Source organism: Vibrio sp. 10N.222.54.A3 (genome assembly GCF_041474095.1).
In the GTDB taxonomy this organism is placed as follows: Bacteria; Pseudomonadota; Gammaproteobacteria; order Enterobacterales; family Vibrionaceae; genus Vibrio; species Vibrio crassostreae_C.
This window is the reverse complement of record NZ_JBFRTN010000011.1, coordinates 1-43,512: the sequence shown is the minus strand read 5'-3', so window position 1 is coordinate 43,512 and position 43,512 is coordinate 1. Positions and strand designations below refer to the sequence as shown.

Annotated in this window: 21 protein-coding genes and 3 pseudogenes; 11 read left to right on the top strand and 13 right to left on the bottom strand. The window is 45.2% G+C overall.

Annotated elements, in window-relative coordinates:
- Nucleotides 1-397: 397 nt before the first annotated feature.
- Both AB4507_RS03145 and AB4507_RS03140 read right to left on the bottom strand, forming a co-directional pair.
- Nucleotides 398-1,606 carry an IS256 family transposase gene (locus tag AB4507_RS03145; protein WP_372182224.1) on the bottom strand — a complete coding sequence of 403 codons (1,209 nt, stop codon included), beginning with the start codon at nucleotides 1,604-1,606 and terminating at the stop codon, nucleotides 398-400.
- Between the two features lie 49 nt (nucleotides 1,607-1,655).
- Nucleotides 1,656-2,036, bottom strand: coding sequence for a hypothetical protein (locus AB4507_RS03140; RefSeq protein WP_372182223.1), 381 nt, complete (start codon nucleotides 2,034-2,036; stop codon nucleotides 1,656-1,658).
- A gap of 408 nt (nucleotides 2,037-2,444) precedes the next feature.
- Between AB4507_RS03140 and AB4507_RS03135 the strand changes: the two genes are divergently transcribed.
- On the top strand, nucleotides 2,445-3,827 hold the full coding sequence (locus AB4507_RS03135; RefSeq protein ID WP_372182222.1) for an MATE family efflux transporter: 1,383 nt from the start codon (nucleotides 2,445-2,447) through the stop codon (nucleotides 3,825-3,827).
- A 113-nt stretch (nucleotides 3,828-3,940) separates the two neighbouring features.
- Here the strand turns inward: AB4507_RS03135 and AB4507_RS03130 are convergent, their stop codons facing one another.
- The 6 genes and pseudogenes from AB4507_RS03130 to AB4507_RS03105 form a co-directional block, all read right to left on the bottom strand.
- Nucleotides 3,941-4,501, bottom strand: a complete 561-nt coding sequence (locus AB4507_RS03130; RefSeq protein WP_372182221.1) for a type II secretion system protein — start codon at nucleotides 4,499-4,501, stop codon at nucleotides 3,941-3,943.
- Nucleotides 4,502-4,914: 413 nt separating this feature from the next.
- A pseudogene (locus AB4507_RS03125) lies at nucleotides 4,915-5,769 on the bottom strand (DUF1254 domain-containing protein); the annotation flags it as partial.
- Between the two features lie 226 nt (nucleotides 5,770-5,995).
- Nucleotides 5,996-6,859 (bottom strand): delta-class carbonic anhydrase, encoded by an 864-nt coding sequence (locus AB4507_RS03120; RefSeq protein ID WP_017064661.1) that lies wholly within the window; start codon nucleotides 6,857-6,859, stop codon nucleotides 5,996-5,998.
- A gap of 356 nt (nucleotides 6,860-7,215) precedes the next feature.
- The gene (locus AB4507_RS03115) at nucleotides 7,216-7,677 is read right to left on the bottom strand and encodes a hypothetical protein (RefSeq protein ID WP_029235242.1); all 462 of its coding nucleotides are present in this window, start codon (nucleotides 7,675-7,677) and stop codon (nucleotides 7,216-7,218) included.
- Between the two features lie 226 nt (nucleotides 7,678-7,903).
- Entirely contained in the window at nucleotides 7,904-8,704 is an 801-nt protein-coding gene (locus AB4507_RS03110) for a hypothetical protein (RefSeq protein WP_065583740.1), read from the bottom strand.
- Nucleotides 8,705-8,913: 209 nt separating this feature from the next.
- Nucleotides 8,914-9,543, bottom strand: a pseudogene (locus AB4507_RS03105) (D-serine ammonia-lyase); the annotation flags it as partial.
- A gap of 132 nt (nucleotides 9,544-9,675) precedes the next feature.
- Between AB4507_RS03105 and AB4507_RS03100 the strand changes: the two are divergent.
- Nucleotides 9,676-10,869 carry a CynX/NimT family MFS transporter gene (locus AB4507_RS03100; RefSeq protein WP_372175018.1) on the top strand — a complete coding sequence of 398 codons (1,194 nt, stop codon included), beginning with the start codon at nucleotides 9,676-9,678 and terminating at the stop codon, nucleotides 10,867-10,869.
- A gap of 29 nt (nucleotides 10,870-10,898) precedes the next feature.
- Here the strand turns inward: AB4507_RS03100 and AB4507_RS03095 are convergent, their stop codons facing one another.
- Nucleotides 10,899-11,696 carry a helix-turn-helix transcriptional regulator gene (locus tag AB4507_RS03095; protein WP_017060497.1) on the bottom strand — a complete coding sequence of 266 codons (798 nt, stop codon included), beginning with the start codon at nucleotides 11,694-11,696 and terminating at the stop codon, nucleotides 10,899-10,901.
- Between the two features lie 56 nt (nucleotides 11,697-11,752).
- Entirely contained in the window at nucleotides 11,753-12,286 is a 534-nt protein-coding gene (locus tag AB4507_RS03090; RefSeq protein WP_017060498.1) for a YbhB/YbcL family Raf kinase inhibitor-like protein, read from the bottom strand.
- Nucleotides 12,287-12,529: 243 nt separating this feature from the next.
- On the opposite strand from AB4507_RS03090, the gene AB4507_RS03085 reads away from it, so the two are divergent.
- The 4 genes and pseudogenes from AB4507_RS03085 to AB4507_RS03070 all read left to right on the top strand — a co-directional run bounded on the left by AB4507_RS03085 (nucleotide 12,530) and on the right by AB4507_RS03070 (nucleotide 17,806).
- On the top strand, nucleotides 12,530-13,939 hold the full coding sequence (locus AB4507_RS03085; RefSeq protein ID WP_372182219.1) for a DUF3404 domain-containing protein: 1,410 nt from the start codon (nucleotides 12,530-12,532) through the stop codon (nucleotides 13,937-13,939).
- Nucleotides 13,917-14,564, top strand: coding sequence for a response regulator transcription factor (locus AB4507_RS03080; RefSeq protein ID WP_372182217.1), 648 nt, complete (start codon nucleotides 13,917-13,919; stop codon nucleotides 14,562-14,564). The genes AB4507_RS03085 and AB4507_RS03080 overlap by 23 nt, the downstream gene beginning before the upstream one ends.
- On the top strand, nucleotides 14,564-15,376 hold the full coding sequence (locus AB4507_RS03075; RefSeq protein ID WP_372182216.1) for a DUF2861 family protein: 813 nt from the start codon (nucleotides 14,564-14,566) through the stop codon (nucleotides 15,374-15,376). Before AB4507_RS03080 ends, AB4507_RS03075 begins: the two co-directional genes overlap by 1 nt.
- A gap of 103 nt (nucleotides 15,377-15,479) precedes the next feature.
- Nucleotides 15,480-17,806 (top strand): annotated as a pseudogene (locus tag AB4507_RS03070) (glycoside hydrolase).
- A gap of 68 nt (nucleotides 17,807-17,874) precedes the next feature.
- Here the strand turns inward: AB4507_RS03070 and AB4507_RS03065 are convergent.
- Nucleotides 17,875-18,777, bottom strand: coding sequence for a LysR family transcriptional regulator (locus tag AB4507_RS03065; protein ID WP_017064671.1), 903 nt, complete (start codon nucleotides 18,775-18,777; stop codon nucleotides 17,875-17,877).
- A 128-nt stretch (nucleotides 18,778-18,905) separates the two neighbouring features.
- Between AB4507_RS03065 and AB4507_RS03060 the strand changes: the two genes are divergently transcribed.
- The 5 genes from AB4507_RS03060 (at nucleotide 18,906) to AB4507_RS03040 (ending at nucleotide 25,039) form a co-directional block, all read left to right on the top strand.
- The gene (locus AB4507_RS03060; protein ID WP_017072190.1) at nucleotides 18,906-19,970 is read left to right on the top strand and encodes an HlyD family secretion protein; all 1,065 of its coding nucleotides are present in this window, start codon (nucleotides 18,906-18,908) and stop codon (nucleotides 19,968-19,970) included.
- A gap of 3 nt (nucleotides 19,971-19,973) precedes the next feature.
- Nucleotides 19,974-21,524, top strand: a complete 1,551-nt coding sequence (locus AB4507_RS03055) for a DHA2 family efflux MFS transporter permease subunit (RefSeq protein ID WP_017060506.1) — start codon at nucleotides 19,974-19,976, stop codon at nucleotides 21,522-21,524.
- 289 nt (nucleotides 21,525-21,813) lie between these two features.
- On the top strand, nucleotides 21,814-23,403 hold the full coding sequence (locus tag AB4507_RS03050) for a response regulator (protein ID WP_372182215.1): 1,590 nt from the start codon (nucleotides 21,814-21,816) through the stop codon (nucleotides 23,401-23,403).
- The gene (locus AB4507_RS03045) at nucleotides 23,397-23,729 is read left to right on the top strand and encodes an Hpt domain-containing protein (protein WP_017060508.1); all 333 of its coding nucleotides are present in this window, start codon (nucleotides 23,397-23,399) and stop codon (nucleotides 23,727-23,729) included. Before AB4507_RS03050 ends, AB4507_RS03045 begins: the two co-directional genes overlap by 7 nt.
- 413 nt (nucleotides 23,730-24,142) lie before the next feature.
- A complete protein-coding gene (locus tag AB4507_RS03040; RefSeq protein ID WP_017060509.1) occupies nucleotides 24,143-25,039 on the top strand; it encodes an RNA polymerase sigma factor RpoD/SigA in 897 nt (298 codons plus the stop codon).
- Nucleotides 25,040-25,226: 187 nt separating this feature from the next.
- On the opposite strand, the gene AB4507_RS03035 is transcribed toward AB4507_RS03040, so the two are convergent.
- The gene (locus AB4507_RS03035; protein ID WP_017060510.1) at nucleotides 25,227-25,580 is read right to left on the bottom strand and encodes a hypothetical protein; all 354 of its coding nucleotides are present in this window, start codon (nucleotides 25,578-25,580) and stop codon (nucleotides 25,227-25,229) included.
- 206 nt (nucleotides 25,581-25,786) lie between these two features.
- On the bottom strand, nucleotides 25,787-43,512 hold a 17,726-nt coding region (locus tag AB4507_RS03030; RefSeq protein WP_372182214.1), incomplete at its 5' end, for a tandem-95 repeat protein.

Below are 43,512 nucleotides of genomic sequence, written 5' to 3'. Positions count from 1 at the left end.
CATGCTCGGCGCACCATAACAAAGGCGAACCAAACGGTTCGCCTTTTTGTTTTCTGAAATTCGAGGTAAACAAATGCATTGACCTTACCGTAAGGGAAAGGTTTAAGGTGAAATGAATCCAATGAAGAATGAGGAAACAATTATGGGATGTTGCAATAAAGCGCCAAAAGGTGGTGCCCCTCTTGGCTTACTTCTAAAAGTCACGCTTGGGATTGGGATTTTTGTGTTTCTGCTGGCTTTGTGGCAGTAGGAACCTGATATGGCATTAGATTTCAAACGAAGACGTGAAAGTACTTAAGAGTCATGTAGTTACAAATTGCTATTGGCGCCATAGTCGTTTGTTAGGGCTTCACTGTTTTGGGCGACCCTGTAAATAATTTTGTGTAACTGCTCTTGGTTATAAGTATTCAGTTAGTCGGTCTTCGAACATAATCATAAAGCGGTTTAGAGCTTGTTTCCAGTGATGGATTGGCATTGTCCATCTCTTGGAAGCATCCATTATCGCTAGGTACACCACCTTTCTTGCCGATTCATCTGTCGGGAACAGTTTACGCTTCTTAGTCGCTTTTCTTATCACGCTGTTCAGAGATTCAATCGCATTCGTTGTATAGATAGCTCTACGGATATCTTGAGGGTAGCTGAACAGAGTATTGAGATTATCCCAATGAGCCGTCCATGAGCGACTGATTTGAGGGTACTTGTCATCCCATTTATCACCAAAGTGCTCTAACGCCAACAGTGCTTCATCTTCAGTCGTAGCTTGATAGATTTCCTTTAAGTCTGCGGTAATGGTCTTGTAGTCTTTCCACGGAACGTATTTCATTGAGTTTCGTACCATGTGTACGATACAGAGCTGGATTTGAGTTTTTGGATAAACGGCATTGATGGCATCAGGAAAGCCCTTGAGGCCATCAACACAAGCGATGAGGATATCATTCACACCCCGATTTTGAAGCTCTGTAAGTACACTGAGCCAGAACTTCGCGCCTTCAGTTTCGGACATCCACATCCCAAGAAGTTCTTTCTGACCTTCCATATTGACGCCGAGAGCAAGGTAAATGGCTTTGTTGATGACTTGCTTATTTTGGCGCACCTTCACAACAATGCAGTCCAGGTAAACGATGGAGTAAACCGAATCAAGAGGGCGAGCTTGCCACTCAACAACTTGTTCTAAAACAGCATCAGTGACTTTCGATATTAGACTGGCGGAGATATCAGCATCGTACATTTCTTTGAAGGTTGCGACGATTTCTCGGGTAGTCATTCCTTTGGCATACAAGCTTAAGATCTTGTCGTCCATCGATTGGAATCGAGTTTGATGCTTACGAACGAGCTTGGGTTCAAAGGACGCGTCACGGTCACGAGGGATTTCTAGCTGGATCTCACCATTGTCAGTAAGTAGGCGCTTAGAAGAGTAGCCATTTCGACTATTACTATCGTTGGTCGGTGAGTGTTTTTCGTAGCCAAGGTGATCATCAAGTTCAGCATTTAAAGCTGTCTCAACCGTCACCTTGGTTAACATTTTCCTGAAGTCATCAAGATCCGAAGGCGTCTTAATTGACTTAGCGGCTTCGCGAGCGAAGGCTTCTAAAGCTTTCTTGTCCATATTGCTTATCCTTAGCCATGACTGGCTTAATTATAAGCAGATACACAATTTAAATTACAGGCTCTTTTGGGCGTGTATGAATTGAGTCCTTAACTATACTTAAAGACTCCTTTTGCACTTCATTCATCTCTCCTAAAAACACCCAAATTTTATGAATCAAATTCAGAAACATTAAGACCACACCAGAGATAGATAATAAAATCATTTTCAAAACTGAAAATTTATCAATAGGGCCATCACTCATAACTTCCAAGTATAGTTGGTAAGAAATAACAGAAATTGCCCCCAACGTTAGCAACTTCATCATGATTTGTCTTAAGTAATCATCAGACTTTTTGCGTGACGACATACTACTCAACTTGTTTTCTAATAATTTTGAAATAATGGTTACTATAATTGCAATAAACAATGGTATTAATAAATCTTTCATATAACTCCATAATTAAATTTATTAGCCTGAGCTCTAACAGCTATTAGACCGAAAAACTCCATATTTAAATACCGCACTTTTCTATCAAGTTTTTATGCTATCAATTGTACTAGCCTTTGTCTTTCCATAACAATCACTTATACCGCTAGCTTAGTGATTAGCGTGGCAAATGTTGAATTTATCTTTCTAGCATGCCCCACAATAAATCATTAAGTTACGTGCGTTAGATCTGTATCTCAACCATCAGAACCCTTCCCTATTTCAGAGCAAGTGAAACTCTATAAATCCAATGCTTGACCCTATACGGTAAGGTGTTTATATTGTCGCCCGCCCAACGGGGCACATCCTAAAATGCACACCGGCCATCCTGCCATCACTGGTGCATTTATATTGGTGTTTTGAACTTCCATGCTAACGAAACTTCGTCCTTTTACTCGTGAATCGGGTGCGCTTATGCATCTTTCGATTCCAATCATTTTGACTCAAATAGCTACCCAAGCGATGGGATTTGTCGATACGACAATGGCTGGCCAAGTAAGCCCTGCTGATCTTGCCGCTATTGCACTTGGCACCAGCCTTTGGATTCCTGTGTTGCTGCTACTGCGTGGTGTGATTATGGCGCTAACACCTGTTGTCGCTTACCACCGTGGCGCACGTGACTTTCAAAGTATCTCTGTTGAATTCTTCCAGATGGTATGGCTTGCATTAATTGCTAGCGTACTGCTTATCGCTTATTTGGTGAGTGCGAAACCAATCTTAGAATGGATTGGCGTAGCCGCTGAGATCATTCCAATTGGCAGTGACTATGCTTTTGCCCTGGCCTTTGGTGTTCCGGGTATTGCCCTGTTTTATACCTTGAATGGCTTCTGTGAAGGTATGAACAACACCAAAGTGCCAATGATCATTTCTGTGGTTGGTTTGTTGGTAAATATTCCGGTCAACTACGTGCTTATCTACGGTAAGTTTGGCTTCCCTGAAATGGGCGCTGTAGGTTGTGGTTGGGCGACAAGCTTGGTGTACTGGTTAATGTCGGGAATGTTATATTCCTACATTAAAGGTCATCACCATTACAAGACCATCATCAACTTTTCAGATGCGAAGCCAAAAGCAAAAGAGATGCTTCACCTTCTAAGGTTAGGTTTACCTATCGGGATGAACATCGCGGTGTGTGGCAGTATCTTTGCGGTTATCGCATTGATGATCGGCCGTATTGGTGCCGAGAACGTAGCAGCCGCACAAATTGCACTCAACATTTCGAGCCTGACTTACGTGATTCCGATGAGTATCTCTTTTGGTATTACGATTCGTGTTGGGCACGCTTTGGGTGAAAAAGATGAACTTGGCGCGATTGAGCGTAGTAAAGTCGGTATCTTAGTTGCAGCGTTAATCTCGTTGCTGTCGGTAGCAATGTTCCTACTGTTCCCTGAATTAATCATTAGGCTTTACACGACAGACCCAGTAATCAGCGCAACGGCAGCAGTGTTATTGACCTTTACTGCGATGTACCAGTTCAGCGATGCATTGCAAACGTCTGCTAACGGCGCACTTCGTGGCTATAAAGATACTAAGATCCCGATGATCTTAGCTATCGCTTCATACTGGGGCTTGGCACTACCACTTGGCATGGTGTTGGGCTTAACAGACCACATTGTTCCAGCAATGGGTGAAGAAGGCTTTTGGATTGGTATTCTAACGGGATTAAGCGTATCAGCTGCATTGATGTTGCTTCGCTTGCGATACGTAATTAAGAAGCGTAACTTGCCACCAGCAAGTGCTCCATTGGCAAACTAAGATAGACCTATAAGCTAATACAAAAAAGCGCGTTATTGCCATTTGGTAATAACGCGCTTTTTTATTGAATTCGAATAAGCTTTAATCTAAATAGAATCGTTTAGCTGCTCTGGTTAACATTCGTCGTTCACTACACGAACGGTACATTCACAGCCGCCCTCAGGACATTCGCTCCCATTCGTTCGACCAAAAGAATCATAGATAACATAACAACCCGAAGGTAAGGCATCATCAGTTATGTTATTGCTGTCAAGGTCAGCTTCACTAAATGAATGAGTGTACCCAACGACAGTGTGTCGATTTCCAACAGCCGATGTTAAATCGTCATCTTCAGATAGCGTCAGAAAATCAATCATATCAAGTTTGTCACCTTTGTCGCCTTCACTTTCAGGGCAAAGCGTCCCCCAATCTACTTCAACGCGACCGATACCGAAATCGATAACATAGTCACCTTGGTCATCTGGATTTTCCGCACTAGGATCAAGCCCAACAATAATAGCTTTAGAAGTCACCTGCGTGATAACGCCTTCCATCGCACCAGCAACACCTTCAAGTACCGCTTCTCTTGCTGACTCTTGAATATTGAGGAACCTCGGGGCTGCTGTAACGGCCAATACTCCAAGTATCACGATCACAATGATTAATTCCATTAAAGTAAATCCGTTTTTCTTCATAACACCCGCATCTTTTGATAACTTAAATATTCAATAATCCAATGAATTACCTATAACTATACACCTCAAATAGGACTCATAACACTCCACGGCTATCGCTTTTTATAACGCTGGTTGTGGTATTTGTTCCCTTTAGAGGCTGAAAAGATAACTGGAAGCGTTATCACATAAGGTGTCAGCGGGTTTAAATTCGATCAAATGCGTGGTGCAACTGAAAGTATCGATGGAAAAAGGTTTAATTGATTTATTTGAACTGAGGCTCGCTGCGTATAATCAAAGTTAGACCATTTTTGAGTCGCCCTTTGTGTTTCTACACTTAAGAAAGCAAGAAATGAAATAGAATCCATAAAAAAGCGCGTTATTGCCATTTGGTAATAACGCGCATCTATAATCGTTGTACGACTATCGCAACATTAGTTCACTGCTTTCACGTAAGGAAGCACTCGGAATCCATCACGTACTTTTTGGCTTGGAATGTAATGACGGAAAGCTAAGTTAAACACACCAGAATCGTTTTCTGTTTTGATGTTGTTTACTGCATCATCACCACAACCAAAGCTTACGGTGTAAGTGCCGTCTGCATTTTTCTCAGCCGTGTTTGAGCTTACGTTCGCCACTTCACCAAACATGAAACCTTGCTTGTTGTAGACCGTTACCGACCAAAACGCTTGGTTCTTAGGATCATCAAAGGTTGCCTGATGACAAGTGTCTGCTGGGAAGTTACCAGAGACTTCGTAAATATTGTCATCTAACTGCGCGCCACCCCAACCGATAGCCGCACCCACTGCGTACTTCTCTTTGGTAAACATCTCTTTTGAAGCATCTTCAGGGCTGGTAAACATACCAAACGTCGCCTGAGCACCATCGCGTTTCAGTAGTTTCGGCATTTCCATTTTAAGGTTTTTCTCTACCTCATCGAATGATTTCTCATCCACTTGCATTGCCATAAATTTGCCGTCTGCTTTTGCATCAATGCTCATTTTATCTTGGATTTCATGAACTTCATTTTTCGAGAATGTCGCGTCGGTACGAACAATGACGTAAACGTGATCACCGCTATGAGTAGAAAGATCAAACGTACCTGAACCGTATTGCATTGGCTGAATGCGGTGGTCTTCTGTAATCACTTCCATCGACATGTACTTGCCTTCAGGGATCTCAGGTAACGTGACGGTCGCCCCCTTTGATACATTAATTACTGCCATTGAGTAGTAGGTGTCTCGGTTCATTCGAACCACATCCTGTTCATCTGTTGGCGTTAGCTCGCGTTACGTTCCTCTCTTTGATTAAAACACTTAACGACACCAATAAGTTTAGATCCAGCCGAGAAAGCTGTTGTTCGATAGTCATCATAAGACATGCATCTGAGTAATATCACTCGTTAAATAATTGCACCATTGTGACTAACAAACAAGTCTCTGTTTAAACGATGGCATTTATATCCAACTAAAAAGGCGAACCCATCGCCTTAATCATTTTGTTCGCCAGAATCGTTTAGTCGTTACGAATGGGTGATAACAACTCGGGGTTAACCACCAAGTTTCTCACACCGTGGGCGTGATCTTCGTTAAAGTCATTGCCTTCACACCAGCTACCTACTGTCGCGATATTTACTTTCGCGACTTGTGGTCTAACGCTCCATGTTACTTGGAAAGGTGAACCTTGCTCATTATAACCAGGACCCGTTGTAGAGCCTGCGTATTGGATCGCTGAGCCCGTATCTTGTGGGATGTTTGGTGCTTGGTGTAAGCCGTTCACTTTTGAATGTTTAGCGAGCGCTTCAAAGTCGGGTGCTTTGTCGTCATTCACTAATACGTAAACTTGGGTTTCTACACGCAGTTGCGGGTTGGTAATCGCATCGTTAAAACAAGCACCCAGTGTTTCACCCGGTTCAACTTGCGCCGTTGAATAAACATAGTGAACTTCAATGGTGTCACCCGAATGCAAAGAACCATGCTCGCTCGGACAAACCTTGCCCTCAAATGGTTTCAGCTCAGCAGAACTCAGCTTGCCTGTGTATTTAAAGCCACTCTGGAATCCCTTACCATCACCGTTACCAGCGTATTGAGTAAACTCTCCACCTTTATGCTCAGCATTTTTATGGAAGTGAATATTACATAAGTTCATCGCTGTTGAATCAGGGGCATCCGAGAACAGCCTAGTATTTTTACCTTCTAATGAACCCAAATCTCGTGGAGCTTGCGGTCCAAAACCTTGTCCTTGGGTATTTTCAGAAAGCTTCGCTCTTTGTTCTGCGATAACTCCATCTGATACAGACTCATGGTTCGCATCTGATGCATTTGCATGAGCTGACAATATCACCATCGCGACACTTAAAAACACACTCTTATTCTTCATTTTTCTTCCCTAGAATATTGATAACTAAACCTAAACCTACTTAACAGCAAACATCTTACTATGCTCGTAAGTGAATATAAGAGTTGTCTTTGTAAGATTAGATTTCATTGCTTACTTTGGGATGAGTATTAGAACCCTTGATGCATATAACAAGTCAAACAGGGTAAATTCGGCGACTCCCTTCCAGAACTAATAATTCCTATTTTCGTTAACCGTCGCCTGACTCAGCGCTCAGATAAGTGAACACGATTCTTAGGAAGAATGGTGGCCAGATTTAGAAGACCAAAAAAGGCGAACCATCTGGCTCGCCTTCACGTTTCATTCTATCTATTAGGTTGTCGTTCTAGGTTAACGATTTAACCGTTACCGGTGGCAAATATCCCAAACGTCATGACGTTCAATGCATCTGTCACGCCCTCTAGTGATTTAATCACCGTCTTAGTCGGTTTATTATGACGAATAAAATAGCTTCCGATGCCTTTTTCACCGCCACTCTTAGCATCGCTTTCAGTTGTTTCTGTCGCTTCTATTTGAGAAGGCTCCACTGATTCTGGCTCTGCATTGGCGTGAGCTATCGTGTCTTTATTTGAATCAAGGTTAGTGAGTGGTTGATGATTAACGATTGAATCATGGGAAGAATCAACGCTGGTCTCAGCGTTTGTATCCTTTGAAGTCTCGAGATTACTCTCTCCCTCTATACTTTTCGACATAGCGTCTTCGTTGCTCAATGTCTCGTCGTCTAGCTGATGATTACTCGTTGAAGAACAGGCTGTTAAGAAGAACAGGCTAACGATGAATATGAGTAAGTTTCTCATCATAATGATAAAGCACGAATTAATAAAACATTGTTCGATTGTATTTTATTTGGCTGACGACATCCAGTGATAAGCGGAGTAAACACGAACAGTCACGGTCTTGAAGAGTAAACAAAAGCGTACGGGTTTAGTGCTTAAGAATAATAATTCGAGAGCTCAATTAGGTTGCCCGCCGCTTATCATCTGAAAGGTGGTGTCAGTTAGGCTTGGGGATTCACACGCTATAAGCTTAATCTTTACTGGAACACAGTTCAGAGATTCGGTCACACATGGCTTGGTTGACTGCGAAGTGGGTGTTGAGGAATGCTAGTTGGGCAAGTGCCGATTCAGCGGTGCGCTCGTAGCCTTGGGTAAAGGTTGGTAGCAATTGGGCAAACTTAGGGAAGCGTGCTTCTAGCCTTCTATCCGACATAAATTCATCAACGAATTCAGGCTCAGACTGTTCAGTTTGATCCACAAGATCGATCAAACGATCGAGTGCGTAAGATTGAACGAACCGACTGCCCGACAGCTTTTCGCCTCGGTTATAACGAGACATACCCACATAAAGATTGGTTAGAGCCTCACCAATGATCCAATCTTGGGAATTAGTGTCTGTCTCCCCTTTTATTGGTGAAACACAACACTGTGTATCAAATTCATGTTGCTGCCAAACAATACGCCCTTCAGCAAACGGAATGTGCGCTAACTCGTGGGGTTCAAACACTGCAAACTCACAAAAGATTCCGTCAGCGTACAGAACTTTATAGCCATCGACGGTATTTCTCACTGCGTAGTCGATTGAGTGAATATCAGATAGCCAATGCAAACTGTCTAAGAAATACTGCTTGTGCCCTGTTTGCACTATTGCGAAAAAATCGACATCTGAGTACTGATCAAGTCGTTCTGTTTCAATACCTACTGAGCCCAATCCCAGCAAAGCATGAGCCTTACCCGATGCTTCCAAAGACTCCCCAATAGCATCTAAACGCTGGAGTAATTTTTCTGGTGTGTTTATGTGTCTTGTCTGTATCACTTTGTCCGTCTGCATTGCTCAATCCCTATCAAGTTGAATGCCACTCAACCTAACTGATAGTTAGAACATCTAAGAAGCTTAATTTATAAAATGTGTGTTTTGGATAACGATCTGCGCAAGTTATTGTTTGAATTAAGGTGGGATTTAGAGGTGAGAAAGAGTGTGTACAAGCTATAAACAACACTCTTCTATCATGACTTATCTTTTTAGCAGCTCATATTTGCAACAACGTTGACGCCATGCTCACGAAGTTTGCTTTTCTTCCAAGATCTCGCGTCTGCCGACATATGAACAGAGACAGTAAAGCCCAATTTTGCACTCATGATACCGATCGACATGCCTAGGTTACCCGTTGAACCTACCGCAATGCTGTATTGTTGAAAGAAGTTACGAAACTCAGGTTCGAGCAGCTTGCTGTAGTCATCGCTCTCACACAGTAACCCCGCTTCAATCGCAAGCTTCTCGGCATGTGTTAGTACTTCATAAATACCACCACGCGCTTTGATTGAACCTGAAATCGGCAAATGGCTGTCTTTCTTCATCATCAAACGCCCTTTTATTGGCTGCTGATAATGTGCTCCCAATGCTGATTTCATAGATGGAATGTCAACAAGCTCAGACTCGATGATGCCATTGGTCGCTTGAGTTTCAGGAAACGCCTTGGCTAGATAAGGAGCAAACCTTTGTAGCCTCATGCTCGCATCGTGAATATCTTGTTCGCCTAATCCCACATAAAGCAAACCGCGCTCCAGAGTCGTCACATTTGGGTTAAACCAAACCACTTCTTCCAATGCAATCAATTGTTGAAGCAGTGGGAAGTCCGAGATGAGCTTGTCGATATTTAATACAGTCATGGGTGACTTTTCTGGCTAAGCGCGTACTGCGCAGGTTCAATCATTAGTAAACCTATTTAAACGGTATTTGTGTAATCATTCAATGATCTGTAGGCTAGCCTGTCTTCTCATAAGCAAACAGTAGAACAACCTATGAGCGCCTCTCTTCGTAATAGCATTTTCGTGATGTTAGGGATTCTATTCCTAGCACTTAACCTTCGTGGGCCTTTTACGAGCTTGGCTCCTGTGCTTTCTCAGGTTATGGAAGGCCTCAACCTTACGTCATCGGCTGCAGGCTTCTTAACAGCTTTGCCACTGTTAACTTTTGCCTTATTCTCACCATTAGTCACCAAGATATCCCAACGAATTGGTCTAGAGCCTAGCCTGTTATTAGGCTTAGTTCTGATCACTACGGGTATTACACTGCGCTCTGCTGGGTTAACCCCAACCTTGTATATCGGCACGGTGATGATCGGGCTTGGTATCGCGATTGGTAATGTGTTGTTGCCTGTAGTAGTGAAAGTTAGCTTCCCGACACGCATCGCTACTGTGACTTCTCTGTACATCTTTACGATGGGCATCGGTTCGACGTTAGGCTCAAGTTTGATGGTGCCGTTTTCAAATCTAACCTTATTTACGATCACGGGTTGGCAATTAGCGCTGTTAATGAACTTGGTATTTCCAATATTAGCTTTGATGATCTGGTTGCCTAAAATCAGAAAACGCTCATCTTCGGCCAGCAATAACAAGCAACAAGACAAACCTCTGCCGATGAAACAGATGATTAAAAGCGGCGTAGCGTGGCAAGTAACGTTAGCGCTTGGGCTTAACTCATTTACCTTCTACTCTTTGGCTGGCTGGTTGCCACAGATATTGAACGATCTTGGCTACAGCGAAATCGACGCGGGCTACATTTATGGATTTCTGCAATTTTCGACTATGGTTCCGGGGCTGCTGTTACTGCCGTTCTTAGCCAAAAGTGACAATCAACAATGGCTCATCACTCTATGTGCATCGAGTGTATTTGTTGGATTGATTGGTCTTCTGTATTTGCCTGAGTTTGCGATCTTTTGGGTGGGACTGTTTGGATTAGCCAACTGCTCTACATTTATTATCGCGCTCTCTTTTGTTGGCTTGCGTACATCGAATAGCAGCCAAGCCGCATCATTGTCGGGTATGGCTCAGGGAATCGGTTATGCGTTTGCAGCCACTGGTCCAACGCTGGTGGGTAAGCTTCATGCTCAGACAGATTCTTGGAGTGTGCCGATTCTGTTGGTCGCATCTGTTGCCTTTGCGTGCACGATTTTCGCGGCATTGGCAGCACGAGATAAGAAAGTGAGCGTTTAGGCAAACAGAATGATTATGGTATCGCGACTTTATTTGCTCGCGACTCTATGGCTGACGACGGTTTTGATGTATTCACTTGGCGACAAACCAAATTTGCCTTTAAAGCGCTGACTAAAACGCCCTTCCGATTGGTAACCGCAAGACTGAGCCAACATCGCCACATTCTGCTGTCCGTTTTGCATCAGATAAAGCGCGTGACTCAAGCGAACTTCAGCCAGTACCTCTCGATATTGCATGCCTTCCAGTTTGAGCTTCCGAATCAATGTCCCTCGGCTCATCGCAAATCGCTCCGCCACCGACTCTAATGGATGTTTCTCATCTGGTGAATGTGAAAGGTAATGGCTGAGCTTTTGGCTAAACGAGACGTTGGCACTGACAAACAATAGATGCAACACCCCTTTTTCAGCTAATTGCTGGTACAAGCCCTGCAACCAAAACTGTTGAGTCTCTTTGCTCATGCTCTGTGTATCAAAAGAGAACAGAGCATTGAGTGAGTCTTGTAAGTTTCGATCCGCTTTTACTGTAGGCAGTCCCAGATCATTCGACCGTTCCTCACTTAAATCAAGCATCGCCTGAGAAGGTTGGAATTGAAAGCTGAACACTCGCGACAAGAAGCGCCCTTTGTGGGGCATGTTCTCAAAACTTAGTGAAGCTGATGCCTCACACAACAACAGCTCAGAATGTGAGAGCTCTGCCGCTGAATCTTTCCAAAACAGGCGCTTACTGCCTGTAATAATCTGAATGATACTAGGGGATAGAATCCTCACATTACGCAGTTTTTGTAACTGCTCTGCACGAAAGATCGTCACTTGATATTGATGATTCATCTCATCCCCTTGTTTACTTATTATGTACGTGTATAAGCTTTAACGTACATAAGCTATTAACGTGTATAAGTTGCGGTCAGTTTAGCTTTGTCTAAAGCCATGCTGTTCAACGTGAATCCAACCACAGCCGACGGCGTATTTTCGTCGAGGTTAAGTTTGTCCGTTGGTAATGCCCAAACCGTGAACTGGTAACGGTGCATACCATCTTTTTCTGGAGGACAAACGCCACCGTAGCCAACTGTACCGTAATCAATGCGACCTTCTTTGCCACCGACTTTAGAGATGTCGACACCGCGAGGTAGCTCGTTCACAGTTGCAGGGATATCAAACGCAACCCAATGCCAGAAGCCACTTTCAGTCGGTGCATCTGGATCATAAGCTGTGATAGCAAAGCTTTTGGTACCTGCTGGTGCATCTTTCCACATCAATTGTGGTGATTGATTATCGCCGTCACAACCCCAACTAGAGTATTCAAAAGTCTTTGCCATTGGGTGACCTTCTTGAATATCGTTGCTGGTTAATTCGAACGCATGAGCAGAGCCTGTAGCCAAAATACTGATTGCCAATACTGATTTGATGATGAGTTTCATGATAGTTCCTCTTATTAGGTATGAGCCCAGTATAGTCCCCTCATTTCGCCCAATAATGACAGTAAGTACACAATTATCTATTTTATTTCAAATAAATGATACTTACTGTATTTGTACTTTATTATTTAAAAGCATGACCCACTCGACAATTTGTTGTTAAAAGAACACTTGTTGACATTCAGGTTACAAATCGCGCCCAAAACTCTTTAGACTCGCCCCACGACTTTTAACGAGAATGATTGGATGCGCAGGTTTACATTAGCTCTTTGCTTGATCTTTTGGCTCCCAACCCTAGTCAATGCCCAAAGTTTGCAAGATAAGTGGCAAACTCTGTATCAACTGAGCTGGCAATCATCCCCACTCTTAGTATCTCAACAAGAGTTGGCTCAGTATCCGAAAGTTCTGCTCCATGAAAATAGCCGCTATCCTGATTTCAACCAATTCAGTTGGGACGACATCGCAGCGTTAGCGTCAATACAAGATCACTGCCAAGCGATTGAAAGCAGTAACCCTTCATTACATGAAGCCATCGAGTTCGAGCTCGCTCTGTGTCAGCAACAAACATTGGATTCGATTTGGTTTGCAGCACACTCCAAACGTCACCCTGCCGGTGGCAGCTTTGCTGGTCGTTATTTAGCCGCTTACCCAGATGTGACCGAGCAGATACGCCCATTTTTGAGTCTTACCAACCCTCAGCACCCTTTATGTAACAAACTAGAAAGCCTAAGTGCACAAGGCAGAGAAGCACTGCTCAATGGATACCGCGCTTGGCAACAAGATGATGTGCTTTGGTTAAGTGGCGAACAAGGCTGGAAAGCTATTCCCTTAGATGTTTGGCAACCTATCGCAGAGCAACAAGAGGTATCTTTGGCAGGTGAAACCTGTACTTTTCGTTACAGTAACGTGTGCTTAAACGAGCCTAGCAATGACAATCTGATCATGAAAACGTTGATCTTTACATTGCTGCTAACGTTGCTTTCCGGGCTCGCTAGAGTCTTATACCTAAGAACAAAACAACGAAAAGAGAGGCAGTTCGTTTTACAGCTTCTTACTCATGAACTGCGCACGCCTATTACTAGCCTAGGCTTAACCGTCGAAATGTTTAGAAATCGCTACGATGACTTTTCTGATGAAACTAAAAGTGCGGTTTGGCGTTTAATATCTGACTATCAAAGGCTTTCTCAGCTCACCGAAAACAGCAAAGTGTACCTAAGTTCGGATCAGTCAGAGCCTTTGTTGAAGCAAAACGCTTCATTAGAAGAGTGGCTCGATCATGTCTGTGAAAAGCACAATATTTCTTATCAATGTGAAGCGCGTGAAGTTGAACTGAACCTTCCCTATTACTGGCTAACCATCTGCTTGGATAATCTAATCAAGAATGCCAAACAACATGGTAAAGGTGAGGTTTTGGTAAAGGTCGAACTCGGTGACAAGCTGACGATTGAGGTACAAGACGAGGGGCACTTCCCTTCACCGATACAACGGCTCATGTCTGGTGTCACGCCAAGTGAAACGCACGAACTGGATAACATGGGCATTGGCCTGACTATTGTCGAGCACTTGATGAAGCAAGCGAATGGCCGCCTCATTATTCTTCGTAACCCAACCCGATGTATTTTGGAAATTGCTTATGAACACCCTACTGCTGGTTGAAGACGACCAACTGCTTGGACAAGGCCTCGTCAGCTTCTTTGAATCCAATGGTTACCAATGCCTTTGGGCGAAGGATTCAGAGAATGCCAGTAAGAAATGGTTTCGAGCCGATCTTGTGATACTGGATCGACAGCTTGAAGATGGGGACAGCTTGCAACACCTTCCAAACTGGTTGCTCCTCAAAGCGCTGCCTGTGATTGTGTTGACCGCTAAAGTAGAAGTTCAACAACGTGTTGAAGGTTTAATGGCGGGTGCCAATGACTATGTGACTAAACCATTTTCGAACGACGAATTACTCGCTCGAGTCATTACCCAGCTACGTCCGTTAGGTGTGAGCCTCTTAACTTACGCAAATATCCAAATCAACTTGTCGGAACGGATCGCTTATCTGGATGAAAGCCCTGTAACACTAAAACCTAAAGAGTTTCAGCTATTGGTACTGTTTGTTCAGAACCAAAGTCGTGTGTTTCACCGAGATGAATTACTCAATAAGATTTGGGGATATCAGGCTTTTCCTAGTACCCGAACTATTGATAATCACATACTGCGCTTACGCCAGAAGCTGCCAACATTGAATATAGAAACACATCGTGGCGTTGATTACCGCTTGGCCGGGGAATCATAATGAAAGTTACTTCGTTAACCGCACTGATCTACACATTGCCGCTCGCAAGTCATGCGGCATGGTTTACCGACACGCCATTGCAGCACACCTATCAATCTCTACTTGATGACCAACCTCAAGTTGCGTGGCAAGAGCTACAAATCGCACTCGATCACAAATCACTCGATAGTGAGCTTTGGCTGCCAGTCAAACAAGAGATATTAAGCCAGACTCAATGTGGAACCTCACTAAAACAAAGTGCAGAGCCGAAACACCACATCCAAGTCAGCTTCATTCGACGCTATGGCCTGACGTCGCACGGTTATCAAATCAAAGTCTCTGCCGAGCAACTCAGCAAAGGCTTAGAAACCCAAACTCTTTCTTTGGTATCGCCTAAAGGCAAAGTCCTTCTTGATGGGCAACTCGTTTCCAATAATGAGTATCAAGAGATTGAAACCAATGAAATGTTCATCAAACCCGAATCTGGTGTTTATCAACTAAAGATAGGTTCAAACCACTATCCTATTGTTGTCGCTTTAGGCAACAGCAAGCGATGGTTAACACTCGAAAGTAAACTCAGCGAACCACATATCGTGATCACGCCACCGAAGGTGATCGACAACTGCCCTAACGCCAATGTGAGTTGGCAATGGTTTGATGAAAACTACAACCTGCTGGGTTACAAAGTGCCAATCAAGACAGCGCAAGCACCCGTTCCCACAGAAAGTCCACTTGGAACCAAAGCCAAGCACTTGAGTGCTTCGGTTGAAATGTTTGAATACCAAGGCGCTATTGAAGTCCAATATGTGCAGCGCGTCGCCGTGCCTTTCTAATGGAAAACCACTAAAGCCAAACAGAAAATAGAGACATATAGGTGACAAAGCACTAGCGCTACTTAGGTGTAATAACCGTAGTTACCCTTTACGGAATCTAAATATGCTCAGCGTACGTCACCCACTCAATCTTTCTAATTTTGCCATTGTGGCTTTAACAACAGCTTGTCTGTTTTCATCCAACGCACAAGCGAGCCAAATAACGCTCACCAGTAACAACAATACCGTCGCTACCTCATCGAATACTTAGAGGTCGATTGGAACGGCTTAAGCGTTAACAGTGCTGCTCTCACCGTTGATAGCCAACCACAGAAAGTGACGAATCTAGTCATTGGTCTTTCCGATAAAACTAACTCAGCAAAGACCGCAACTTGGACCTTAGTACCTAGTGGGATAAACATTGAGGCAGAACTAAATCAAGATCAACTCACTTTTCAGTTCAGCTTCCCTTCAAATATACAGGTGAAACGTAACCAGCCCGTAGAGTTGGCGTGGTTTGAGCTTGCAGAACAACAAACTCAGACCCTATTTCTTCCTTTTAGCGAAGGCATGCGTGTACCTACAAATAGCAAGCTTTGGGGTAGTTATCTAGTCGACAACCATTCTGGAAGCAACACCACTCAAGACCTAAAGATGCCTTTTTGGACAGCACAACAGAGCGACCACTTCATTAGCTATCAGATGATTAATGCAACCAACAATCAACTGCTCTTTTCAGATGCATCCTCTAATGCTTCCTCAAATACAAAGACCAAAATTGATATGAAGGCATCACACCAATTTACGATGCTCAATCAGTCACAGCCTTTTATTGTTCGTATCACCCTCGGAGACTCGTGGTTAGATGGTGCCAAACAATACCGAGATTCGCGCATCAATAATGACCAGTCTGAAACACTTGTAGCAAAGCAAAAGCGCAATCCAGATGTGAGTAAGTTGATCGGCGCGAGCCACGTTTATTTGTTTGGTAAAGATCCATTAAGCGTCCAAGATGTGAGTAACTGGTGGGGATTGAAAGCTTGGTATCTAGAGAGGTCTAAACTCAGCATTTCTGCGGAAGCGAAAAGAGAGCTGTCGTCACTGTCTAAGGGTAAAGATTGGTTCAGTCAGTATCACAAACAACTATTGTTGGACTCTATTAGCCAGTCATTGCAGGTGTTATATCCTGTTGGTAATCCGACACTCGAAAACAACACGATTAAAGCTCAATACGTGGCAGCGCAGAATAAGAAGAACTGGTTGCTAGAGCACGCTTCCCCTTACCTAAACTCGTCAGACACTTGGGGACAAGCGTTGTCTTCAGACATGGTCACCAACCTAAATAAGGCAGGCTTAAACAAACTGTGGCTAGGATTCGATAATTGGATGCCAGCATTCTATCAACCTAACGCCGTGGCTATGGCAAAACAGTTCGGATATCTAGTCGGTACTTACGATTCCTACAACACAGCCATTCCTGAGAAGCTCAATGACAACTGGCTAACCGCTCAATTACCAGAGCCAATGCGTCAAAGTTGTGCCATTGAACTAGCGGATGGGAGTTTGAAAAAAGGATTTCGTGGAAACGGCTTTTACTTAAACCCGAATTGCCATTTAGAATACGTAAAACAACGCGCTCAAGACATTATGAGATTCGGCAACTTCAACAGCTTGTTCTTAGATGTTGATGCGACGGCAATGGCACGTGAGGACTACCGCGATAACACCAGTGAGTCGGATATACTTTCTGCCTTCAATAACCGAATGCAGTGGCTTAGCGAGCAACCATCGTTAGTATTAGGCTCTGAAGACGGCAACAGCCTAACAACAAAAGGCATCGCGTTTGCGCACGGCTTAGAAACGGTTGGTTTTGGTTGGACAGATAAAGACATGAAAGAGAATCGCCGATCTCCCTATTACTTAGGTCGTTGGTACCCAGACCACAAGCCTGACTTCTTCTTTAAACCCGCCGAGGTTAAAGAGCTCTACAAGTCGCTACTGTTTTCGCCAAAATATCGAATTCCGCTTTACCAAGCCGTTTTCCATGATGAAGTGATCAATACGCACCATTGGCATTCAGACAGCCTCAAGTTCACTAATGTACAAGCAGAACGTGACTTAACCGCCATGCTATACAACACACCACCGATGGTTCACTTGACCAGAGATGAAGCTTTATCAAGTTCAAGCCAGAGAATCAAAGCACTCAAACACTATCAAGATGGCTTTGAACCAATGCACGAACAGTTATGGGATAAACAGTTAGTCGATTCCGAATGGTTAGATAAGAGCGGCGATGTTCAACAAACTGAGTTCAGTGACGGGAGTAAGATCATTGCTAACTTTTCTAACAAGGCATTTCGTTACAACGGTGTCGATATTGCTGCCCTATCGGTCAAAGCTATATTGGCGAATGGGCAAGTCGTCGACTGGCAGCCCGATCATAGTTAGCTTCGATACGGTTTAGACAATAACGAATAATAGGAAGCCTAAGCACTTAACCGCTAAGGTTTTCCCCGTTACTTTTGCTTCCTATTTTGAAAAGCAGTCAGTAGATAGTCGATAAAGACCTTCTTACGTTTCGGCATCAACTGCCTGTCTGCATACACTAGGCTTACTGAAACTTCCGGCATCTCATATTCAGGTAGCAAACGAATCAACTTGCCTGTCTTGAAGTGCTCACGACAAATGAATTCAGGAAGCACCGCCAAGCCGAGCCCATCCACACACGCTGTTAGGCATGCCGTGATGGTATTCACCCGCAACTGACACGGCAGATCGATCAAAATCGACTCTCCGCCTTCTAATTGTAAATGCCACTTGGGTAGACGCGCGGCCTTGTTCACCACCTCAATCATTCTGAATGGCGGTTCAAGATCATCGGGTGAAGAGACGTCATCGAACTGCTCTAAATACTCAGGGCTGGCTGCCAATACACGCTTTGATGTTGTGAGGTAGCGAGAAACCAAGCTCGAGTCCACTAGCTCACCAATTTGTGCGTAAAGATCGATACCCTCCGCAATGATGTCGACTTCTCGATTCGACAGTTCTAAGTTCAAAGTCACGTTTGGGTGCTCTTTTAGGAAGCTGTGGATGTATTTGGCTAATACTTGATGCCCCAATTCGACAGGCAACACAACATTCAACTGCCCTCGGATCAAATCCTGATTGGCTGAAACCTCTAGCTCAGCTTGGTTCATGATCTCTTGCATCTGCATGCTCGACTGATAAAAGCGCTCACCCTCTGGCGTTAAGACTAAACTTCGTGTCGAACGAGTGATCAACCTCACACCTAGATGCTGTTCCAGCTCGTCTAGCTTTCGGCTGACGGTCGACTTGGTCATGTTCAATGCTTCAGCTGCGTGCGTGAAACTCCCACAATCAACAACTTGTGTAAAAACAGTCACAGCATTTAAGTCCATCGTACTTCTCCCAAAGCGCCATTAGTTAGATTTTTGCAACAGTGTTTCCCTTTTTTCCTATCCTATCAATCAATCGAATTCATTTACAATTCGTTACATCTAAATAAAAACAAAATGAGAAAGAAAAAATGACAGAGAACAACAACGCTTCGCAAACAGTAAGCACAAAAAAACGTAAAAAAGCTCCGCTTATTGCTACTGCGATCATGCTGTCATTGGGTTTAGCCGGTGCTGGATACTGGTACGGCTATGGCCAGTACTTTGAATCTACCGACAATGCCTACCTACAAGGCGACATCACGAATATTAGCCCTAAGGTCTCTGGCTATATTGTTAAGTCTTATGTGAGTGATAACCAATCGGTTAAAGAAGGTGATTTGCTGGTTCAAATCGATGACCGTGATTACCAGTCAGCACTCGCTCAAGCAAACGCCCATTTAAGCGTCGTGCAATCAGACGTCAAAAATCTAGTGGCACAACAAACGTTACAACGTAGCAAGATCAATCAAGCAGAAAGCCGCGTTGATTCTGCACAAGCTGAATACGAACGCGCGATTCAACAAGTGGTACGTTCTCGTAGCTTACTAAAGCGTAACTACGCGTCTCAAGATGAAGTCGATAGCATGGTTGCACAACAAAAAGTAACTCAGGCAGATTTAGAAGAAGCAAAAGCAAACCTCGTTGCAACCAATGACCAATTAACCGTTATCGCTAGTGAGATTGAGCAAGCAAATGCATCCGTGACCGAAGCTCAAGCCCAGAGAGATCAAGCACAGCTTAACCTTGATTACACCAAAATTTACGCGCCAGCAGATGGCGTGATTGGTAAACGCAGCGTACGTGAAGGCTTGCTGATTCAAGCAGGCGCACCACTGATGAGCTTGGTACCAAACAACCAAGTGTGGATTGAAGCCAACTTCAAAGAGACACAGCTAAGTGGTATTCACAAAGGTCAGACGGTTGAAGTAGAGCTGGATGCGTTCCCGGGGCAGCCTCTTGAAGGTGTGGTAGACAGTTTCTCCCCTGCGACTGGCGCTAAATTTGCGCTCCTACCACCAGAAAACGCGACCGGTAACTTCACTAAAATCGTTCAACGTGTACCGGTTAAAATTACTATTCCAGATCAGCAAGAGTTGAAAGGTCGACTGCTTCCTGGTTTGTCTGTGGTAGCGACCATCGATAAACGAGGCTAGACCATGAGTAACGCTGGTGTTGTCACCCAAACAAATGATGATGACGAGGTTTCGAGACGCCATTGGATCGCCCTATTTGGCGGCTTGATTGGCGCGTTTATGGCGATCTTGGATATTCAGATCACCAACTCGTCTCTCAAAGATATTCAAGGTGCGCTATCAGCCACCTTGGATGAAAGCTCGTGGATCTCTACGTCTTACCTAGTCGCAGAGATGATCGCTATCCCACTCAGTGGTTGGCTTTCTAAAGCGCTCGGTAAACGCCGTTATATCACGTGGACGACAGCCATTTTCACCATTTCATCTTTGTTGTGTTCGTTCTCTTGGAACATGACCTCGATGATCGTTTTCCGCGCGATGCAAGGCTTCAGTGGTGGTGCTCTAATCCCGCTTGCTTTCTCGCTGGTGATTCAGTTATTGCCGGTCAACAAGCGTGCTGTGGGTATGGCACTGTTTGGTGTAACCGCGACCTTTGCTCCATCGATTGGCCCTACCTTTGGTGGCTGGCTGACGGAGAACTTCTCGTGGCACTATATTTTCTACATCAATATTCCGCCAGCTTTGCTTGTGATCACCATGATCCGATATGGCTTGGACGATGAAAAGCTCGACCTTGGCACGCTGAAAAAAGCCGATTGGTTTGGTATCGCCACCATGGCATTAGGGCTAGGTTGTTTGGAAGTGGTGTTAGAAGAAGGTAACCGTGAAGAGTGGTTCAGTTCGAGCTTTATTATTGGCTTGAGTATCGTGTCGGCGGTGAGTTTGGTTTACTTCGTGATAAACGAACTCCAACACAAGAAGCCATTGGTTAACCTGCGGCTATTGCGGGATGGGCAATTTGCGATGTCTTGTATCGCCTATTTGATTCTAGGAATGGCATTGCTCGGCTCTATCTATGTTCTACCGATGTATCTCACTCAAATTCAGCAATATAACGCGATGGAAATTGGTGAAGTGCTAATGTGGATGGGTTTCCCACAGCTTCTGATATTCCCAATTGTGCCAAAGCTAACACAGATCATTAAGCCTAAGTACTTGGTTACCTTTGGCTTCGCGATGTTCGGTTTTAGTTGTTACGTAAATACACACATGACAATCGATTTTGGCGGGCAACAGCTGATTTTATCTATGGTTCTGCGTGCTATTGGTAGTCCGTTCATCATGGTTCCGCTGTCTTTGGTTGCCATGAAGAACATCAGCAAAATGGACACGCCAGACGCATCAACGTTAACCAACGTAATGCGGAACTTAGGGGGCGCTTTCAGCATCGCGATTATCGCTACGCTATTGGATAACAAAACCCGTGAGCACTTAGCACACATCAAGGAGTCGCTACCTTCAGTGAGTCAACTTGGTTGGCAGACGCTTCAGCAACAACAAGCGTTTTTCATTCAGTCAGGAAGTGATGCCGCAACTGCGATGCAACAAGCACAAGCAAGTTTGCTCGGCACAATGCAACGTGACGCAGCCATCATGGCTTACAACGATGTGTTCTTAATGATGACGGCGTTCTTGGCTCTAGCGGCAGTATTGATTCTAAACATGCGTGATTAACGCTAGAGTTTCGGTAAATAAAACTTCAAGCAAAGAACAACATTTCGAATAAAAACTCGAACAATAAAACAGAGAGGTGAGCTTATCGGCTTGCCTCTTTTTTATTTCTAAAACACGTATAACCCCACTAAAATCAGGTAAAAGTCACCTGCGTTTGAAGGCTTTCATAAATGTTATCTAATACTCTTTAATTACCAATAGTTTATTGAGTGTTTGTATGTGATATAGGCACCTTGACAATGTGCAACTTGACACCTAAATTAAAAAATAACATTTGGTATTAAGGAAAATGGATTTGACCTTACCAACAGACCTTCGAATTTTGATCGTCGACGACTCTAAAAGCGCAACAATACTTATTAAGCAGCAACTGGCTAGTTTGGGAGTTTCGCGCGACTGTATTTTTATTGTGACCGACTATCGAAAAGCCATTAAAGCGGTCGAGACACACTCTTTTCATGTACTCCTCATTGACTACCACTTAGAACAGTCTTTTACTGGCTTTGAGCTGTTGGGCATTCTGTATCGAAACCGCCTCATCGATCATACTGTGGCGACAATCTTGCTCTCTGGGGATATGCGTCAGGAAACAGTATTAACCGCCCTTTCAGGTGAAGCACACCACTTCGTTTCTAAACCGATTAATACTCAAACGTTGGGTAAAAAGATCCAAAGTGCCGTGTCCGTTTCAAAGAAACTCACCCAACTGAATGATTTGTATCCCATTGCCAGTCAAGAGAGATTAGCTCAAGCTTTGGCGATCTCCCCTAATGGTACTAGCGTTCAGTTCGAAGCGACATTGATTGAACATTTAATTGCAGGTAAGAAATGGCAGTTACTCTCTAGCGTCATTAACAACTCCAAAACCAACATGCACCCAACCAAATTGGTGGCTGAGGCGCTGATTCTCGACAGCTTAGGCAAGCCAAATTTAGCCATAGATAAGCTCCACAATTTTCTAATAGCACAGCCACTCTCATTGAGCGTGATTGACTGCTTAAGCTGTATCTATGAAAAACATAAAATGCTGCTGCCTGCTCTTAAATTAGCGATTCGTGCATTTGAGATGACTCCCAGCATCAGCCATCGTGCAATCAGGGCCATCGACTTAGCTGAGAACGCAGATAACACACATATGATCATAAAGTTAGGTGAGATGTATGCAACCCACATTTCAGCTGCTGACATTGATGTCATCCATTCCATTGGTGCGCACTTTAATTCCTTAAAAGCAACGTATCAGCGCGAGACGCAACTAAAGTACAAACGTATTTTGCTTGAGCACGCCAACCAATTCACCGAGTTGGTAAACCTGAAACTTCCGGTAAAACAACAGCAGCAAGTTTTGGCCAGCCTTGCCCTATTTCAGAGCAGCATATTGCTCATCGAAAATAGCCCTCAGATTGCCCACAAAAAAGTGATTAGAGCTTCGACACTGTTAGCGAACAATTTCCACAGCCAACCGACTTATTTGCTCACTCAGTTATTACCCATGCTCGCCCACTTTGGTGAGTACTCTCTTTATCATTTAACAGTGGAATGTCTCAAATCTCGTGGAGAAGCCATAAATCACCAACTTGAGTCCAAAAATGTCGACCCTTCAACGTGTATAAACATTGAAAATTTGGGTTCGATCCAAGAAATAAAGGACTACATTCACAGTTACCCATATTCAGTTGCCGCCAAACTTGACTATATATACGCCGTCAATAAAGCTCATATAGATGAGAAACTTAGCGACGACTATCTAGAAGAAATATTACAGTTAGAACTTCCTCCAAAATGGAATCAATGGATTAGTGATTCATCAAGGTATGGTTTTTCCACTAAGCCGCCTAGCCCATTTTCAACATTCAGCCGACAGGAGTCCACATGCTAGACTTTGATGCTTTAAACGCCTATTTAGACAATGACAGAGACGTCATTTACGCCGTTTTGTCTACATATCAAGAAGACCATGGCAATTCGCTACAAGAGATCGAAGAGTTGGTTCAACAACAAGATTGGGGCAAGCTTCATTTTACCGTGCACACCTTAAAAGGCATTTTAGCCAGCTTTGGTGAAGAAACGGCCACAGTTGCATTGGAAAGAGTAGAACAAAACACACTCAATAAGCTTGCGCCGCAAGATGATGATCTTTCGGTTATCTACAGCGAAATGAAGATCATTAATCAACAAATCGATGAGGTTCTTAGCACTTATTAGTCGATAGAATTAAAACGTGCATGGCGATACTTAACAGCCGACACAGCTAAAAGAGTTGAGGTGCTTGGAAACATTGAACCTCGACTCTTAACATTTTTCTCATCATTTCTCCTCTCAATTATAGTTCTAACTCACACCCATAAATTCACGTCACTTATATAGATAAACCGATGTATAACACATGCTTTATAAACTATCCGTCTTAATGTTTTAAACGAAAAACCAACACACTTGATGAGATGCAAAATAGTTAAATATTTGTAGATCTTTTTGTGACATAAACATACGAAATTGCATTTTATTTATTGGTAAAGAAGAAATTGTTATCTACACTCTAATGAAACCAAGCGTTAATCACTTGGTGGCATAATAAAAAAACTAAAACGTTCAGTCGGCTAGATAAGGACAAGGAAATGAACAACGATAGTTTTGCTGCGTTTCAGGGGCTCACGGATGAAACACCCATTACCGAATCATTTTCTACCAGTGCAGACCCTTATGCTCATTATCTGAAAGATATTGTTGGCATTGATCTGCTGTCGCGTGAAGATGAGGTGTATTACGCAAAATTGAATCGCGCGGGTGATAAAAAAGCGCGTGATGTCATGATCGAATCAAACCTGCGCCTTGTTGTGAAAATCGCAAAGAGTTACCTAAAACGTAAAGGCAATAATTTCACCCTGCTCGACCTGATCGAGGAAGGCAACATTGGCTTGATTAAGGCCATCGACAAATACGATCCAGAACCAGGCTATCGTTTTTCAACCTATGCTGTTTGGTGGATCCGCGAAAACATTGAAGCCGCACTCATGAACACGGGTCGAACCGTTCGATTGCCAGCCCACGTGTGTAAAGAAATAAACAGCCTCGCCTCAAAAAAGCTCGATGCAAGCAAAAAAATGAGTAAAGAGGTTTCAATTTCTGAGCTATCAGACAGTTCAGGTGTAAAGGCCGAACGCGTCGATCAACTGGTGGCGTTAAGCGGGTTTATTGACGTGACGACAACGGTTGGAACTAGCCATGCGCCTATGGTGCTTGATCAATGCGAAAGTGAATATATCCCAGACCCTCAACAAGATTGTGAGGATCAATCCTTTACCCAAGCTCTAGAACAAATCATCTATACACTTCCTCCAAAATTACAAAAGGTGCTCATCCACCGTTTTGGTTTCTTTGATAACAAGGTGAAAACGCTGTCTGAGGTCGGACAAATGTTGGATGTGAATGTTTCTAATGAACGTGTTAGACAAATGCAGAAAGAAGCGGTCGAAAGAATTCAAAAACGACTCAAATTTGATGGTTGGGTGTAAGTCGTAGCCCAGTTGAGAATTAGTTGAAAATAACGTTAAGCCAAAACAAAGACCTTTAGGGTGAGCCTCCAAGCTTGCCCTTTTTGTTTGCTGATTCGTTAGAAAAATAAAAAAATCGTAAGCACACGAACCCTAAGTCGCTAATGCCTAATGCCTAATGAAAAATGACAAATGCCACACCATTAACTTACCTTAAAGAAGTGACTCGCTCACTGCGCAAAATGAGATAATTGATATAAGTGGTTTCAAGACAATCTTGTTCCCACACTGATAAAATCCGTTTAGCCGCAAAATAATAATCTTTGTTTCTCAACAACATCCCAACGGTGCGGCTAAGCTTTTCAAATCGAACGTGATCGCTCGCAGAGATGTAGTCATCGTCACTTTCAATAATGGGCGCTAAACCATCAGCAAACCAATTATTCAATATTTCTCGCATCTCTAATTCAGACTCAGGCACATCCACACTCGACAACTCTCGATGTTGAGGCGGTGGCACTATGTACTTCGACGCTTGCGGTGAACTGACATAACGATACATGTCATCCCTCCTGTCTAACGGACCCTTCTAATAATTAAGGACATATTTACCTGTTCTCAAGTTTATTTAGCGAAACAAAAAAATAAATAAAAAAAAGCCATATATCAATAACTCTACATGGCTTTAATGAGGGCAACTTTACGCTGCCCTATCTCCTTGTTGGCTTACACTAAATGTCGGTTTAGACTAAAACTAAGCCCTCTCGATTAAATCGAGCTTTGGTCGAAGTCGTTGCCTTGATCGGTTCCAGTTTGAGAATCTGAATCGAAGCTTCCAGAGTCGTCCGTGAAGTCGACACCTTGGTCTTGACCTCCCGCACTTGTCCAGTCGCTGCCACCAGATTCCATACCTGCCATGTCCGGTTGCTGTTCTTGCGTAGAGCCTTGCATGGTGTATTGATCATCGACCTCAACTTCAACAGAACCGCTAGCACCGTCTATTGAGCTACCCAATTCGTCGTAACCTTGGAATTGGATCTCGCTAGTACCTTCGTAACCTTCTGGAAGTTCAACAGATACAGGCTGCTCTAAGTTGCCACTGATTGTGAAGCTACCATCACCGTTATCCAGTGCGTTACTTACAGTAGCGCCCTCAGGTAAGCCAGACATATCAGCGTAATCAACCGATTCGTTACCACTCACCTCATCTGGAATCGAGATAGAGATGGTATCGCCCGGTGCCGCAGTTACATCTGCTGCGCTGTCTTCAGTTTCAGCATCTTGAGCTTGGTCATCAGCTTGTTGAGCCACTTCCACTTGTTGCTCTTCTGTTGCTTGAGCAGCTTGGACTTGTGGTTCATCACTTTGTACTGAATCATCTTCAACTTGGATGCTTAAGCTGTGACTTGATACTTCACCGCCGTCGTTAACTTCAACATTCATCGCTAAATTGCCATCGAAGTCTTCGTTCGGCCAGTAAGTCCACTCACCTTCACCTGATTCGGCAAAGAAGCCAGCATCGTTCGCGTCTGCAACATCAACAACTTGTGCAGAATCACTGACGCCTAACTCATCCACCAGCTGTGCATCCGTGATAGTTAGTGAACCATCATCAGCTAAGGTATAACCTTCGCTCGCCGCTGCTTCATCGCCACTTTGGATATCCACATTGAAGAAGCTTTCGATGCGATTTTCGCCATCGGTCGCTATAAACCCAACTTGAACATCGCCGGTGTAGTCTTCAGCAGGAGTGAATTGATAGTTACCTTGGTTATCGCTCTCAATTACGCCCTGACCTTCCATCAAGCTTACTGACTCAATGCTCAAGCTGTCGCCTTCTGCATCGCTCAGATTCGCTAACATGTCTTCATCAGTGAACGACAAGGTGGCATCCGCTGCGATTTCCGTCGTTGTGATGCTGTTAACTTCTGGTGCTGCATTCCCTTGCGAGCCACCTTCTTTCACGACTACGCCAGTTTGCTCATCATGAAGCACGCCATCTTTATCAACTACGTACGCAATGTCTGCTTCGCCCGTGAAGCCTGGTGCTGGTGTGAACGTCCAAGTGCCATCGCCATTATCGACAATCTCACCTTGGCTGCGGTCGGCAAGATGAACCAGTTTCACTTCATCATCGCTGTCTGCATCCACATTCTCAGCCAAACCAATTAGGTCGTCCGCCGTTAGGATGATGGAATCACCCGCCACAGTTTCGAAATCACCTGAATCGATACCATCATCAAACGCTTCCGGCTCATCTCCGTAATCAACCGTTGTTGCGCTTACGGTTACGAAGAACTCACCATGGAAGTCTTCAGGCGGCGTCATTTGAATGTTTGAGATATCCCAGTCGAACAGGTCGATGTATTGACCTGGCTCGGTGATCATCACGGTATTCACACCATCTGTTACCTCGAATCCAACAGGGAAACCTGTCATCACCAAGTTACTTAGTGTTTCTGAATCATCGACTAGGCCAACGTTCAGTCCCAAGTGACCCGTTTCATCTTCGCCGAAGACTAATGGACCGTCATGGTCAGTTGAAATAACCGCGCCATCTGCGACAGGACGTACGTACACAGGAACATCGAGAACCGTTTCGAACTCACCGTCACTCACGACAACTTGTAGGTCAGAAACACCCGCAAAGTCGCCTGTTGGTGTGAATGTCCAAGTACCATCACCGTTGTCTGTAACTTCTCCGCCATCTTCACCGTCTGCGGTGATAATGCGAGAAACAACAAGGTCTGCGGTATCAATGTCACCGAACAAGTTCATCAAGTCGCCAGCATCGAAGGTGAACGCGCCATCTTCGTCTGTGGTCATCATTGCGTTGCCGACATTGAATGGTGCGTCGTTAACCGGAATGACATCCACATTCAGCGAGCCATCAACCACTTCTTCACCGTCAGTAGCTTGATAACCGAGTTCTACTAAGCCATTAAAGTCTTGAGTAGTCACTAAGTGATACATGCCGTCTGGTTGCTGAGTTAAGGTCGCATTCGCTGGTGCTCGTACTGTGATGCTCTCAATGCTGATCTCGTCGCCATCAAGGTCTGTCACTTGACCCGCGATGTAAGCAGGGTCAATCACCATGACCACATCTTCTTCGCCTTGCATCTGAATGGTTGGCGCTTCAGGTGCATCATTCACTGGCGTAACATCGATGTTGCCGTCGACTGAAATTGTCTCTTGGCCATCGCTAACGTTAAACGTCATTGGCACATCGCCATTGAAGTTTTCGTTTGGTGTAAATGACCAAGTACCATCTTCGTTATCTAGCAACTCACCCAAGCTAGGGTCGATTTGTAGACCAGAAGCCGACAGCTCGTCTGCGGTGTTATCGATGTCGGTAGCTTGAGCTAACAACATGTCTTGTGTGATTAGGATGGTGCTGTCTTCGGCTGTGGTTAATTTCACATCCTCAGATTCAGGTCCATCGTTCACAGCCAGAACTTCGATACCTGCCGTTGTTGTTGCCGTTGCACCGTCATCATCGGTCACAACCACATCTAGGCTGATATCACCATTAAAGTTCTCGTTTGGAGTGAAGGTCACAGACCCATTATCGTTTTGAACCAAGGTGCCGTCAGAGCCTGAGTAAGTCACGCTTTCAAGCGACACTTCACCATCAACGTCAGAGCTATTAGCAATTAACTGCTCAGGGCTGATTGTGATGGTGCCATCTTCGTTCATTTGGTAAGACGTAGAACCCGCTACCGGCGCATCGTTAACATCCGTTACCGTCACACCAATATTGGCATCGACTGTCTCAGTGCCATCAGTCACTGTGAAGCCTAGGTTGACATCGCCATTGAAGTTCTCGTTCGGAGCAAAGCTATAAGTGCCGTCACCGTTATCAGTGAACACACCTTCTGCGCCCGTGTAAGACACGTCAACGATAGACAGGTCATCGCCGTCAATGTCTGCAGCACCTGCTAGTAGGTCTGCATCCGTGAAGATTAGCGTTCCATCTTCCTCAACAGTAAAGTTTTGGTCTTCTGCTGTTGGTAGGTCATTGACTGGGTTAACCGTTAGGTCGACTCCAGCTTGAACAGTTTCAAGGCCATCTGACACATCGAAGCTCAAATCAATGTCACCGTTGAAATCAGCATCCGGAGTGATAGTAAATGAACCATCTTCGTTCGCTGTTACGGTCGCATTGTCACCTGCAGATAGGTTGCTTGCGGTTAGTGCATCACCATCAACATCGGATGCGTTAGCCAGCAACTGCTCTTGAGATAGCGTAATTGAACCGTCTTCATCAACCGAGTAAGCCACGTTTCCGGCCACTGGTGCGTCGTTAACTGCAATAACTTCAATACCAGCGGTGGTTTGAGCGGTAGCACCGTCGTCATCAATAACCGTCACATCAAGGTTGATGTCGCCGTTAAAGTTTTCGTTTGGTGCGAACGTTACCGAACCATCTTCATTTTGAACCAAGATACCGTCTGCACCTGAGTAGCTCACGCTATCAAGCGACACTTCACCGTCCACATCGGAGCTGTTAGCAATCAACTGCTCAGGGCTCAATGTGATGGTGCCATCTTCGTTCATTTGGTAAGACGTTGCGCCTGCTACAGGTGCATCGTTAACGTCTGTTACCGTTACGTCGATGTTTGCATCGACCGTCTCTGTACCATCAGATACTGAGAAGTCCAGACTTACGTCACCGTTAAAGTTCTCGTTCGGTGCAAAGGTGTAAGTGCCATCGCCATTGTCGGTGAACACACCCTCTGCGCCAGTGTAAGACACGTCGGCAACTGAAAGCTCATCACCATCAATATCAGAAGCACCCGCTAGCAGTTGCTCGTCTGTAAAGGTAAGTGAACCGTCTTCTTCAATGGTGTAAGCGACATCTTCAACAACTGCGATGTCATTCACTGGATTCACAGTAAGGTCGGCTGTTGCAACAACCGTTTCAGTACCATCAGAAAGGTCGAAGCTTAGGTCAATATCGCCATTGAAATCGGCATCCGGGGTAATGGTAAATGAACCATCATCGTTTGCCGTAACCGTCGCGTTATCACCTGCGGTTAGGTTGGCAGCGGTAAGATCATCACCGTCCACATCTGATGCTTGAGCAAGCAGTTGCTCTTGGCTTAGCGTGATTGAACCATCTTCATCCACTGAGTAAGCCAAGTCACCTGACACTGGTGCATCGTTGACTGCGATAACATCTATACCCGCAGTCGTTTGAGCGGTTGCACCGTCTTCATCTGCAACGGTTACATCTAGGCTGACATTGCCGTTGAAGTTTTCATTTGGTGCGAAGCTGTAAGTACCATCACCATTGTCAGTAAAGATACCGTCTGCGCCTGAGTAGGAAACATCGCTAACGGATACATCACCTTCAATGTCTGAGCTGTTCGCAAGGAGTTGCGCTTCAGAGATGGTAATCACATTATCTTCGTCAACGCTGTAGGTCGTTGAACCTGCAACCGGCAAGTCATTAACAGCAATGACGTCGATACCTGCGGTTGTTTCAGCGGTTGCGCCATCTTCATCCATAACAGATACATCAAGACTGATGTCACCGTTAAAGTTTTCGTTTGGAGCAAAGGTGTAAGTACCATCACCATTATCAGTGAATACACCATCAGGGCCGCTGTAGCTTACATCGCTGACAAACACTTCCCCTTCAACATCCGAGCTATTCGCTAGAAGTTGTGCATCGCTTAGGGTGATACTGCCGTCTTCTTCAACACTGTAAGTCGTAGAACCCGCTACCGGTACGTCGTTGATTGGAACCACTTGAACATCAATATTCGCCGATACAACATCTGTACCATCACTCACATCGTAGGTTAGGTCGACATTACCATTGAAGTTCTCGTTTGGAGCAAAGGTATAAGTACCGTCGCCGTTATCCGTGAACACACCGTCTGTACCTTCGTAGTTAACCGACTCGACAGAAAGATCATCGCCGTCAATATCCGTTGCACCAGCCAATAGCTGTTCATCGGTAAAGGTCAGCGAACCATCTTCATTAATGGTGTAGTCGTGGTCGTAAATAACCGAAAGGTCGTTAACTGCTGTTACAGTAACGTCTAGTTCCGCAGGCGTAACCCCGCCGTTACCATCGTCCACGTTGTAACTAATCGAGAATTCACCATTGAAGTTCTCTTCCGGTGTAATGGTGTAAGTACCATCACCATTGTCAGTGATAAGAGCGTTCTCAATTGAAACATCTCCAACACTTGGTTCGTTACCACCCGTTTCACCAGAATCATCACCTTCCTCGCCGGTTAGCAATTCAGAGATATCAATGCCGTTTTCATTCGCAAGCGCTTCTTCTGCCGTTGGTAAATCAAACGCATTCTCGCTGCCTACATCTTGGCTTGGAACAATAACGCCATTCACGATATCAAATACATGCCAATGGTCACCTGATGGGTTATCAGATAAATCTGGGCTGAAGGTTTCAACCAATGTATCGCCTACAAACACCTGAACTTGTACATCTTCAACACCATCTACATCCCAACTTCTGCTGGTGTAGTTGTGTACTGAATAGTGCATGTCCGCATCTTGGTAGTTTGGAATGGTGATGGTTTCAGGGCCGCCACCATTTGTGTCATCTACATCTTGTTGAACAACGTTACCTTCACCAAGATCATGGCTCATGTCGCGATAGTAAATATGGTCTAGCTCATTGCCATTCTCTGTATCGTAGAGCCATAGGTGGTTGTCCATATCACGTGGACTGTCGCCCCATGTGACCACGATACGCATATCTGTTTCTTCAAGTACTTCCGATATTGCGGTTACGCCGCCATTCACATCTTCGCCCGCAGGGACTAGGAAGCTACTGGTAATTGAACCTTCTTGTTCAATGGTTACCGTGCCTTGGTCAACGACTGAACCTGTAACAGAGTAATTACCTGAATCATCCGTTACTGTGGTGTAGCTATTGCCAGCGCTGTCGGTCAGGGTGACTTCTGCACCAGACACTGGATTACTGGTTTCAGCGTCCAACACTGTACCGGTTACGGTTGTTTCATCGCCCTGTTCTCCAATAATTGCGGTCATGTCATCGTCTTCGATGTCAGTCGCGAATTGTAGGAGCTCTTCTTGAGTAATGGTGTATGAACCATCTTCTTCAATGGTTATCGCCACATCAGCAGAAACAATCGGTGCGTCGTTCACTGGGTCAACGGTTAAGCCTAAGTTAGCGGCAATTGGAGTGTCGCCATCGCTGATGCTGTAGGCAACATCGATGTAGCCATTGAAGTTTTCGCTTGGAGTGATTGAGAACGTGCCATCGCCATTGTCGACAATCGTTGCATCGTCACCCACTAAGGTTAAGTCGGAAGCGACAAGGTCGTCGCCCTCAATATCAGCGGCATTCGCAAGTAGCTGCTCCTGCGTGATAGTGATGACATGATCTTCATCAACGTTCGCGTAAACATCAGATGTCGTTGGCAAGTCATTGACTGGGTTTACCGTCAGATCGGCGTTCGCCACAATTGACTCAGTGCCGTCTGAAATATCAAAGCTTAGGTCGATATCGCCATTGAAGTTAGCATCTGGCGTTACCGTAAAGGTGCCATCGCCATTATCAACAACAGTTGCATTATCGCCTGCGCTTAGGTTGCTTGCGGTCAGGTCATCGCCATCCACATCAGATGCTTGAGATAGCAACTGCTCTTGAGTCAGAGTAATCGAACCATCTTCATCAATGCTGTATGCCAAGTCACCCGATACTGGTGGATCATTAATTGGAAGAACATCAATACTTGCGCTGGTGGCTACTGTCGCACCGTCTTCATCTGTCACCACTACATCGAGGCTAACATCGCCATCGAAGTTTGCGTTCGGTGCAAAGCTGAATGTGCCGTTGCCGTTGTCAGTAAAGATACCGTCAGCGCCTGTGTAAGTAACACTATCAATCGCCACTTCACCTTCAATATCAGAAGAGTTCGCCAACAGTTGCTCTGCACTGATGGTGATAACTTCATCTTCGTTGACTGAGTAACTGGTTGAGCCTGCGATTGGCGGATCGTTCACCTCAAGTACAGTGATTCCCGCGGTAGTCGCTTCTGTTGCCCCTTCTTCATCGGTAACAACAACCGCTAAACTCACATCTCCATTGAAGTTCTCGTTTGGAGAGAAGGTGTAAGTGCCGTCACCGTTGTCTTCGAACACACCATCACTGCCAGTGTAAGTCACGCTATCAATCGCAACCTCACCTTCAATATCTGAAGAGTTGGCTAATAGCTGTTCGTTACTGATCGTGATTGAGTTGTCTTCATGCACAGTGTAAGACGTGCTACCCGCCACTGGTGGATCGTTCTCAGGCGTCACGCTCACATCAATGTTGGCTTGAACCGTATCCGTGCCATCTGACACATCAAAGCTGAAGTTCACATCACCATTGAAGTTCTCGTTTGGCGCAAAGCTGTAGCTTCCGTCACCATTGTCAGTAAGCACACCATCAGCACCAGTGTATGTCACACCTTCGACTGTTAGGTCGTCACCTTCAACATCCGTTGCACCCGTTAACAGGTCTGCGTCAGTGAAGTTAAGAACCCCATCTTCACCAATAGTGAATGCTTGATCTTGTGGCTCTGGCGCATCATTGACAGGTGTTACCGTCAAGTCTAGGCCAGCAGCGACCATGTCCTCTCCATCGGTGACATCGTAACTAAATTCGATATTACCGTTGAAGTTTTCACTCGGTGTAATGGTGAAACTGCCATCGTCGTTCATTTGAACGGTCGCATTTTCATCATTGGTGGTTAGGTTGATTGCTGATAGGTCATCACCATCAATGTCGACAGCGTGCTCTAGCAACTGCTCTTGAGTTAACGTGATGCTGTTATCTTCGGCTGTAACGGCACTAATATCACCGTCAACTTCTGGAGCATCGTTCGCAGGTGAGATGTGAATCGTCACGTCTTGCGTAGCTGTTGCGGTTGTACCGGTATCAACATCTGTTGATGTTGCATTCACAGTTAGAACCACATCACCATTGAAGTCACCTGAAGGGATAAACTCTAGCCCTTCTAGCTCGCCTGGTTGCAATGACCAAGTGCCATCACCGTTATCGGTACCTGCAGAAAGCGAGCTGCCTTCTGGCACGTCTTCAATCAAGATAGCAAGGTTTTCTGAGCCATCGGTATCTGTTAGAGCTGCATCAATATCAAGTGGTACAGGTGTGTCTTCAGTACCAATGATTTGGTAATCCGCGTCAGACACTGTGATTTCGATGTTGTCGATACCAAACGCCTCGTCACTCACACCTTGGTTCAAGGTTGAACCGAAGCCTAACTCAAGTTGGCCGTCTTCAACGGGTACCGTTAGGTTGATTTGATGTGCTTGGTCGTTCCAACCACTGAAGCCTTCACCTTGCGACACGCCGTGAACAACTTCACCGACTTCATTGCCCGCTGAATCGTACAACGTTGTAGTGCCATCTTGAGTTTGGAACGCCGAGTTATCTAACGAAGTAAGCTCTTCGCCGCCGACAAAGATTTGGAATGACTCACCATCCCAAGAATCAATTTCGTAGAAACTGAACGAGATATTAACTTCGCTCACATCACTTGGAATGTCGTAAGTTTTGCTGACAGCTTCATCGCCACCAGTGCCACCAATACGACCTAGCATGTCACCTGATTCGAAGCCTTGTGAGCTTTCAGTACCGGTATTCCAGCCGTTTGAGCCAGACTCGAAGTTGTCAGAAGCAATCACTAGGTCAGAAGCAATCGACAGCTCTGGCATATCAACCACAGATTGAACATCAATCGTCGCTTCTGCTGGTACTGTCGCTGTACCGTCATTCACGTCGAACGTCACGTTCACATTGCCGTCGAAGTTTTCATTCGGTGCGAATGTGTAAGTACCGTCGCCGTTATCAACCAAAGTACCGCTATCTGAAGCCACATTTTCAACCGATAGGTTATCGCCATCAATGTCGCCCGCATTTTGCAGCAGTTGCTCTTCTGTAAAGGTAAAGCTGGTGTCTTCTTGAGTCACAAACTGTGGCTCACCGACTGTTGGCAAGTCATTGACAGGGTTAACGGTAAGATCAGCCGTTGCTTGAAGCGTCGCATCGCCATCGGTAATGTCGAAGTTCAAATCAATGTCGCCATTGAAGTTAGCATCTGGCGTGATAGTGAAACTACCATCATCGTTTGCTGTAACTGTCGCATCACCACCAACGGTTAGGTTAGCCGCTGTTAAGTCATCGCCATCAACATCACTCGCTTGAGCAAGTAATTGCTCTTGGCTCAAGGTAATTGAGCCATCTTCGTCCACGCTGTACGCCAAGTCGCCCGATACCGGAGCATCGTTAACAGGCAGAACATCAATGCTTGCGTTGGTCGCTACGGTTGCGCCTTCTTCATCAGTAACGACAACATCAAGGCTTACGTCGCCATCGAAGTTAGCGTTAGGTGCGAAGCTGAATGTTCCGTCACCATTGTCGGTAAAGATACCGTCTGAACCTGTGTAGTTAACGCTATCAATCGCCACTTCACCTTCGATATCAGAAGCGTTTGCCAACAGTTGCTCTGAACTGATGGTGATAACTTCGTCCTCGTTGACTGAGTAGCTGGTTGAGCCTGCGATTGGTGGATCGTTCACCTCAAGTACAGTAATACCCGCGGTGGTCGCTTCAGTTGCGCCCTCTTCATCAGTTACGACAACATCAAGGCTAACTTCGCCGTTGAAGTTTTCGTTTGGTGAGAAGGTGTAAGTACCGTCACCGTTGTCTTCAAAGACACCGTCAGCGCCAGTGTAAGTCACGCTATCGACTGCCACATCACCTTCAATGTCAGAAGAGTTAGCAAGTAACTGTTCGTCGCTGATGGTAATTGAGTTGTCTTCATGAACGGTGTAAGACGTGCTACCTGCAACCGGTGGATCGTTCTCTGGTGTCACGCTGACATCAATGTTGGCTTGAACCGTATCCGTGCCATCTGACACATCAAAACTGAAGTTCACATCACCATTGAAGTTCTCGTTTGGCGCAAAGCTGTAGCTTCCGTCGCCATTGTCAGTAAGAACACCGTCGGCACCTGTGTAAGTCACGCCTTCAACCGATAGGTCATCCCCATCGATATCGGTAGCACCTGTTAGCAAGTCTTCATCTGTGAAGTTCAAGATGCCGTCTTCGCCAATGCTGAACGTTTGATCTTGTGGTTGTGGAAGGTCATTGACTGGGTTAACGGTTAGGTCAGCCGTCGCAACGAGCGTGTCTGTACCGTCGCTAATGTCGAACGTTAGGTCAATGTCACCATTGAAGTTCGCATCTGGCGTAATGGTAAAGCTGCCGTCATCGTTAGCAACAACCGTCGCGTCTCCATCAACAATCAAGTTAGAAGCAGTAAGGTCGTCTCCGTCTACATCGCTTGCTTGAGAAAGAAGCTGCTCTTGGCTCAAGGTAATCGAACCGTCTTCCTCAACACTGTATGCCAGGTCGCCTGATACTGGCACGTCGTTGATTGGTAATACATCAACCGTAATAAACGTATCAACTTGAGCGCCGTCTTCATCTTGAATGGTCACATCCAACTGCACTTGGCCGTTGAAGTTTTCATTCGGAGCGAAGCTACATGTACCGTCACCATTGATTGAGAAGATACCGTCTGGGCCATCGTAGTTGATCTCAACAAGCTCAACATCACCTTCAATATCAGAAGCGTTCAGCAGAACTTGAGACTCATTGAAAGTCAGTACTGAATCTTCATCGATGGTGTATGACGTTGGGCCAGCAACAGGCGGATCGTTCACCTCAAGGACAGTAATACCCGCAGTTGTTGCTTCGGTCGCGCCATCTTCATCCGTCACGACAACATCTAGGCTAACTTCGCCATTAAAGTTCTCGTTTGGCGAGAAGGTGTATGTACCGTCACCGTTGATTTCCAGAACACCGTCGCTACCACTGTAAGTCACGTTATCAATTGCGACTTCGCCTTCGATATCCGAAGAGTTCGCTAGCAGTTGTTCGTTACTGATTGTAATAGAGTTGTCTTCATGAACCGTGTAAGACGTACTACCCGCAACCGGAGGATCATTCTCTGGCGTCACGCTCACATCAATGTTAGCGGTTACCGTATCGGTTCCATCTGATACATTGAACGAGAAGTTGACATCGCCATTGAAGTTTTCGTTTGGCGCGAAGCTGTATGTGCCATCGCCATTGTCGGTTAGGACACCATCTGCGCCAGTGTAAGTTACACCTTCAACACTTAGGTCGTCCCCTTCAATGTCCGTCGCACCTGTTAATAGGTCTTGGTCATTGAAGGTTAACACGCCATCTTCGCCGACTGTGAATGCCTGGTCTTGTGCTTCTGGACCATCGTTCACTGGTGAAACTGTTAGCTCTAGGTTGGTAGAGACAACATCATCACCATCAGACACATCAAACGTAAAGCTAACATCGCCATTGAAATCAGCATCTGGCGTTAATGTGTACGTACCATCACCGTTATCGGTAATCGTAACGCTCTCATCATCGGTCGCTAAATTCAGAGCCGTCAGCTGGTCGCCATCGAGATCTCGAGCATTAGCTAACAAGTCTTCTTGCGTAATGGTGATAGAACCATCTTCTTCTACTGTTGCTGCAACAGGCAGCGCTTCAGGTGCGTGCTCAATGTGCGCGCCTGTCGCGTTAATGTAGATGGTTTGAGAGACCGTTTCAGAATCATCATTCGATAGCTCTGTTGCGGTTGCCGTTACATGAACTTCAAACTGTTCGTTGAAGTCTTCTGGTAACTGGATTTGTAGTGAATTTTCGATAGCCGTTGTCGGTAAGTTCACCGTACCATCAGGGCCAACCGTTACTTCACCGCTGTAGATTTGGCTGTTCACTTCACCCACATCGATTGTGAAGTTGAAATCTGTGTAGTCAGCATCACCGCCGCCATACAAATCTTCAAAGCCGTAAACCAGCTCGCCGTCTTCATTAACCGTCGTGCGAGTATGTTCGATACCATCTTGGTTTAGCTGAGAGCTTGAACCACCATGGAAGATCGCGTCACCATTCTGGCCTTGAATCACTGTCTCGGTTCCATCAGCAGCCACAAAGACAAGTTGAGGATCAACCGTATCCATGTTCGCAGGCGAACCATCCTCAGCACGGAACTCGTACTGACCGTCTTGCATCGCATCAAAGTCGTTGTGCTGATGTCCGTTTGGAATTAAGAACAGGTTAAAGCTTTCGCCTTCCTCGACTTGGAAGCTGAATTGATCTTGCCCTGGAACAAGGTCGCCGCCACCACCAACTTGTGATGCGTTTTCGTAAACAACTTCAACACCTGTGATGTTGCCGTCTTCGTCTACTTTGTAGTAACCCGCAGCGTTTTGGTAGCCAGCCGTCTCACCTTCAAACGTTACTGTGATTTCAGTGTCGTTGTAACTGGTGATACCGTTCTCTTGGTCATTCAGAACGCCTTCGTTATCGTATTGAATAACCGAACCTTCTGGCACACCATCTACTGTAACAGTGAGTGTTTCAGACAAGTCTTGGTCGACAAGTGCCGCCGCAATGTTCAGTTCAACAATGCCGCCTGGCTCAACCAAAATAGCTTGGTCATCAACGTTAACGCCGTCGCCATCGGTTATCACAAGATCCGGCGCATCCGCGACTGCTTCAATATGAACGTTAAGGTCTTGTTCAACCTCATCCGTACCGTCTGTTACCGTAAAGCTGAACTGCAGATCACCACTGAAGTGCTCTTCAGGAACGAAGCTGAACGTGCCGTCACCATTGTCGGTGACTGTGCCTTCATCGCCAGAGTAATTGATGCTAGTAACGCTTAGGTCATCGCCATCAATATCAATCGCACCACTCAACAGATCTTCTTGAGTGAACAGGATGCTGCCATCTTCTTCAATGTGGTACATGCCTGGAGCAACAATTGGAATGTCATTCACCGGATTAACGGTCAATGTCATATCATTAGACGTGCTCAGCTCACCATCGCTCACCTCATAAGTGAATGCAATATCACCGTTGAAGTTTTCAGAAGGTGTCACTGTGTACGTGCCATCACCATTGTCTACAATGCTGGCGTTCGGATCATTGGTTTCAAGCGAAGAAGCAAATAGCTCATCGCCATCTTGGTCGCTCGCGTTCTCCAACAACATTTCTTGTGTAACGAGGATTGAACCATCTTCGTCGACATCTGCCACCATTGGCGTCGCTTCTGGCGCATCGTTGACGAACTCAACTTTTAGGTCGATGTTTGCGGCAACCACATCAGTGCCATCGCTCACATCAAACGCTAAGTCAACGTTACCGAAGAAGCCCTGCTCTGGTGTTAATGTGTATGTTCCATCGCCATTGTCTGTGACTTCTACCGTGTCGCTTGCACTCGTCACATTCACAACTGACAGTTCGTCGCCTTCAATGTCTGTCGCTTGTGCTAATAGTTCAGCTTCGGTAATGGTAATCGCTTGACCGTCTTCCGTAGTGAAAGACATGTCAGGCACGTCTGGAGCATCGTTGATAGGGTTTACGGTTAGGTTGAGGTCAGCCGCAACAGTTTCGATCGCGTCAGTGACATCATAAGTAAACTCAATCTCACCAAAGAAATCTGCACTTGGTGTAATAGTGAAGCTACCGTCTGGGTTTTCTACAACAACCGCATTTGGATCGTTGGTCGCAAAGTTAACCGCTTCAAGGTTATCGCCATCTACATCGGTTGCATTCGCTAACAGATCCTCTTGAGTGATAGTGATTGAACCATCTTCATCAACAGCGGCTTCAATTGGACCACCAACCTCTGGGCCTTCATTGACAATTTCAACGTCAACTCTTGCTGTACTTGGTGCGCTTGCTTGGCCATCACTGATATCGAAAGTCAGATTCACTTCACCGTAGAAGTCTTCTGCAGGTTCGAAGGTAAAGGTATTATCACCGTTATCCGTTAACGTACCTTGCGTTTGGTCTGCAAGTAATAGGTTTTCGACATGAAGAATGTCGCCATCAACATCGGTAGCACCAGACAATAGGTCTTTCGCTTCGATGATCATGGAGCCGTTTTCAAGCATTTGGGTGTGCAATGGTTCACCCGGAACCGGCACATCATTGACTGGTACGACCGTTAGGTCTAGATGCGTTGCAACTTCATCAGTTCCATCAAACACCTTGTAGTCGATGTCGATTTCACCATTGAAGTTTTCATTCGGCATGAAGGTAAACGTACCATCGCCGTTATCAACTAGCTCACCGTTATCACCACCGTAAGTGATGTCAGAAATAGACAGCGTATCGCCTTCCACATCTGTGGTGTTCGCTAGCAAGTCATCTGCACTGAACGTGATACCTTCATCTTCATCTGTCGATAGAACAATCGGGCCAGAAACGATTGGCGCATCATTTACTGATTCGAAATTGATATTGATGATATTGCTGTCTGTCAGCTCACCATCGGTAACTTGGTAACCAAGTTCGATTTCACCATGGAAGTTTTCATCCGGTGTTACCGTCCAAGTGCCATCACCATTATCGGTGAGTGTTGCATGCTCTGAGTTTTCACCCACTAGCTCTAGATTTTCAATATCAAGGTCGTCGCCATCAATATCAGATGCTTGCGCCAGTAGTTGCTCTTCGGTAATCACAACCGAAGCAAACTGGGCAGAACCATCGGTATCGACAGTAATATTCGGAAGATCAGCCGTTAACTCGATTTCGTTGTCACCCGCATGGATATTCAACTCAACCGTTTCAGTAATCTCTGAACCATCTACACCAATCGATGTAAACACCGCTTCATCATGACAAGTTTGTGACACTGTCATGTTTTGAACGACGTAAGTACCATTACCTTGCACGGTACCAAGCTCAAAGTAGGACACTGGTTGATCAACCGTTAGCGTGTAATCTGTCTCGAAAGTACCACGGTCTTCTTTGTGGTAAGTCATCGAGTCAATTAGGTCGCCATCCTCATTGAACGCTTTGATTTCTACTTCTGTAAAGTGACGAGACTCTTCCATGAACCAGCCACCCAAACCATCTAGGTGGAAACTGATTTCATTGATGTCTTGACCTTCAACTGAAACCGTCAGTTTCTCATCACCACTTAAGCCTTGGCGGTCAGTATCACCGATACCATGACCAATGTGGGTGTTGCCATTCCAGGCACCAAGAGGGTCATCGTTACTTTGAACAGTTACCGTTAAGTCACCATCTGAGAACTCACGCGTATAAGGGTCAACTTCTGTACCCCAATCATCCACACTCGCGTTATCGTCAAACGTACCGATTTGTGTGGTGTGTGTACCTTCAGCAAGAGCATCTTCACTTGGAACAAAGCGCACTTCGGTATCTGCAGGAACTTCTTGTCCTACTTCCAGTACCACCCATTCGTCATTCACATTTGCTTCAATGATGCCGTTTTCTGGCGCTTGGTCTAAACGTAGTGCTGGTTCTTCACGAAGTGTCACACCAACTGTTTGGTCTTCTTGCGCTTGGATGAAGATTTCATCGCCCGCTTCTGGCGCATCGTTGACAGGGTTAACCGTCAAGTCGAGTGTCGTCAGAACTTCATTCTCACCATCACTGATGCTGTATGTGAAGTCCAACTCGCCATTGAAGTTTTCTGTGTGCGTAATAGTGAATGAACCATCGTCATTAGTAACAATTGTCGCATCTGGATCGTTGGTTTGTAGGTTAGATGCCGTTAACTCATCACCTTCAACATCGGTCGCATTAGCGAGTAACTGCTCTTGAGTAATGGTGATTGAATTATCTTCATCGACTTCAGCCTGAATGCCCGAAGTTTCAGGTCCGTCATTCACAGCGATAACATCGATGCCAGCGGTTGTGGTTGCGGTTGCACCGTCTTCGTCAACGACAACAACGTCTAGTGAAATATCACCATCGAAGTTTTCATTTGGCGTAAAGGTGTAAGTACCATTGCCATTATCAACAAAAGAGCCGTCATCACCGGAGTACGATACTCCAGACAGTGAAACATCACCTTCTACATCGGAAGAGTTTGCCAATAATTGCTCATCACTGATCGTGATTTGGCCATCTTCTTGAACTGTGTACGATGTTGAGCCCGCTACTGGTGGGTCATTCTCAGGCGTTACGCTGACATCAATAACAGCTGATGTTGAATCAGTACCGTCAGAGACATCGAATGAGAATTGAACATCACCATTGAAGTTCTCGTTTGGAGCAAAGCTATATGTGCCGTCGCCATTATCGCTAAGAACACCATCTGCACCTGTGTAGAGTACGTTTTCAATCGACAGTTCATCACCATCAATATCCGACGCACCTGCAAGCAGGTCAGCATCGGTGAAGAGTAACGTACCGTCTTCTTCAATCGTGAACTGTTGATCTTGCGCTTGTGGCAAGTCATTAACCGGATTCACGGTAATGTCTAGGCCAACTTGAACTGAACCACCATCGTTATCGATGATATCGAAGTTCAGATCTAGGTCACCGTTGTAATCTGCGTTCGGTGTGATGGTGTAGCTGCCATCATCATTGTGTTGGATGGTCGCATTTTCATCAGTAGATAGATTGATAGCTTCTAAGTTATCGCTATCGATATCACCTGCTCTTGCTAGCAATTGCTCTTGGCTTAGCGTGATGGAGCTATCTTCATTGATGGTGTAAGCCAAATCGCCCGATACTGGCGCATCATTGATTGGCAATACATCAACGTTAATGTGTGTTTCAACCGTTGCGCCATCTTCATCTTGAATGGTCACACCCAGTTGAACCTGACCATTGAAGTTTTCGTTGGGTGCAAAGCTGCATGTACCATCACCATTTACAGTGAAGATACCGTCAGAGCCATCGTAGTTAATGCCAACAAGTTCTACATCGCCTTCGATATCCGAAGCATTCACAAGAATCTGAGATTCACTGAACGTCAGAACCGAATCTTCGTCAATGGTGTATGACGTTGGACCCGCAACTGGTGGATCGTTCACTTCAAGAACGGTAATACCTGCTGTGGTTTCATCAATTGCACCTTCTTCATCTGCAACAATCACATCAAGGCTGATATCACCGCTGAAGTTTTCATTAGGAAGGAAGGTATAGCTGCCATCGCCGTTATCTTGGAACACACCATCAGTGCCACTGTAAGTCACAGTATCAACCGACACCGCACCTTCAATATCCGAAGAGTTAGCTAGCAACTGTTCATCAGAAATTGTGATGGCATTGTCTTCATTGACCATGTATGAGGTTGAACCCGCAACTGGCGGATCGTTCTCAGGAGTCACACTCACATCAATGTTAGCGCTAACGGTTTCTGTGCCATCAGACACATCGAAACTGAAGTTCACATCGCCATTGAAGTTTTCATTTGGCGCAAAGGTATAAGTACCATCACCGTGGTCGGTCAGTACGCCATCACCACCTGTATAGCTAATACCTTCAACGGTTAAGTCGTCGCCATCAATATCGGTGGCACCGGTAAGTAAGTCGGCGTCTGTAAATTGAAGCGTACCGTCTTCTGCGATACTGAATTGTTGGTCTTGAGGAACCGGCAAGTCATTAACTGGGTTAACGGTTA

What these genes read in the sequence shown, in the direction of transcription:
- AB4507_RS03145 (WP_372182224.1), bottom strand. Translation starts at nt 1,606, where the DNA reads ATGGACAAGAAAGCTTTAGAAGCCTTCGCTCGCGAAGCCGCTAAGTCA.
- AB4507_RS03140 (WP_372182223.1), bottom strand. Translation starts at nt 2,036, where the DNA reads ATGAAAGATTTATTAATACCATTGTTTATTGCAATTATAGTAACCATT.
- AB4507_RS03135 (WP_372182222.1), top strand. Translation starts at nt 2,445, where the DNA reads ATGCTAACGAAACTTCGTCCTTTTACTCGTGAATCGGGTGCGCTTATG.
- AB4507_RS03130 (WP_372182221.1), bottom strand. Translation starts at nt 4,501, where the DNA reads ATGAAGAAAAACGGATTTACTTTAATGGAATTAATCATTGTGATCGTG.
- AB4507_RS03120 (WP_017064661.1), bottom strand. Translation starts at nt 6,859, where the DNA reads ATGAAGAATAAGAGTGTGTTTTTAAGTGTCGCGATGGTGATATTGTCA.
- AB4507_RS03115 (WP_029235242.1), bottom strand. Translation starts at nt 7,677, where the DNA reads ATGATGAGAAACTTACTCATATTCATCGTTAGCCTGTTCTTCTTAACA.
- AB4507_RS03110 (WP_065583740.1), bottom strand. Translation starts at nt 8,704, where the DNA reads ATGCAGACGGACAAAGTGATACAGACAAGACACATAAACACACCAGAA.
- AB4507_RS03100 (WP_372175018.1), top strand. Translation starts at nt 9,676, where the DNA reads ATGAGCGCCTCTCTTCGTAATAGCATTTTCGTGATGTTAGGGATTCTA.
- AB4507_RS03095 (WP_017060497.1), bottom strand. Translation starts at nt 11,696, where the DNA reads ATGAATCATCAATATCAAGTGACGATCTTTCGTGCAGAGCAGTTACAA.
- AB4507_RS03090 (WP_017060498.1), bottom strand. Translation starts at nt 12,286, where the DNA reads ATGAAACTCATCATCAAATCAGTATTGGCAATCAGTATTTTGGCTACA.
- AB4507_RS03085 (WP_372182219.1), top strand. Translation starts at nt 12,530, where the DNA reads ATGCGCAGGTTTACATTAGCTCTTTGCTTGATCTTTTGGCTCCCAACC.
- AB4507_RS03080 (WP_372182217.1), top strand. Translation starts at nt 13,917, where the DNA reads ATGAACACCCTACTGCTGGTTGAAGACGACCAACTGCTTGGACAAGGC.
- AB4507_RS03075 (WP_372182216.1), top strand. Translation starts at nt 14,564, where the DNA reads ATGAAAGTTACTTCGTTAACCGCACTGATCTACACATTGCCGCTCGCA.
- AB4507_RS03065 (WP_017064671.1), bottom strand. Translation starts at nt 18,777, where the DNA reads ATGGACTTAAATGCTGTGACTGTTTTTACACAAGTTGTTGATTGTGGG.
- AB4507_RS03060 (WP_017072190.1), top strand. Translation starts at nt 18,906, where the DNA reads ATGACAGAGAACAACAACGCTTCGCAAACAGTAAGCACAAAAAAACGT.
- AB4507_RS03055 (WP_017060506.1), top strand. Translation starts at nt 19,974, where the DNA reads ATGAGTAACGCTGGTGTTGTCACCCAAACAAATGATGATGACGAGGTT.
- AB4507_RS03050 (WP_372182215.1), top strand. Translation starts at nt 21,814, where the DNA reads ATGGATTTGACCTTACCAACAGACCTTCGAATTTTGATCGTCGACGAC.
- AB4507_RS03045 (WP_017060508.1), top strand. Translation starts at nt 23,397, where the DNA reads ATGCTAGACTTTGATGCTTTAAACGCCTATTTAGACAATGACAGAGAC.
- AB4507_RS03040 (WP_017060509.1), top strand. Translation starts at nt 24,143, where the DNA reads ATGAACAACGATAGTTTTGCTGCGTTTCAGGGGCTCACGGATGAAACA.
- AB4507_RS03035 (WP_017060510.1), bottom strand. Translation starts at nt 25,580, where the DNA reads ATGTATCGTTATGTCAGTTCACCGCAAGCGTCGAAGTACATAGTGCCA.